This is a genomic window from Sphingopyxis chilensis (assembly GCF_035930445.1).
Lineage (GTDB): Bacteria > Pseudomonadota > Alphaproteobacteria > Sphingomonadales > Sphingomonadaceae > Sphingopyxis > Sphingopyxis chilensis.
Genome location: NZ_CP142394.1, coordinates 2,603,451 through 2,658,859, shown reverse-complemented (window position 1 = coordinate 2,658,859; position 55,409 = coordinate 2,603,451). Strand labels below are relative to the sequence as shown.

Sequence of the window (55,409 nt, the reverse complement as noted above, 5' to 3'; positions counted from 1 at the left end):
TTCAGCGACCTGGATCGCGACATTGACCTGCGCTTCGTCGGTCGATGCGCCGAGGTGCGGGGTGCAGATGAAGTTGGGGGCGCTGAACAGCGGGTGGTCGGCCGCCGGCGGCTCCTGCGCGAAGACGTCGAGCGCCGCGCCGGCGACATGGCCCGACTCCAGCGCGTCCTTGAGTGCCGCTTCGTCGATCAGCCCGCCGCGCGCGCAGTTGATGATCCGCACGCCCTTCTTCGCCTTGGCGATATTTTCGGCCGAAAGGATGTTGCGCGTCTGGTCGGTCAGCGGGGTGTGCAGGGTGATGAAATCGGCCTTGGCGAGCAAGGTGTCGAGATCGGCTTTCTCGACGCCGAGTTCGATCGCGCGCTCGGGGGTCAGGAAGGGGTCGAACGCCACGACCTTCATGCGCAGGCCCAGCGCGCGTTCGGCGACGATGCTGCCGATATTGCCGCAGCCGATCAGGCCGAGCGTCTTCGAGGTCAGCTCGACGCCCATGAAGTCGTTCTTCGGCCATTTGCCCGCCTGCGTCCCGGCGTTGGCTTCGGGAATCTGGCGGGCGAGCGCGAACATCATCGCGATGGCATGTTCGGCGGTGGTGATGCTGTTGCCGAAGGGCGTGTTCATCACGATGACGCCCTTCTTCGACGCCTCGGGAATGTCGACATTGTCGACGCCGATCCCGGCGCGGCCGACGACCTTCAGGTTCGTCGCGGCGGCGAGCACGTCGGCGGTGACCTTGGTGGCCGAGCGGATCGCGAGGCCGTCATAGTCGCCGATCATCGCGATCAGCTCGTCCTTGGTCTTGCCGGTGATGACGTCGACGTCGATGCCGCGCTCCTTGAAGATCGCGGCGGCTTTGGGGTCCATCTTGTCGGAAATCAGAACTTTGGGAGCGGTCATGTCACTATTCCTCTACTCTCGTCATCCCCGCGAAAGCGGGGACCCAGTTCCAGCGTTGGCGACGGCAGCACTGGGTTCCCGCTTTCGCGGGAATGACGATGGAAATTATTTGCGGAGTTCGGCGTAGGTCCAGTCGAGCCACGGACCGAGCGCTTCGATATCGGCAGTGTCGACGGTCGCGCCGCACCAGATGCGAAGGCCCGGCGGCGCGTCGCGATATCCCGCGATGTCATAGGCCGCGCCTTCGGCTTCGAGCAGGCCAGCGAACTTCTTGATGAAATCCGCGTCGGCGCCTGCGACCGACAGGCAGACCGAGGTCTTCGAGCGGCTGGCGGGATCGGCGGCGAGGTGGCTCAGCCACTCGCGTTCCGAAACGATCTTGTCGAGCGCCGCGGCGTTGGCGTCGCTGCGGGCTTTCAGCCCGTCGAGACCGCCCAGCGACTTCGCCCATTCGAGCGCGAAGATCGCATCCTCGACCGCGAGCATCGACGGGGTGTTGATCGTCTCGCCCTTGAACACGCCCTCGGCAAGCGCACCCTTGCTGACGAGGCGGAAAACCTTCGGCAGCGGCCATGCTGGGGTGTAATTCTCAAGACGTTCTACCGCGCGCGGCCCAAGGATCAGCACGCCATGGCCACCTTCGCCGCCGAGCACTTTCTGCCAGCTGAAGGTCGCGACGTCGATCTTGTCCCACGGGAGATCGTAAGCGAACACCGCGCTGGTCGCGTCGGCAAAGCTCAGCCCTTCGCGGTCGTCGGCGATCCAGTCGCCGTTCGGGACGCGGACGCCCGAAGTGGTGCCGTTCCAGGTGAAGAGCACGTCGTTCGACCAGTCGACCTCGGTCAAATCGGGAAGCTGGCCGTAATCGGCGCGGATGACGGTCGGGTCGAGCTTGAGCTGCTTTGCGGCATCGGTGACCCAGCCCTCGCCGAAGCTTTCCCACGCGAGTGTCGTCACCGGCTTGGCGCCGAGCATCGTCCACATCGCCATCTCGAATGCGCCGGTGTCAGAGCCGGGGACAATGCCGATGCGGTGCGTGTCGGGGAGCTGCAGCATCTCGCGCATCAAGTCGATGCAATAGGCGAGGCGCGTCTTCCCGATCTTGGCGCGGTGCGAGCGGCCCAGTGATTCGGTTGCGATTTTGGAGGCGTCCCAGACCGGCGGCTTGGCGCAGGGTCCGGAAGAAAAATATGGGCGCGCAGGGCGCACTTGTGGCGTCGTCACTTCACTCATCATAGTCTCTCCTTGCAGAGAGCTCGCGCGGCGTTGGGACCGCGTGGCCCGGCGCCGCGTTTAGGGGCGGGGGCGCAACTGTCAAACAAATTGCACGGGCCGCGCGAAATTTTCGACGAGCCGATGAAAAGGTATACAGCTTGTTAACCATTTCGTCGGTAATTTGACGGCTATGCCGATCCCGACCTTCTTGAAGCCCCGGATCCTGATCGCAGCCACCGTGGCGCTGGCGCTTTCCGCCTGTTTCGGGGCGCCCGAGGCGATGAAGAACGGTGGCGGGAAGCGGACGTCGGCAAGCAAGCCGAACCGCCCGCAAGTGATAGGCTCTCCCTCCTTCACCAGCGCCGAAGCCCAGCAATGCGCCTTCGACCTCAAACAGGCCGGCGTGCGCTTCACGCCGCTTCCGAACCAGGACCATGGCGGCGGCTGTACCTCGATCGACTCGATCAAGCTGCTCGACGTCGGCGTGCCGGTGTCGGGGCTCGGCGCGATGACCTGTCCGCTCGCCCGCAATTTTGCGGCCTGGGCGCAATATGCGGTGAAGCCCGCCGCACGGAAATATTTCGGGACCGAGGTCGTGAAGATCGAGACCTTCGGAACCTATAGCTGCCGCAACATCTACGGGGGCCGTTCGGGCCGCCTGTCGCAGCACGCCTATTCGAACGCGATCGATGTTTCGGGATTTGTGCTCGCCGACGGGCGCCGCATCATGCTCGACGGCGGGTGGACGGGCGACCGGTCGTCGCAGGATTTCCTCCGCGCGCTGCACAAATCGGGCTGCCGCCGCTTCGGCACCGTACTCGGCCCCGACTATAACGCCGCCCACTATAATCATTTCCATTTCGACATGAGCGGCAACGGCTACTGCCGTTAGCGACGTCCATTGCGGGCCCTTCGACTGCCTTGCAGGCGATCAGGATAAACTCGCGCATTGCGCGAGCGAAGCAATCTCCAGCCATCGGTCTCGCGCTGTCCCGCGCGCAGGAGATTGCCGCGTCGCCTGCGGCTCCTTGCAATGACGGGGAAGGGGACCTGTTGCCGCTGACTTGGCAAAGTCACGCGAAGCGGCTAGCCGCTCGCTAATGGCAGAAGATAAACAACCCCATCGTTCGCGTTTCCACAAGGCCAAGGACGACGCGCAGTTCGCCAAGCAGGCGACCACCACCCCGCAGACGGCGGACCCCGCGTACAAGCTCGCGTTTCAGGACAATGATTTCCTGTTGCGCGAGGATCTGCGTCCCGTCCGTTTCCAGCTCGAGTTGCTCAAGCCCGAGTTGCTGCTCGATGAAGCGGGGATCGAATCGACGCTCGTCGTCTATGGCTCGGCGCGCATTCCCGAACCGTCGCAGGCCGACGCGCTCGAGGCCGCGGCGACCGATGACGCCACGCGCAACATCGCGCGCCGGCTGAAGGCGAAGGCGAAATATTATGACGAGGCGCGCTCGCTCGCCCGGCTCGCAAGCCAATATCCGTGCGACGACAAGGGCTGCCGTCATTTCGTCGTGTGTTCGGGCGGCGGGCCGTCGATCATGGAGGCGGCAAATCGCGGGGCCGACGACGAGGGCCGCGAATCGATCGGGCTCAACATCGTGCTGCCGCACGAGCAGGCGCCGAACCGCTTCGTTACACCGTCATTGAGCTTCCAGTTCCACTATTTCGCGCTGCGCAAGATGCACTTCCTGCTTCGCGCGCGCGCGGTCTGCGTCTTTCCGGGCGGCTTCGGCACGTTCGACGAGATGTTCGAGCTGTTGACGCTGATCCAGACCGGCAAGATCAAGCCGATCCCGATCGTGCTGTTCGGCAAGGAGTTCTGGCAGCGCGTCGTCAATTTCGAGGCGCTGGTCGAGGAGGGCGTGGTCAGTGCGCGCGACCTCGATCTCTTCCAGTTTGTCGAGACGGCGGATGAGGCGTGGAAGATCGTTACGGACTTCTACGCGAACATCGACGATCATTGACGGCCGTCGCTCTCGCGGGCGCGGCTTATTTCGACTGTTCTTCCAGATACAGGATCAGCGCCTTGCGATCGGTGGGATCGATTACGCCGGCAAAGGCCATGCGCGTGCCCGGCACATCCTTCATCGGCGCTTTCAGATAGGCGTCGAGGGCGGCCTCGTCCCAAACGCCGCCCTTTGCCTTCATCGCTCCCGAATAGGAAAAATCGGGCTTCGAGGCCACCGCAGCACCGACGACGCCGTGCAGATTGGGGCCGATGCCGTTGGATCCACCCTGTTCGGCCGTGTGGCAAGCGACGCAGCGCCGGAAGACCTGCTCGCCCATCGCCGCCGTCGGCGCAACGGCTGGGGTTTCGACCGCCGCTTCACCGCCCGGGGCGTTGTCGGCGGGGGGCTCGCTCTTGCCGCAACCGGCAAGCGCCAAGGCGCCCGCCAGCAGGACGGGCGCGAGCCGCATTATTTCTTGGCTTCGGCCGGGGCAGGGGCTGCGGCGTCCGCGGCCGGAGCTGCCGCGCCTTCGCTCGCCGGGGCCGCGCCTTCGCCTTCCGCCGGAGCGGCGCCCGCTTCCTCCGCCGCAGGTGCGGCTTCGGCGGCGGGCAGCGGCAGGTTCGACCCCTGGCTGTTCAGATAGACGATCAGGTTGGCGCGATCTTCGGGGCTGCTGAGGCCCGCGAACGACATCTTGGTGCCCGGGGCATATTTGCGCGGACTCTTCAGCCATTCGTCCATGCCAGCGAAGTCCCAATTACCTGGAACGCCCTTGAGCGCGGCCGAATAATCGAAGCCCGGAACATGGCCGTGCGGCTTGCCGAGAGCGCCCCACAGATTCGGGCCGATGCCGTTGGCGCCGCCCGAATTGACCGTGTGGCACGCACCGCATTTCGCGAATACCGCTTCGCCCTTTGCCGGGTCGGCGGCGGCGAGGAGATTGGGGAGCGGCACGGCCGATTCGCCACCACCGGCGCCGGCTTCGGCGTCTTCGATCGGATAACCGGGCTTTTCGGGGGCATGGCTGGCGAACAGCATCTGCGACCCGATCGTCAGGCCCAGCGCGCAAATGCCGGCGAACAGTACCCAGCCGGCAATAGTATTGTTGCGATCGTCCATGCTCTAGCAGCCCCGTTAGCTGGCGCCCGCTTGCCGGACGCATCTTTGATTTGGAGGCTCCCTTAATGGTGCGGCGACGGCGGCGCAAGGGGATGAAATCGCCCGAAGAGCCGAAGGCCGAAGGTCCGGTTGCGCGCAGCAGGCGGGAAGGCTATGCGCCGCGGCTCCACCCTGGGAAGGCAATCGATGGGCAGCTATTCGGCTTCGGCGCAGCATCTGGTCGACGAAATGCGGGCGATGGCGCTCGCCGAGCCCGCGCGCGGGCTGGCGTTTCAGGGCGCGCCCGGCGCGAACAGCGACCTTGCCGCGCGCGAATATGATCCCAACTCGCTACCGATGCCCTGCTATGCGTTCGAGGACGCGATTGACGCCGTGCGCGAAGGCCGCGTCGACCGCGCGATCATCCCGATCGAGAACAGTCTGCACGGCCGCGTCGCCGATATCCATTTCCTGCTCCCCGAATCGGGCCTGTCGATCGTCGGCGAGCATTTCCTGCCGATCCGGTATGGCCTGATGAGCCGCGACCTGGGGCCGGTGACGCGCGCGATGAGCCACGAACAGGCACTCGGGCAATGCCGCCACTGGCTGCGCGCCAACAATATCGCGCCCGTCGCGCACAGCGACACCGCGGGCGCGGCGGCGTGGGTCGCCGACAGCGACGAAGTCGGCCTCGCCGCGCTCGCGCCGCCGCACGCGGCGGATCTTTATGGCCTGACGCTCCACGGCACCGGCATGGAGGATGCCGACCATAATATGACGCGCTTCGTTGTGCTCGCGCGTGAACCGCTGCTCGATTTTTCGGCGATCGAAGGGCCGGTGATGACGACCTTCATGTTCGAGGTGAAGAATATCCCCGCCGCGCTATACAAGGCGCTCGGCGGCTTTGCGACCAACGGCGTCAACATGACCAAGCTCGAAAGCTATCAGACCGGCGGCAGCTTTGCGGCGACGCAATTTTATGCCGATATCGTCGGTGCGCCGGGCGACGAACGGATCGACCGCGCGCTCGAGGAGCTGGATTTCCAGACCAAGTCGCTGCGCCTGCTCGGCACCTATGCGCAGGCGCGGGTGCGGCCTTAGGCCGCCCTAGCCGCCGCGGCGGCGGAGCATCCGCGCCGTTGCCGACGTCTGGACGATGAACAGCGTTACGAGGATGCTCGCGACGATAAGCGCGAACAGGTCGAAGGGCGAGAAATTGGTGCCCGGGATGTCGCGGCCCCCCACGATGGGCATCAGCGCGGTCATTGCCATCAGCATCAGGCGCAGTTCGGTCGGCCCGCCCGCCATGTAGGACAGGCGGAATTCGCCGAGGATCTTCGCCGAAATAAAGGTGTGGATCGACAGCAGGAAATAACCGATCACGCCCATCAGCGCGACGTCGAGTCGCATGTAAGGGCTCATCCCGATCGCGCTGATCATCAGCAGCGTCGCGATCGCATCGACGCTGTGGTCGACGAAATAGCCGTAATTGGGCCGCTCGATGCCGCGCCAGCGCGCGAGGCTGCCGTCGAGCGAATCGCCGAACCAGTTGACGATATAACCCGCGAGCGACAGGCCGAGCCATTCGCTGTCAAACCAGCTGAGCCAGTAACCCGCCGCAACGAGCACCGCGCCCACGAACCCCAATGTGGTAAGCTGATCGGGCGTAACCCATGCGGGCAGGCGCGCGCAAAGCCAGTTGAGCAGGCGGCGCTCGCTGCGCGCGAGGATATTCTGCTGGATGCGGACCGGCGCCTTGGCGACGGGTTCGAACTTGCTCATGTGGACCCTTTGTTCGGGCCGTCACAAAAATGACGGCCGCATGTCATCGAGCCGTCATAGAACCAAAGTCGTGCGCGCGAAAGGGTCGCCCCGTCGATGCGGCGCGTGCCTCGGCCGGTCAGTCCCGCCAGGGACCGATTTCGCCGACCTCGCCGATCGTGCGGAAGCGGACCGCTTCGTCGACCCACGCCACCTCCCACATCGGCGCAGGGCGAGCCCATTCGCCAATCACGAACAGCGGCAGCCGGTTCGCCTTCACAAAGGCAAGATCGTCCGCGGTCGGTCCGGGAACGACGGTTTCGGAACGCTGATGCAACCGGACGACGACGAGTGTGCCGGCGGGCGGTGCCGGAAGCGACTGGCGCGAGGGGAAGCCGATGCTTGCGGCGACGACGGGATAGCCCTTGTCGTCGCGCCGGATGAGCAGCACCTTGTCGGCGGTCGCGTAGGGCCCCTCGACCGGCCGCCCGGCAACCTTGCGCCCCGCGATCGCGGCGAATTCGCGCAGGTCGGCGTCGGCGATCGACGACTGGCGCGCAGGCACCGCCGTCGCGGTTTCCGGCGGCGCGGGGGCGGGATCGGCGGCGAGCGCCGCGACGAACAGCAGCGCGGCGATCAATGCGCTTCGCCCCAGCTCTTGCCCGTGCCGATTTCGACTTCCAGTGGAACCGTCAGCTTGAGTGCGGGTTCGGCGGCGCCCGACATGATCGCGCGGATTACGATGCCCGCGGCTTCAGCCTTGTCCTCGGGCGCTTCGAACACCAGTTCGTCGTGAACCTGCAGCAGCATGCGGATGTCGGACAGGCCCGCATCCTCCAGAGCCTTGGGCATCCGCGCCATCGCGCGTTTGATCAGGTCGGCGCTGGTGCCCTGGATCGGCGCGTTGATGGCGGCGCGCTCGCTGCCCGCACGCTCGTTCTGGTTCGCCGCCTTGATGCGCGGGAACCAGGTTTTCCGGCCGAACAATGTCTCGGTATAGCCCTTCGCGCGGACGCTTTCGAGCGTGTCGGTGATATAGTCCGAAATGCCCGGAAAGCGCTCGAAATAACGCGCGATCAGCGCCTGCGCCTCGTCGGGGGTGATCTCGAGCCGGCCGGCGAGGCCCCAGCGCGAAATGCCATAGAGGATCGAGAAATTGACCGTCTTTGCCTTGCCGCGCGTATCGCGGTTGACCTCGCCGAACAGCTCGATCGCGGTCGCGGCGTGAATATCCTGTCCTTCGGCGAAGGCCCGCTTGAGCTCGGGCACGTCGGCCATATGCGCGGCGAGCCGAAGCTCGATCTGGCTGTAGTCGGCGGCGATCAGGACATGGCCGGGCGCGGCGATGAAGGCATCGCGGATCCGGCGGCCGGTCTCGGTTCGGATCGGGATGTTCTGCAAATTGGGGTCGGTCGACGACAGCCGCCCCGTCTGCGCGCCGACAAGACTGTAGCTGGTGTGGACGCGACCCGTCTTCGCGTTGATCTGCTGCTGCAAAGCGTCGGTATAGGTCGACTTGAGTTTTGCGAGCTGGCGCCACTCCAATATCTTGCGCGCGATGGGGACGCCGTCGCGTTCCAGTCGCTCGAGTTCGCTCTGGTCGGTCGACCAGTCGCCCGACTTGCCCTTGCGTCCGCCCTTCAGGCCCATTTTGTCGAACAGGATTTCGCCGAGCTGCTTGGGGCTGCCGATCGCGAAAGGCTGGCCGGCCTCGGCGTGGATCTCGCCTTCCATGCGCAGCATGTCGTTCGCGAACTCGCCCGACAGCCGCGCGAGATAATCGCGGTCGACCATGATACCGGCGCGCTCCATGCCCTCCACGATCGCCGCCAAGGGGCGGTCGACCATTTCATAGACTCGCGTCCCGCCCTCGATCGGCAGGCGCAACTTCAGCAGCTTCCACAGGCGCCAGGCGACCTCGGCATCCTCAGCGGCATATTGGGTCGCGCGGTCGAGCGGGACCTCGGCAAAGCTGATCTGCGACTTGCCCGTCCCGCACACTTCCTTGAAAGAGATGCAGACATGGTCGAGGTGCATCTTGGCCAGCTCGTCGAGCCCGTGCTGGTGCTTGCCCGCGTCGAGCGCGAAGCTCATCACCAGCGTATCGTCATAGGGGGCGATGGTGACGCCGTGCTGCGCGAGCACGCCGATGTCATATTTGAGGTTGTGCCCGACCTTCAGCACCGCTTCGTCGGAAAAGAGCGCATGAAGGCGGCCGATCGCATCGGCGAGCGGCACCTGCTCGGGCTTTTCGGCGAACATGTCGCTGCCGCCATGGCCGAGCGGAATATAGCAGGCGCGTCCGGGCCCGGTCGCCAGGCTGACCCCGACGAGTGTGCCGGTGACGCTGTCGAGGCTTGCGGTTTCGGTATCGACTGCCACGACATGTGCGGCGCGTGCTTCCTCGATCCAGCGGTCGAGCGCTTCGATCGTCGTCACCGTCTCGTAGAGCGCGCGGTCGATCGGCGGTATCGGCGGCAGCGTGGGGGTCGAGGGGCCGGCGGCGGATGCCGCCGGCGCGGCGCTCGCGCGCGGCAGGGTCGGCGGGCCACCCGGCGTGCCACCGAGGTCGAGCTTGGCCGAGAGCGAGCGGAAGCCATGCTCGTCGAGGAAATTTTTCAGCGGCAGCGGCGGGATCGCACCGAGTTTCAAGTCGTCCAGCGCATCGGGCAGCGGACAGTCGCGCTTCAGGTCGACCAGAACGCGCGAGAGTTCGGCCATGGCGCGATGCTCGATCAAATTGTCGCGCAGCTTCGACGCCTTCATCGTTTCGGCGCCGTCAAGCGCGGCGGTCAGGTCGCCATATTCCTGGATGAGCTTGGTCGCGGTCTTCGGCCCAACCCCGCGCACGCCCGGAACATTGTCGACGCTGTCGCCCATCAGCGCGAGCACGTCGCCGACGAGATCGGGTGTGACGCCGAACTTCTCGTTCACCGCTTCCAGCCCCAGGCGGACATTTTTCATCGTGTCGAGCATGTCGACATGCGGGCCGCCTTCGGGCTCGCGGATCAATTGCATCAGGTCCTTGTCCGACGACACGATCGTGACGTCCCAGCCTTCGCGCACCGCGGCCTCGGCGTAGGAGGCGATCAGGTCGTCGGCCTCGAAACCCTCCATCTCGATACACGGCAACGAGAAGGCGCGCGTGGCATCGCGGATCAGCGGAAACTGCGGGCGCAGATCCTCGGGCGGCTCGGGCCGGTTCGCCTTGTACTGATCGTAAATCTCGTTGCGGAACGACTGGCTCGAATGGTCGAGGATGACGGCAAGGTGCGTCGGCCCGTCGGCGTCGTGCAAATCCTTGACGAGCTTCCACAGCATTGTCGTGTAGCCATAGACCGCGCCGACCGGCACGCCCTTCGGGTTCGTCAGCGGCGGCAGGCGGTGGTAGGCGCGGAAGATGTAGCTGGAGCCATCGACCAGATAGAGGTGATTCTTCTCGGACATGGCGCGGGGTGTAGCAGCGGCGGGCGGGGCGGCCTAGCGCGATGTTCCCGGTTTCTTCCCGCTAACATCGCGCCTTGGGCGGTAGGTCGAAATGGAGCACCTCTTCGCGGACGCCCAGCTTGGTATAGAGAGCGATCGCGGGCGGGTCGGCATAATCGGCCTGCACGAACACGGCCCAGGCGCCGGTGTCGGCGGCGATATGTTGCAGCTCGTCGATCAGCATCGTCGCAATGCCGCAGCGGCGGAAATGCGGAGCGACCGCAAGGTCGTAGAGATAGATTTCGCTGCGCGCCGCCTCCAGCTTAGGCAGTTCATAGGCGGTGAGGCCGCCGACGATGCGGCCCCCCGTCTCGGCGACGAGCAGGATGACGGCATCCTTGCCGAGCTGGCGTGCGAGCCACGCGTCGTCGGGCGTTTCGCGGCGATAGGTTTCGGCGTCCTCGAACGCATCGGCATAGAGCGCGTTGAGGTCGCGCATCGCGGCGATGTCGCCGGGGCCGAGACGGCGGGCCGCGACGGTCATCGATAGTCGATGCGAAGCGTCGCCGCCGCCGCGACTGCCGCAGCGCGTGCTTCGTCGGTAGTGCCGCCCGTGACCCTCGCGAGCGCGACGCCCATCCGGCGATACGGCCGCGTGACGGGCTTGCCGAAGATGCGGGCATCGACCGCGGTTTCGGCATTGGGCTGCGCCAGCGCGTCGGCAAGGCCGGTGATCGCGAAATCGCTCGCGTCGCGGTCGGCAAGCAGCACCGCGCTCGCGCTCGCGTGCGGAACCTCGATCGCGGTGATCGGCAGGCCCAGGATCGCCCGCGCGTGCAGGTCGAACTCCGACAGGGCTTGCGAGATCAGCGTGACCATGCCCGTGTCGTGCGGGCGCGGGCTGAGTTCGGAGAAGATGACCGCGTCGCCCTTCACGAAAAATTCGACCCCGAAAATGCCATGGCCGCCGAGCGCATCGACGACCTTGGTCGCCATCTGCTGAGCACTATCGAGCGCCGCATCCGACATCGCAGCGGGTTGCCAGCTTTCGCGATAGTCGCCGCGCTCCTGCCGGTGGCCGATCGGCGGGCAGAAGCTGACGCCGCCCTTGTGCCGGACGGTCAGCAGCGTGATCTCGTAATCGAAATCGATGAATGCCTCGGCGATTACGCGCAGCCGGTCGCCGCGCATCCCGGCGGCGGCATAGTCCCACGCGGCGTCGATCGCGGCGGCGTCTTTCACCGTGCTCTGCCCCTTGCCCGACGAGGACATCACGGGTTTTACGACGAGGGGGAAGCCGATCCGCCCGGCCGCGGCCCGCAATTCCTCACGCGTCTCGGCATATTCGAAGGTCGATGTGGCGAGTCCGAGCTCGCTCGCCGCGAGGTCGCGGATCGCGTCGCGGTTCATCGTCAGCTGCGCCGCGCGCGCCGAGGGGACGACATGGAAGCCCTCGGCTTCGACTTCGGCGAGGATTTCGGTGCGGATCGCCTCGACCTCGGGCACGACATGATCGGGGCGGTGCTTTTCGATCGCGGCGCGGAGCGCATCGCCGTCGAGCATCGAGAAGACCTCATATTCGTCGGCAACCTGCATCGCCGGCGCACCGGCATAGCTGTCGCACGCGACGACATGGCAGCCGAGGCGTTTCGCCGAAATGACGAACTCGCGGCCGAGCTCGCCCGAGCCGAGGAGAAGGATCTTTGCGGTGGGGGTCATATGGCGCTCCGTTGCCCGTCCGAACACCGTCTGCCTCTAGTCAGCGCGCCATGACTTTGCCAGCGGCCAAATGCCGTCGCGTGCCGCCCGATTCTATGGTAGCCTTGGCCGGGCCACCCTGGTGAATGCTTCGGGAGGGTCGATAATGACAGACGATTGGCGAGTGGATGACCTGGCGCTGTGTATCAGCCGGCACGAGCGTTACCCGCCCGAGGTTCGCCCGGGCGCCGTTTTCACGGTGCGAACCGTGTGGAGCGACATGCCCGACCTGGTGGGCGGGACGTCAGGAACCGCGCTGAAGTTCCGCGACGTTCCCGACCTTGGTCCCCGCGCAGCCTATTGCGCGCGTCGTTTCCGCAAGATCACCCCGGGCGCGCCCGATGATTTCGACGCCGAGGTAATCGACCTTCTCGTTGGCGCGAAGGATATTTGCCGGTAATCGCCGTTTTGCGCGAATATCGGCTTTTAATCGATTCAGCCGATAAGTGTGCCCGGAAAATTGGGGTTGAGTGCGCGTGCCAGTCGGCATAGCTGGCGCCCTGCAAATCATTTTGCAGTGCAGCAAATAAAGGAAACACTCTCCCATGGGTATCATCGGAAGCTCGATCAAGCCGTTCAACGCCACCTCGTACCATCAGGGCAAGTTCGTCCCCGTGACCGACGCCGACACCAAGGGCAAGTGGGCGGTTTTCTTCTTCTATCCGGCCGACTTCACCTTCGTCTGCCCGACCGAACTCGAAGACCTCGCCGACCAGTATGAAACGCTCCAGGGCCTCGGCGTCGAAGTCTATTCGGTATCGACCGACACGCATTTCAGCCACAAGGCGTGGCACGACAGCTCGCCGGCGATCGGCAAGATCAACTATCACATGCTCGGCGACCAGAACCACGTCCTCGCCAACAATTTCGGCGTGCTGCGTGAAGATTCGGGCCTTGCCGACCGCGCGACCTTCGTCGTCGATCCCGACGGCGTGATCCAGGTGATGGAAATCACCAGCGAGGGCGTCGGCCGCAATGCCGAGGAACTCGTACGCAAGATCAAGGCCGCGGTCTATGTCCGCGCCAACCCCGGCCAGGTGTGCCCGGCGAAGTGGGAAGAAGGCGCCGAAACGCTCGCTCCCTCGATCGAACTCGTCGGCAAGATCTAAACCGACCGATTGGCAGGACCGGGCGAGCGGCGCTCGCCCGGTCCTCGCATTCCGGAAAAAACCAATAACGCCGGGCGCCGCTCTCCGCGGCGAACCCTTGCTCCTGTCCGAAAGGCTCTCCCCATGCCGATGCTCGACGCCAACACGACCGCCCAGCTCAAATCCTATCTCGGCAACCTCCGCCGCCCGATCGAGCTCGTCGCGAGCCTCGAAGCGTCGCCCAAGTCGGCCGAGATGCGCAGCCTTGTGGAGGAAGTCGCGGCGCAGTCTGACCTCGTCACCGCGCGCTTCGACGGCGACGATGCGCGCAAGCCGTCCTTCGCGATCCGCGGCGATGCGGGGAAGGCCGAAGCCGTGTTCGCCGGCCTGCCGATGGGGCATGAATTCACCTCGCTGATCCTCGCGCTGCTCCACGTCGGCGGCCATCCGCCGAAGGAAGATACCGAACTGCTCGATGCGGTGCGCGCATTGGAAGGCGACTTCACCTTCGAAACCTTCTTTTCGCTGTCGTGCCAGAACTGCCCCGACGTCGTGCAGGCGCTCAACATCATGGCGGCGCTCAATCCGAACATCCGTCACACCGCGATCGATGGGGCACTGTTTCAGGACGAGGTCGAGCGCCGTCAGGTAATGGCGGTGCCCGCCGTCTTCCTCAACGGCGAACCTTTCGGTCAGGGCCGCATGGACCTTGCGCAGGTCGTCGCCAAGCTCGACACCGGGGCAGTGGCGCGTGCGGCCGAAAAGATCGCCGCGAAGGAGCCGTTCGACGTGCTTGTCGTCGGCGGCGGACCCGGCGGCGCTGCGGCGGCGATTTACGCGGCGCGCAAGGGCATCCGCACCGGCATCGTCGCCGAACGCTTTGGCGGGCAGGTGCTCGACACCCTCGGGATCGAGAATTTCGTCTCGGTCCAGCACACCGAAGGCCCGAAGCTCGCTGCGCAACTGGAAGCGCATGTGAAGGATTATGACGTCGACGTCATGAACGTGCAGGAAGCCGCCGCGCTGATCCCCGGCGGCGCGAACGGCTTGCACGAAGTGAAGCTAAAGAGCGGTGCGAGCGTGAAGGGCAAGACGGTGATCCTGTCGACCGGCGCACGCTGGCGCCAGATGGGCGTCCCCGGTGAGGCCGAATATCGCAACAAGGGCGTCGCCTATTGCCCGCACTGTGACGGGCCGCTGTTCAAGGGCAAGCGCGTGGCGGTGATCGGCGGCGGCAATTCGGGCGTCGAGGCGGCGATCGACCTTGCCGGGCTCGTTGCGCACGTGACCTTGATCGAGTTCGACAGCCAGCTTCGCGCCGACGCCGTGCTTCAGACGAAGCTGGGCAGCCTGCCCAACGTCACGGTCATCACCTCGGCGCTCACCACCGAAGTGCTCGGCAATGGCGAGAAGGTCGTCGGGCTGCGTTATCGCGACCGCAACAGGGACGAGGAGCATCTCGTCGAGCTCGAAGGCATATTCGTCCAGATCGGCCTGATCCCGAACACCGAATGGCTCGGCGATGCGGTGGCACTCAGCGATCGCGGCGAGATCGAGGTCGACGCGCGCGGCGCCACGAGCCAGCCCGGCATCTTTGCCGCGGGCGACGTGACGACCGTTCCTTACAAGCAGATCGTCATCGCGATGGGCGAGGGATCGAAAGCGTCGCTGTCGGCCTTCGATCACTTGATCCGCTCGGGCGCCTGAACCCGCGGGCCCGCATCACCCCCTCGGCCAGACCTCCGTGTCATGGTCGGGGTGCTGGTGGTTGCTCGCCTTGATGGCGCCCACATAGGCGGCCATGGTTTCCTCGGTCGTACCCTCGGCCTTGATCGGCAAATCCTCGAACAGCGACAGCTGACCTTCGACGCCGAACTGCACCCGCGGCGGGAACTGCGACGGGTCGTCGAACGACCCGGTCGTCAGGTTGATATGCTTGCTCTCGAAATAGTCATAGGCCAGCGGCGTCCCGCAGTTGCGGCAGAAGCCGCGCGCCGCCTTGTCGGAGCTGTTGAACCACGCGGGCTGCCCACGCGTCCATGTTATCGCGTCGCGCGGGACGCCGATCAGCGCGATAAAGAAATTGCCCGCTGCCTTCTGGCACATGCGGCAATGGCAGATGTGCGAGGTGTCGAGCACGGCGGCGACATGATAGCGCACCGCGCCGCACTGGCAGCCGCCCGACGCTTGGGTTTCGATCCTGTCCATGCGGCATGCTATCAAAGCCGGCGCGCGCTCACAATGGTGCGCGCGCAAGGAAGCGGTGCGCGGCGGCGACGCGCCGCGCACCGCTTCTGTCATGCGCCGTACCGCTCGATCACGTCGGCGAGCAGAACATGGCCGCGGCAGGCGCCGCTGCCGCTCGCGCTTTCGCCGCTTTCTAGCGCGGTCGCATAGACGACCGCCGGATCGGCCTCCAGCCGTGCGCGGAGCGCCGCGAGTTTCGGCCAGCGCACGGGTTTGGCGACTTCGTGGAACTCCAGCCAGCGCGCGATGCCGATGAACAATGCGTCGACCAGCGTCGGCCGGTCGCCGACCAGCCAGGGGCCGTCGCCCGCCATTTCTTCGAGCCGGTCGTGGCGTTGGATCACGGCCTCCTTGCCCCATTCGCGGAGCGACGCCTGCAGCGCCGGGCGCGGCGGGTCCATTTCGAGCGCGACCCACAGCGGGCTGAAAGCGCCGGTGAATCCGGTGTTGATGAACGCCATGACCTGCCGCATCCGGTCGCCTTCGGCCGACAGCGGGCCGGGGCTGATCCGCCGTTCGTCGTCGCGCGCGGCGAGCCAGTGCGCGATCGCCATCGTTTCGGTCAGCACCTTGCCCTCGTCGGTGATCAGCGCCGGCGTTTCGTGCCGTGCGTTGATGCGGGCATAGGCGGGCTCGCGCATTTCGCCGAGCATGTCGACGCGGCAGAGGCGATAGGGTTTGCCCAGCCACTCCAGGGCCGCGACGAGGCCCATGGAACTTCCCAGCGGGAAGCCATAGATAAGGATCGGTTCCAATGTTTTGCTCCATCGTCTTGAGGGGAGCTGCGCAGCAGTTTGCGATATAGGGGGCTCTATTCGCGCGTAAATTACGCACCTTTTTGTAACCATGGGGACAATGATGAAGGATCTGGTTTCGCGCTGTCCGATCGAGGAGGTCATGCAGCTGTTGAGCGGCCGCTGGCCGACGCTGCTGATCTATTATCTCAGTGACGGGACCAAGCGGTTCAGCGACCTGCGCCGCGACAACCCTGCGATCTCGCACAGGATGCTGACGCTCGAACTTCGCAAGCTTGAGGATGCGGGGATCGTCCGGCGGACCGAGTTCGAAGGTTATCCGCGGCGGGTCGAATATGACCTGACTGTGGACGGTGAGCGGCTCGTCCCCCTGATCGATGCGCTCGGCGGCTGGTGGGATTCGGTAACCGCGCCGGTCGTTGCCGATGCTCCCGCGACGTCAAGGCTTTGAATTAACGGCGGCTTGCACTGGATTTTATCATATATATCATTCCTTCTTACGGTGCGGACGATATTCGCTTGGTCGATGACCGGCGGTTTCCAGTCGCTGCACCGACCGGGAGTGTCCCACAGAACTGGGAGTGAATGATGCGTCATCCTTGGAAATCCGTCACTGCAGCAGCGGCGTTGCTGCTGGTCGCCGCTGCCCCCGCGCCCGCAAAGGGCGAGTGGACGCCGGCATGGTCGGCGAGCATGTGGGAGGCAACGAATGCAAGGCAGGAAGTCGCGGTCGACAATGCGACGCTGAGCTTTGCCATTCGCGTCGGTGCCGAGGGCGACCGCATCCGCCTTCGATTGTCCAACGAATATGGCGAGCCGCTGACCATCGGTGCGGTCAGCGTCCGACGGCCCGGTGGAAAAGCCGTGCCCGTCAGCTTTGGCGGTCAGACGTCGGCCCGCGCGCCGGCGGGCGCGACCCTGGTCAGCGATGCGGCGGAGCTTCAAGTCGGTGCGTTCGACCTGATCGAGATCTCGGTCTATCTTCCCGGTGCGGTAAAGCTCAACACGGTCCACGGCGCGGGGGGCGCCAAGACGCGAATATCCGCGCCGGGCAACTTCGCGCGGGAACCCTTCGTCGCGGTGCGCACGGCAGACACACGGCCGTTGCTCGCGGGCGTGGAGGTGCTGGGCAAGGCGCCGCGGCCGGTGATTGTCGCCTTCGGCGATTCGATCACGGATAACCCTGGATGCGCGAACGACGCCGTGCCGATATGCCGGTGGGGCGATGTCCTCGGCCGGCGCCTCGCACAGGAGGGCAAGCCCCATGTCGTTGTGACGCAGGCGATTTCGGGCAATCGGGTCATTTCGCGCGGCGCGGGCCCCAGCGCCGTCGAGAGGTTTGAGCGCGATGTCCTCGATCTGCCGGGCGTCACCCATGTCGTAATCCTCGAGGGGGTCAACGATATCGGCAGTTCGGGCCAGCGGCGACCGGACGGCACGACCGCGCCGACCCTGTCCCATGAACAGCTGATCGAGGGCTATCGCACGCTGATCGCAGGCGCGCATCGGCGCGGTATCAAGGCGGTCGGCATGACCATCCTGCCGTTTGAGGGGGCCAATTATCATACCGAAGCGGGCGAGGCGATGCGCATGCGTGTCAACGACTGGATCCGGACCTCGGGAGCGTTCGACGCCGTCATCGACATGGAGAAGTTCGTCGCCGACCCCGCGAATCCCAAGCGGTTGGACCCGGCACTGCAGCGGGGAGACAATCTTCACCCCGACGGGCGCGGCCAAACGCGGATAGGCGAAGCGATCCCGCTCGATATTTTCGAATGAGGTCAGGACGACATCCGACGGGCATCCACCGCCTCAAATACCGGTAAGCGCCCGGTCGCTCGCGGCCGCTTCCGGCTGCGCGGCTTCGTTGCGGCTTGCCAGCCGCGTCGATCCCCGCCAGATTGGTTTCGAAAAGAAACCAAAGGAGCGGTGCCCATGACGGCCGATTTCGAGCAGCGGCGTGTGAAGCTTTCGACCGGGGTCGAACTCGACGTCGTCGACATGGGGCCGCGCGACGCTCCGGCATTGATCTTCCTCCACGGCTTTCCGGAGTCGCATCGGACCTGGCGGCACCAGCTGCCGCATTTCGCGACCCGCTTCCGCTGCATCGCGCCCGACCAGCGCGGCTATCGCGGATCGTCGAAGCCGCAGGAGGTCGAAGCTTATACCCCCGACAAGCTGATCGCCGATATCTTCGCGCTCGCCGATGCGCTGGGCGCCGACAGATTTACGATCGTCGGTCACGACTGGGGCGGAGCGATCGCCTGGGGCGTTGCGCTCGGGGGCCAGCCGGGCGGCCTGCATCCGGCGTGGGCGGGGCGCGTGACGCGCGCGGTAATCGCCAATGCGCCGCACCCCGGCATCTTTCAGCGTCTCCTTGCGACCGACGAAGCGCAGCGCGCTGCCAGCCAGTATATCCGCACCTTCCGCGACCCCGCGAGCGATGCGATTATCGAGGAGCATGGGATCGCCGGCATTCTCGCCCATGCTTTTGCGAACCGCGTGCCGAGCGGCGGCCTCCAGCCCGCCGACGAGATCGGCCGGCTGCTCAAGGATTGGGAGGATCGCGACGCGTGCCGCGCGATGATCAACTGGTATCGCGGTTCGCCCATCAACGTGCCCGCCATGGACGAGCCCTATGCCGAGCCGCCAGCAGCGCCCTTTCCGAAGCTCGGTATTCCGACGCTGGTGATCTGGGCGCTCGACGATCTGGCGCTGCCGCCCTGCAATCTCGACGGGATGGAAAATCTCGTCCCCGACGTGAGGATCGTCGAAGTTCCCGATTGCGGCCATTTCGTGCCTTGGGAAGCGCCTGACGCGGTCAACCGCGCGATGGACGAATTTCTCGCCGCGACCTGAAGCAAGCCGTTCGTTCGACCCGAAAAAAGAGGCGGGCGGCGATCGCGCCGCCCGCCTTGGGGGGGGGTCTGATACTGCGTATTTGGGGCACGCGAACATTGTGTTGCCCACACTCATTTCCACTCGGCGGCGACCGAGGCCGTGGACTTTGGGTGGCGCGATTTAACCATATTATCGGGGAATATAGCAGGCTTTCACATTCTCCCATTCTTGCCATACTTCGGTCATGGAAGTGGGAGGACTCAGGGTCGCCTCGATCACCGACCGGATCGATGGCCCTTCGAACTGGACGATCGAACGCGATGTCCATGCGCTGATCCTTTACGAGGCGGGAAGCTATCACTGGCTCGAAACCTGGCTGGGCGACATGCGGACGTCGCTCGGCGATCCGCTGCCGGGAGAGATGTGGCTTGTTCCTGCGGGGATTGTATATCGTGCCGCGGCAAAGGGCGGCGCCGTCCGCTATAACCAGGTCGAGATTCCGGTGCCGCTTTTGTCGATCGCGCCCGACACGCGAGCGCTTGCGGCGCACCATGATCTCGCGCTCGCCGCGCTCGTCCGCGCGCTCGCGGCAGGCGACGCCTCGGCGGCCGATCCGCTGATCGCGATCCTCGCCAAGACGCTCGATCACATGATCGGGCGCGCCGAATCCCCCGCCATGACCCGTCGCATCAACGGGCTGATGATCTTCATCCAGGCGCAACTCGAAACACCGCTGACCGTCGAGGATATCGCGGCCGAGGCGGGCATGTCGGTGAACAGCCTGATTGTCCATTTCGCGCGCGCGACGGGGCGCACGCCGGCGCAATATGTCCTGCGCCAGCGGCTGCGCCGCGCGTGCTGGTTCCTGATGAACCGGCCGCTGTCGATCGCGGAAATCGCCTTCGCCACCGGATTTTCGAGCCATGCGCATCTGTGCGCGATCTTCCGGAGCAAGGTGGGCATGTCGCCCGGCGAGTGGCGGCGGCGGCATCGTTCGGCTATCTTGCCCGATGTCGAGGAAGAGGGGGCGTAAATGTCGCATACCGCCGTCATGCTCGCAGCAGGGTTCGGCCTGCTGGTCCTGCTGTGGCTCGTCATCAGGGATACGACGCGGGCGACGCGATTATTCCTGCTGCTCTGGTTCGTGGTATCGATCGGCAACCTGCTCGTCGGAGTGTTGCATGCGGGCTATGGCTGGACCGAGGAAGCGGCCATCTGGCTGCTTGTGTTCGGTGCCCCCGCCGCGGTTGCGCTCCTCGTCGGGCGTTCGCGGCGCTAGGGTCAGCGCCTCAATTTTCGGGCCGCAGCAGGCATCCGCTCGCTCCGGCATGGCGCGCGCTGCGCGACGCGAGCAGGGGTACGCTGCCGGTGACGGTCCGGGTCGCCGGATCCTCGCTCAGCGACACCATGTCCATTCCGGGTTCGAAATCGCTCTGACAGCTTTCGAGGCTGCGGCCCTGGACATAGCGGCACGAACAGCCGACGCGCGCGGCATAGGCGGATCCGAGCTCCGCCTGCGCCTTGAACGCCGGGAATTTCCAGATCGCGAAGATGGCGAACAGCACCGCGACGATGATCGCCCACGGAAGGCATCCGCCCCAGCGGCCCGGTTTCTTGCGCGGCGGCGGCGCATCCGCGGGAGGGGGCGTGGCGGCCAGCGGCTCGCCGGTTGTCGGCCCGGGCGGATTGATGTTATTCACCCTTGCCATGATCACGAAAAAACGGCTGCTGGCAAGTGCTGCGCTTGCGATGCTGGGCGCCTGGTCGCTGACCCACGCAGCGGGACAGGGCAATATGGCGCCCGCATCGCCGGCGCCCAAATTCGGCACCTCGCTCGACAGCGTCGCCGCGGCCGACCCGCCGCGCGGGCTGCCCGCCTTGCCCGCTGCGATCAGAACGCACGCCGACGCGCTGTTCACCGACGCCGGCGAGGTCGGCGAGACGCGCGCGCTGCTCGTGCTGCGCGACGGCGAATTGATCTACGAGCGCTATGGGGCGGGTTTCGGTCCCCAAAGCAAGCTGATCAGCTGGTCGATGGCGAAGAGCATTACGGCGGTGCTCATCGGCTTCCTCGTCGCCGATGGGCAATTGTCGCTCGACGGGCCGGCCCCGGTGGGAGCCTGGCAGCGCAGCGGCGATCCGCGCGGCGCAATCACGCTGCGCAACCTGCTTCACATGTCCTCGGGACTCGAACATGTCGAAAATGGCGACCCGGTCTGGCAGGGCGACACCGTCGCGATGCTGTTCGGCGGCGGGGCGGAAGATATGGCCGGCTTCGCCGAGACGAAGCCCGCCGCGGCGCAGCCGGGCGAGGTGTTCAATTACAGCTCGGCGACCAGCGTCATCCTGTCGGACATCATCGCCGACACGCTGACCCCCTCGCAAAATCCCGATGCACGCCGCGACGCGATGCGCGACTTCGTCAGCGGGCGGCTGATGGAACCGCTGGGCATGGCGAGCCTGACCCCCGAGTTCGACGCGAAGGGCACGATGATCGGCGGCTCGATCATGCACGCGACCGCGCGCGACTATGCGAGGTTCGGTGAGTTTCTGCGCAATCGCGGCGTCGTTAACGGCCAGCGGCTGCTCCCGGAAACCTGGATTCGCTTCATGCTGACGCCATCGCGGAACGACGCCGGATATGGCGGCCACATCTGGCTGAACCGCAAACGTCCCGCCGGCGTCACCCCGGCGCTCTGGCCCGATCGCGGTCCGAACGACCTCTTCGCCTGTATCGGCCACCAGGGTCAGTATATCATCGTTTCGCCATCGCAGCGGGTGACGATCGTGCGACTGGGCATCACGCGGGACGACCAGTTCCCGGCGCTGCGCCGGCATCTCGCCGATCTCGCCGAAAGCTTATAGCAGGAAATCACCCACGACCGTCGTCACGCAGGTGCCGGCAAGCTCGACCATGTCGCCATCGAGGCGGCAGCCGACATGGCCGCCGCGCGCGCTCGCCTGATAGGCGGCGAAGGCGTCGCGGCCGAGGCGCGTCGTCCAATAGGGAGTCAGTACGCTGTGCGCCGATCCGGTCACCGGATCTTCGGGGATACCGGCACCGGGCGCGAAGGCGCGGCTGACCACGTCGGCGCCCGACGGGTCGTCGATCCCCGGCGCGGTCGCGATATAAAGGATGTCGCCGTCGCTGAGCGCGGCAAGATCGGGCGTCAACGCCCGGACTTCTTCGGCGCTGCGATAGACGATCAGCGCATAGCCGCCCTCGTGCCATAGCGTTTCGGCGACGTCGCCGCCCATTGCGCGCGCGATGTCGGGCATCGGCTTCGCGCCAGCCCGATAGGCGGGCAGCTTCATGCGATAGCCTTCGTCCTCGCCATCGCGTGTGACCTGCAAAATGCCGGCCTTGCGCGTGCGAAAGCGCATCTCGTTACGCCACTGCGCCGCCGACAGCAGGACATGCCCGCTGGCAAGCGTCGCGTGGCCGCACAGCGCGACCTCGATCGTCGGGGTGAACCAGCGCAGCTCATAATCGGCCTCGTCGCTTTCGTCGGGGACGAGGAATGCTGTTTCGGCGAGGTTGTTCTCGGCCGCGATGGCTTGCAGCGTCTTGTCGTCGAGCCATTCCTCGAGCGGCATCACTGCCGCGGGATTGCCGGCGAACGGCCGGTCGGCAAAGGCGTCGACTTGCGTGATCGGAAGGCGTCGGGCTGCGCTCATGGATAAAGAAATCCTCTCGTCCAGCTGTTGCCGGCGCGCCGGAACAAGGTGCGTTCGTGCAGCCGGTGCGCCCGGTCCTGCCAGAATTCGATTCCCGAAGGATTAACGCGCCAGCCCGACCAGCGCGGCGGGCGTGGCACGTCCTGTCCTTCGAAGCGCGCCTGCATCTCGGCGAAACGCGCCTCGAACGTGTCGCGACTGTCCAGCGGACGCGACTGGTCGCTCGCCCAGGCGCCGAGCTGGCTGTCGCGGCTGCGCGTCGCGAAATAGGCGTCGGCCGTCGCGTCATCGACCGGCGCCGCTTCGCCCTCGATGCGGATCTGGCGGCGCAGCGATTTCCAGTGAAAAAGCAATGCGACGTGCGGGTTGGCCGCCAGCTCGCCGCCCTTGCGACTGTCGAGGTTCGTATAGAAGATGAAGCCATCCGGGCCATGCCCTTTCAAAAGCACCATGCGCAGCGACGGCCGGCCGTCCGGCGTCGTCGTCGCGAGCGCCATCGCGTTGGAGTCGTTGGCCTCGCTGGCGCGCGCTTCGGCGAACCAGCTGTCGAACAGGGCAAAGGGATCGTCGCTCATCGGCGCGGTCATAATGCGGCGGGAGATAATGGTCGAGGCAGATCGTCATCTCGGCGAAGGGGAACTTGACCGCGTTCCGGCACATTACCACATGGCGCGCGCAATCGGGCTTCACGCCCACTCACTTATCGGGCTACAGGAGCAAAATGGCCGATCCCTATTCCACCTTGGGCGTTGCGAAGACCGCGAGCGATGCGGAGATCAAGTCCGCTTATCGCAAGCTCGCCAAGGAACTGCATCCCGACAAGAACAAGGACAATCCGAAGGCATCGGAGAAATTTTCTGACGTCACAAAGGCCTATGACCTTTTGTCTGACAAGACGAAGCGTGCGCAATATGATCGCGGAGAGATCGACGCCGACGGCAATCCTGCCATGCCGTTCGGCTATGGCGGCGGCGGTGGAGGGTTTCGCGGCGATCCGCGCGGGCAGGGCGGTTTCGGCAACGACAGTGCCGATTTCGGCGACATTTTTGAAGGGCTGTTCGGCGGCCGCGGTGGCGGGCCGTTCGGCGGGTTCGGCGGGCGCAGCGCGCCGCCGCAAAAGGGCGCCAATGTCGCCTATCGCCTGTCGGTGTCCTTCATCGACGCTGCGACACAGGCGCCGCAGCGGATCACGCTCGCCGACGGCGGCACGATCGATTTGAAGCTCCCCGCAGGCGTCGAAACCGGGACGCAGATGCGCCTTGCCGGCAAGGGGCAGGCCGGTCCCGGGGGCACCGGCGACGGCATCGTGACGATCACGGTGAAGGATCACCCTTTCTATGAGCGCGAGGGTGCCAACATCCGCCTCGACCTGCCGGTCACGCTGAACGAGGCGGTGAAGGGCGCGAAGGTCAAGGTGCCAACGGTCGACGGACCGGTGATGCTGTCGATCCCCGCGGGCTCCTCTTCGGGCAAGGTCATGCGTCTCAAGGGCAAGGGCTTCAGCCAGAAGGGCGGCGGGCGCGGCGACCAGCTTGTGCGGCTGATGGTCGATCTGCCGGCCGACGACGCGGCGCTGATCAAGCTGCTCAGCGAATGGACCGATCCGCGCAATGTGCGGGCGGATCTCGGCGTGTGATGCGTGGCTGAAGCCAGCGAAAAGAAGATCGTCGCCGCGCTCGAGCGCGAGGTCGCCGACGAGGTCGGCAAGGAATTTCTGGCCGAAGGCCATTCGCCGCACTCACCCGAAGCGCGCGCCGAGCGTGCCAAACGCGTCAAGCTGCGCGCCCGGGCGCAGGGGATCATCGAGCGCGGCCGCGAACAGCTCGGCCCCGGCACGCGCGCCTATCATATCGTTCGCCGCGTCGTTGTCGGCACCTATACCGATGGCTTCATCCACGCGGGCAATCTCGCCTATCTGGCGCTGATCGCGCTCTTTCCCTTCTTCATCCTGCTCGCGGCGGCGCTGTCGATCTTTGGGGGCAGTGTCGGCGGGGAAGCGGCGGTCGAGGCGGTGTTTTCGACGATGCCGCCGACGGTCGCAAAGGCGCTGTCGGGCCCGATCCGCGAAGTGATGACCGCGCGCACCGGGATATTCCTGTGGCTTGGCGCGCTCGTCGCGCTGTGGACCGTGGGCAGCCTGATCGAAACGGTGCGCGACATTTTGCGCCGCGCCTATGGCACGCATTTCAGCAAGGGCTTCTTTCACTACCGCCTGCTGTCGATCGGTATCATCACGGGCGCCGTGGTGCTGATGCTGCTGTCGTTCAGCATGCAGGTGCTGATCGTAGGGATCGAACAGTTCGTGACGCGCGTGCTGCCCGAGCAATATCAGGCGTGGGGCGTCGTCCTGATCTCGCGCGGCGTGTCGGGCGCGGGCCTGTTCCTTGCCATCTATATGCTCTTCTACAGCCTGACGCCGTCGAAATACCGCCAGCTCAAATGCCCGAAATGGCCGGGCGCGCTGTTCACGACGCTCTGGTGGATCGGCGTCACCCTCGCGCTGCCACCGCTGCTCGCCAGCTTGCTCAGCTACGACGCAACCTATGGCAGCCTTGCGGGTGTGATGGTCGCGCTTTTCTTTTTCTACCTCGTCGGATTGGGTATGGTGATGGGCGCCGAACTCAACGCCGCGCTCGTCGAGGTTGAGGATTTGGGCCACGACGCTATTGGGCGCGTCGACGACGTAATTATTGCAAAGGCCGGAGAAGAAAAATGACGGGTCTGATGAAGGGCAAGCGCGGGCTGATCATGGGCTTGGCGAATGACAAATCGCTTGCCTGGGGCATTGCCAAGGCGCTGCACGCGCATGGCGCAGAATTGGCGATTTCGTATCAGGGCGACGTGATGCTCAAGCGCGTCAAGCCGCTCGCCGACGAACTCGGCTGCGATTTCCTGATCGATTGCGACGTGTCCGACATGGACAATCTGGACGCGGCATTCGCGACGCTTTCAGGACGCTGGCCGACGATCGACTTCGTCGTCCATGCGATCGGCTATACGAACAAGGAAGCGCTGCGCGGCCATTATGCCGATGTGACGCTCGACGACTTCCTGATGACGATGAATATCAGCGTCTACAGCTTCACCGCGGTCGCCAAGCGCGCGGCATCGATGATGACGCCCTTCGACCCCGAAACCGGCAAGGGCGGTGGCTCGCTTCTCACGCTCAGCTATTATGGTGCCGAAAAGGTCATCCCGCATTACAACGTCATGGGCGTCGCGAAATCGGCGCTTGAAACCAGCGTCAAATATCTCGCCAACGATTATGGCCCGCAGGGCGTGCGCGTGAACGCGATCTCGGCGGGGCCGATCAAGACGCTCGCGGCGTCGGGGATCGGCGACTTCCGCCTGATCCTGAAATGGAACGAGCATAATGCGCCGCTTCGCCGCAACGTCACGATCGACGATGTGGGCGGTTCGGCGCTCTATCTGCTCAGCGATCTGGCAAGCGGCGTGACGGGTGAGACGCATCATGTCGACGCGGGTTATCACACCGTCGGCATGAAGCAGGAAGACGCGCCGGACATCTCGCTTGTCTGACGAAACCGGTATCCGCGCCGCGACGGCGGCGGATGCCGAGGCTATCGACACAATCGTCCGGGCCGCGTTCACCGGGACCGATTTCGGCCATCAGGGTGAAGCCGAGCTGGTGCGCATGATCGAGGCAGACGGCGACGCGCTGGTGTCGCTCGTTGCCGAACGGGACGGTGTAATCGTCGGGCATGTGCTGTTCAGCCTGATGGATATCGAGGCCGACGGCGTCGCGCTTTCGGGAGCCGGTCTTGCCCCCGTGTCGGTCGCGCCCGAACGGCAGGGGCAGGGTATCGGCGATGGTCTGATCCGCGCCGGGCTGGACCAACTGCGTGGGCAGGCCGTCCGGATCAGCTTCGTCCTCGGCCACGAATCCTATTACCCCCGCTTCGGCTATTCGCCCGACCTCGCCGCGCGCTTTGCATCGCCCTTTGCCGGGCCGCATTTCATGGCGATGATGCTGGACTCGGACGCGGCTTGGCCGCTAGGCGGACGGGCGGATTACGCTCCCGCATTCGGCCGGATGGGATAGGGTAATGAGTTTCAACAGCTTCGGACGCGTCCTTCGCTTCACAACCTGGGGGGAAAGCCACGGCCCCGCGCTCGGCGCGGTCGTCGACGGCTGCCCGCCGCGCCTGTCGCTGTCCGAAGCCGATATCCAGCCCTTTCTCGACAAGCGCCGCCCCGGCCAGTCGCGCCACACGACGCAGCGGCAGGAACCCGACCAGGTGCGCATCCTGTCGGGGATTTTCGAAGGCAAGACCACGGGCACGCCGATCAGCCTGATGATCGAGAATGTCGACCAGCGCTCGAAGGATTATGGCGAGATCGCGCAGGCCTACCGCCCCGGCCACGCCGATTATGCCTATGATGCCAAATATGGCATCCGCGACTATCGCGGCGGTGGCCGGTCGAGCGCGCGCGAGACCGCGGCGCGCGTCGCGGCGGGCGGCGTCGCGCGGCTCGTGATCCCGGAGGTGCAGATCCATGCCTGGGTGGCCGAAATCGGCGGCGATGCGATCGACCCCGCGAACTTCGACCTCGAAGAGATTGATCGCAATCCCTTTTTCTGCCCCGACCCCGCGGCGGCGCAGCGCTGGGAAGGGCTGATGGACGCGGCGCGCAAGGCGGGCAGCTCGCTGGGCGCCGTCATCGAATGCGCCGCCAGCGGCGTCCCCGCCGGTTGGGGTGCGCCCATCTATGCCAAGCTCGACAGCGACCTCGCCGCCGCGATGATGGGCATCAATGCGGTCAAGGGCGTCGAGATCGGTGCCGGATTCCACGCCGCGCGCCTGCGCGGTGAGGAAAATGCCGATCCGATGCGCCCCGCGACCGACGGCAGCAACCGTCCCGATTTCCTGTCGAACAACGCCGGCGGCATCGCGGGCGGCATCTCGACCGGGCAGCCGGTGGTCGTGCGCGTCGCCTTCAAACCGACCAGCTCGATCCTCACCCCCGTTCCGACCGTGAACAGGGCGGGAGAGGCGACCGATATCGTCACCAAGGGGCGCCATGACCCCTGCGTCGGTATCCGCGGCGCGCCGGTGGTCGAGGCGATGATGGCGCTCGTCCTCGCCGACCATAAATTGCTCCACCGCGCGCAGAACGGCTGACATGATCGAGGCGCTCCGGGCTTTTATCGAAGCGCATCAGGCCGCCCTGTCGCTGATCATATTGGCGGCGATGTTCACGGGCTTCCTGATGGAACGGCTGCCCGCGACTGTCATCGCGATCCTGGGTGCCTGCACCTATCTGGCGCTCGGCATCCTCGACGCCGACGGCCTCTATTCGGTCTTTTCCAACTCGGCGCCGATCGTCATCGGCGCGATGTTCGTGCTGTCGGGCGCGCTGATCCGCACCGGCGTGATCCAGCGCGTCGCCGACGCCATCATGAAGCGGGCGGAGAAGCACCCGCGGCTCGCCATCGTCGAAGTCCTTGTGGGGGCGCTCGTCGCGTCGGCCTTCCTGAACAATACGCCCGTCGTGGTCGTGCTCATCCCCATCATGATGAAACTGGCGGAGGTCACCGGGGTCAGCGCAAAAAAGCTGCTCATGCCGCTGTCGATTGCCGCGGTGCTCGGCGGCACGTTGACCCTGATCGGCACCTCTACCAACCTCGTTGTCGACGGTATCGTGCGCCAGGCGGGAATGGAGCGTTTCGGCATTTTCGAAATCACCCCCATCGGCCTCGTCACCGCCGCGTCGGGAATGATCGGGCTTGCGCTGATGTGGTGGCTGCTCCCCGCCGACAAACCGATCAAAGGACCCGCCGGGACGCATGATGCGCATCAATATCTGACCGAACTGGTGCTCGAAGAGGATGACTATCTCGTCGGGATGACGGTCGAGGCGTTCCGCGACCTGCCGCGCTCGGGGCGTGTCGTCGGCGTCCGCCGCGGTTCCGCGGTCGTCCTCGGAGCCGAACTCGAGCATTGGACGCTCGCGGCGGGCGACCGGCTCATCCTTCGCGTCGACGGTGCGACCTTGATGACCTGGCGCGAGCAGGGGCGCTTCCGTCTTGGCATCGGCAGCGGCGATCCGGACGAAAATGACATGGTCGTCGAAACGATGATCGCGTCGAACCACCCCGCGATCGGCCAGCGGCTGATCGATATCCCCTTCCTGCAAAAAGTCCGCGCGCGGATCATCGGCCTCGACCGTCCGGCACACGAACCGGGGCCCGACCTTGCGAGCGTCCGCATCCGCCCGGCCGACCGCCTGCTCGTCGCGGGCGGTCCGGCCGAGGTCGAGGCGCTGCGCGACAACCCGCACCTGATCGGCGCTGACCTTGCCAAGGTGCGCGCCTTTCGGCGCGGCAAGGCGTGGATTGCGATCCTGTGCATGCTTTCCGTCGTCGCGCTCGCCGCGCTCGATGTCATGTCGATCGGCGTTGCCGCGATCATCGCGATCGGCGTGATCCTCGTGACACGCTGCATCGACAGCGAGGAAGCGTGGGGCACGATTGACGGCGACGTGCTGATCCTGATTTTCGCGATGCTCGCGGTCGGCCTCGCGCTCGAACAGAGCGGGGCGGTGACGATGATGGTCGGTTGGGTCAAGCCCGTACTCGCGGGCCAGCCCATGTGGGTGCTCGTCTTCGGAATTTATTTCTTCGCGCTGATCCTCTCCGAACTGCTCAGCAACAATGCGGTCGCCGCGTTGATGACGCCGGTGACGCTTGCCATCGCCAGCGAATTGGGGGTCGATCCGCGGCCGCTCGTCATCGCGCTGATGATCGGAGCGTCGGCCTGCTTCGCGACCCCGATCGGTTACCAGACCAACACGATTGTCTATGCCGCGGGCGACTATCGCTTCGTCGATTTCGTGAAGATCGGGGTGCCGCTCAATATCATCACCGGGGTTTCGACCTGCCTCGCGATCACCTTCTTCATAACCTGACGGCATAGCGGGCGAACCGCCTGCCCCTTGACGCTGCGGCCCGCGACGGGTCAAAGGGGGGAGAATCTGGCCGGTCACGGCGTGCCATAATGACTATTCGGGGGACGGCCGCATGGACCGCAAGCTTACATGGTATATTCTCGCGGGCATGGTGCTCGGCGTGGTCGTCGGCTATGCCGTGCACGTCGGGATTCCCGCGAGCGATCCGTGGTTCGAGCATCTCGCCAAGACCTTCAAGCTGCTTTCCGACGTTTTCCTCAACCTCATCAAACTGCTCGTCGCGCCGCTCGTGCTGTCTACGATCGTCGTCGGCATCGCCCATATGGGTGACAGCAGCGCACTCGGACGGATCGGCGTGCGCGCGCTCACCTGGTTCATCACGGCGAGCTTCGTCTCGATTGCGCTCGGCCTGTTGATGGTCAACCTCTTCCAGCCCGGCGTCGGTGCGCCGATCCCCGACGCGGTCGAAGCGGCCAAGATGGTGGGCGAAGTCAAGAAGCTCGATGCCTGGGAATTCACGCTTTCGATCTTCCCCAAAAATGCGCTCGAGGCGCTCGCGACCAACAATATCCTTCAGATTCTCGTCTTCTCGATCTTTGCCGGGGTCGCCTTGTCGGCGATCGGCGATAAGGGCGCGCCGCTCGTGCGCGGGGCCGAGGCGCTCGCCGAAATGATGCTGCAGATCACCGGCTATGTGATGCGCTTTGCGCCTTTCGCGGTGTTCGGCGCGATCGCGAAGGTCGTCGCGGCAAGCGGGCTCGGCATCCTCGCAACCTATTTCGAATTGCTCGTCGAATTCTATGTCTCGCTGGTGCTGCTCTGGATCATCCTGCTGACGATGGGCTGGGTATTCCTGCGCCAGCGGATATGGCAGCTCATCCGCTACATTCGCGAACCGCTGCTGCTCGCTTTCTCGACCGCTTCGTCGGAAGCCGCGCTGCCCAAGATGTTCGAACAGCTCGATCGCTTCGGCGTGCCGCGCCGCATCTCGGGCTTCATGCTGCCGCTGGGCTACAGCTTCAACCTCGACGGCTCGATGATGTATATGAGCTTCGCGACCATCTTCATCGCGCAGGCCTATGGAATTGACCTGTCGATCGGCACGCAGATACTGATTCTGCTCACGCTGATGATCAGTTCGAAGGGTATCGCTGCCGTGCCGCGCGCCAGCCTGGTCGTTATCACCGGCACGCTCGCGCAATTCGGCCTGCCGGTCGAGGGCGTCGCGATCATCCTCGCGATCGACCAGTTCCTCGACATGGGGCGCACCGCGACCAATGTGGTCGGCAACGCGGTTGCGACGAGCGTCATCACCAAGTGGGAAGGGATGCTTGAAGTGCCCGAACCCGCCGAAGCCGAACGGCCGCACGCGCCGTCGCATACGCCGCATCATGGAACCCGCGGGCTCGATCTTCGTGATACGAACGAGGCGGGGGATAACAAGCCAGCGGCCGATAACGCATAACGCGCGTGCTGCCGGCCGTCCGATTTGGACGAGCAAGGAGCCGAGCCATGGCCGAGACAGCGGCAATCGACGAAGCCGAGCGCGATGAGGCGCGCGCGCGGCGGCTGCGCTGGCGGATGCTTGTCGGCTTCCTGGCAGGCCTCGCTATCGGTATCGCCGTCCATTATGGTGCGCCCGGCGCCGCATGGGTCGAAACGATCACCACCTATGTGACGGGTCCGCTGGGGCAGATATTCCTGCGCCTGCTTTTCATGCTCGTCATCCCGCTGCTCGTCTCGGCGCTGATTGTCGGAGTCGCCGAAATGGGCGAGATGCGCGCGCTGAAATCGGTCGGCCTGCGCACACTCGTCTATACGATCGCGGTCTCGACGATCTCGGTCGTCATCAGCCTCGCCGTCGTCAACCTGCTCCAGCCGGGTGCCGGGGTCGACCCGGCGCTGGCGCGCTCGCTGATGGCGGAGGGCGCCGCGGGCGCGCAGGCGATCGCCGATCGTGCGGGCGAATCGAAATCCGGGATGGACGCGGTGGTCGCGATCGTCCCCGACAATATCTTCGCCGCGATGGGTGCGAACGATGTGCTCGCGGTAATGTTCTTCGCGCTGTTCTTCGGCATCGGGCTGATGCTGGTGAGCACCCCGCGCACCGAGACGCTGAAGACCGCGATCGAGGGCGTTTTCGAAGTGGTGATGAAGCTGATCGGCCTCGTCATCCAGCTCGCGCCGATCGCCGTCTTCTGCTTCATGTTCAACCTTGCCGCGCAGTTCGGTTGGGACCTCATCATCCGCCTGTCGGCCTTTGTCGGCGTCGTCTTGCTCGCGCTCGCGCTTCAGATGTTCATCGTCTTCCCCATCCTGCTGAAGACGCTGGCCGGGAAATCGCCGGTCCTTTTCTTTCGCCAGACGCAGGAGGCCTTCGTGATGGCCTTTGCGACCGCCTCGTCGAATGCAACGCTGCCAACCGCGCTGCGCGTCGCGCACGACCAGTTGCGGCTTCCTGACAAGGTCGCGCGCTTCGTGCTGACCATCGGCGCGACCGCGAACCAGAATGGCACTGCGATGTTCGAGGGCGTGACCGTGATCTTCCTCGCGCAATTCTTCGGCATCGACCTGACACTTCAGCAGCAGATCGTGGTGATGCTGGTGTGCATATTGGGCGGGATCGGCACCGCGGGCGTGCCCGCCGGATCGCTGCCGGTGATCGCGCTGATCCTCGCATCGGTCGGGGTTCCGCCCGAAGGGATCGGGCTGATCCTCGGCGTCGACCGCTTCCTCGACATGTGCCGCACGACGCTCAACGTTATCGGCGATCTCGTAGCCGCAACGGTCGTGTCGGCGGGAGTGAAGGACGGGGCGGCGGCAAAGACCGCCCCGCCTTCCTGAACCCTCAGTCGGGGCGGGTCTTGTTCGCCCGGTCGCTGCGCGCGCGGCCAGCCGCCGGCGGCGTCACGCGCGGCGTGGGGGCGCTGCGAACCGCCGGCGCGGGCCGCGGGCCGCGGTCCGGACGGGCCGACGGAGCAGGGCGCGCGGGCGAAGAGGTGTCGCGGCCCGGGCGCGGACGGACCGCGCCGGGACCGCGATCGGGGCGTCCCGGATTGCCTGCGACGGGCGGCTGGCCCGGACGACCCGGTCGCGTGCCGCGCGGGCCGTCATTGTCGCGATCACCGCGATTCCAACCGCCCGGACGGCCGGGGCGACCATCGCCGGGGCGTCCATCGCGGTCGCCATGGTTCCATCCCGGACGGCCGGGCTTCCAGTCCTTGCGTCCGCCATGATGTTTCCACCATGCGCGGCGCCCGCCCCAATAGTTGAGATACTGGCCGCGCAGCGGATAACGGTTGCGGTAATTGTCGAACATCCACATGCCGTAGCCGGGGTAATAATAATCGTCGTACCAGCCGCCGCCGAATCCGATGTTCACAAAGCCGCCGCCATAATCCGACGCATCGTAACAGTCGTAGCCATAGCCGTCGCCATAGGCATAGCCGTCATAATCATAATAGGCGTCGCCGTAGCGCGCGGCGCAATCGCCGCCCGACGCATAGCTCGCGCCATAGACGTCGCCATAATAGCAGCCGCCGAGCGTCGTCGCGGCGAGCGCGGCGAGCGCGATGGAAAGGGGACTCTTCAAACTCTTCGCCATGGGCTTTGTCCTTTGGGGTCCAACGGTTGCGGCCCCTCACTCGATCAGCAAATTGCACGAGTCGAGTTGAATTTGCGGTGAATGGTGTCCCGCACCTCGAAATGCCTTACTTGCATCGATGTCAGTAGTGGGTTACGCCTAGTGTCGATACATGATGGACGAGGATCGACCCGATGAACGCGCCGACGAATATCCAGCCCGCGAGGAGCGAATGGTCCGAAAAGCGCTTTGGCCCGGAAACGCGGCACTGGCTGCCGCGCAACCCTGACAGCGCGATCGATCATATCCCGGGCGAGGACGGTATGCCGGTGATCGGCAACACGCTCGAACAGCTTCGCGACTATCGCGGCTTCACGAAGCGGATGGTCGCCAAATATGGCCGCGTCTATCGCAACAACAGCTTTGGCGGGCGCAGCGTCGCGCTCCACGGACCCGAGGCGAACGAACTCGTCATGTTCGACCGCGAGAAGATTTTCTCGTCCGAACAGGGCTGGGGGCCGGTGCTCAACCTGCTCTTCCCGCGCGGGCTGATGCTGATGGATTTCGAAAAGCATCGCGCTGATCGCAAGCTGCTGTCGGTCGCGTTCAAGCCCGAACCGATGCGTCACTATGCCGATTCACTCAATGAAGGGATCAGGGATCGGATCGGCCAGTGGAGCGGCAAGACCTTCAAATTCTATCCGGCGATCAAGGAGCTGACGCTCGACCTCGCCGCGACGAGCTTCCTCGGCATCCCCTGGGGGCCTGAGGCCGACAAGGTCAACAAGGCGTTCGTCGACATGGTGCAGGCGTCGATCGGCGTCGTGCGCGTGCCGCTGCCCTTCACCGCGATGGGCCGCGGGGCAAAGGGGCGCGCCTATCTGGTCGATTATTTCGGCAAGATGGTGCCCGAGCGCCGCGACGGCACCGGCGAGGATATGTTCAGCCAGATCTGCCGCACGCGCGACGACAATGGCGACTATATGAGCGTCGAGGCGATCGTCGACCATATGAACTTCCTGATGATGGCCGCGCACGACACGATCACCAGCTCGATCACGTCTATGGTCTGGGAACTCGCGAAGCATCCCGAATGGCAGGATAAATTGCGCGAGGAGATGCTCGCGGTGTCGCCGGCGGGCGAAGGGGTCGGCCACAACAGCCTCGGCCAGCTTGAAATGACCGAATGGGCATTCAAGGAAGCGCTGCGGCTGGTGCCGCCTGTACCAAGCTTCCCGCGCCGCGCGCTCAAGGATTTCGAATATGGCGGCTACCGCATCCCTGCGGGTACCTCGGTCGGCGTCAGTCCCGCCTATACGCACATGATGGAAGAGCATTGGCCCGAGCCCGAGACGTTTGACCCGATGCGCTTCTCGCCCGAAGTCGCCCGCGAGCGGCACAAATATGCGTGGGTGCCCTTCGGTGGCGGCGCGCATATGTGTCTCGGACTGCACTTCGCCTATATGCAGGCGAAAATATTCTTCCACCATGTCCTCACGACGCACCGCATCGTTGTTGAGGACGGCTATGCGCCCGAATGGCAGGTGCTGCCGATCCCGCGGCCCAAGGATGGGCTGACGGTGCGCTTCGTCCCGCTCGGCTAGCTGCTTCGCGGGTCTCCCCGTAGGGCGTTGAACGGAAACGGCGGATCGTTCGATGCTGACGGCTGCCGATGATGCGCGAGCGGATCGCGTCCGGTAAAAATCCCCTATGAGAGCGTTCACACAAGATTATATTGCTTGAATGGCCGGTGCCATGACGATGACGAGTCGATGGCGCGCGGGCCGAGTATCCTGCAATAATACCAATTGCAGACTTTTGTTGCTTTCACCATCCGATCGTGTCTCTGTGGCGCCGGATTGACTGATGATGGGGCCTGCGAGTCGGATTGAAGCGGCAGGGGAGGACGAAATTGGTATTGAATATGTTCGATGAGCTGATGCGGACAATCGGTGACGTCATGGGCGCACACGGTCCGGGGGCGAGCGTCACGGCCAGCTATACTCCGACCGATTTCAGCATCCATTTCTTCCTCCAGATCGCGGTGATCCTGCTCGTCTGCCGCGTCGTCGGCTGGATGGCGAACCGCTTCATGGGGCAACCGCAGGTCGTGGGCGAGATGATCGCCGGCGTGGTGCTTGGTCCCTCGCTCTTCGGCCTCTTCTTCCCCGAATTTCAGGCGGCGCTGTTCCCCAAGGAAACGCGCAATATCCTTTATGTCGGCGCGCAATTCGGTGTCGGCCTTTACATGTTCCTCGTCGGCACCACGCTGCGTCTCGACCATTTCCGGTCGAAGGCGAAAAGTGCGGTCGGCGTGTCGGCCGCGGGGATCGCCGCCCCCTTTCTGCTGGCGGCGCTGATCACGCCCTGGCTGCTCGACATCCCCGGCCTGTTTGCCGACGGGCTGGGGCAGGGCAGCGCGACGCTGTTCATGGGGGCGTGCATCGCGCTGACCGCTTTCCCGATGCTCGCGCGCATCATCAACGAGCGCGGCCTTGCGAATACCTCGCTCGGCACCCTGTCCCTCACGGCTGGCGCGTTCGACGACGCGGTGTCGTGGTGCGTGCTCGCGATCGTGCTGGCGACGTTTGGTGGCGGGCCGGGTATCGCGCTCCTCGCGATCGTCGGGGGCGTCGGCTTCGCGCTCTTCATGTTCTTTATCGGCCGCAAGCTGCTGATCCCGCTCGGCCGTGCGGTCGAGGCAAAGGGCGAACTCACGCACAGCCTGCTCGCCGTCGTGCTGATGCTCTATGCGATGGCGGCCTTCTTCATGGATGCGGTCGGGATCCATGCGGTGTTCGGCGGCTTCCTGCTTGGGGCGTGCATGCCGCGCGGGCTGCTGACCGAGGAGATCAGGAAAAAGGTGGAGCCGATGACGGTCGTCTTCCTGCTCCCGATGTTCTTCACCTATTCGGGGCTCAACACGCAGCTCGCCACGGTGAACAGCCTTTCGATCCTTGCCGTGGCGTTGGGTATCTTGCTCGTCTCGATCGCGGCAAAGTTCGGCGCGTGCTGGCTCGCCGCGCGGCTGGCGGGCGAGGATAACCGCACCGCGATGGGCATCGGCGCGCTGATGAACGCGCGCGGACTGATGGAATTGATCATCATCAATATCGGCCTGCAAAAGGGAATCATCGGACCGACGCTGTTCGCGATCATGGTGCTGATGGCGATCGTCACCACCGTGATGGCGGGACCGCTGTTCGAGCTCGTCTATGGCCGCAAGGCGCGCGCCGAAGGGCGTCTTGGTGCGCTCGAAAGCGAAGAGGCTCCCACCGGACCGCGTCGCGATCACGAGACCACGCAACTCGCCTGACGGATGGGGCGTCGATGGTGGCTTGTGCGGAGTGACGACGCGCTTCACTAAGGCGCCGTGCAGAGTATCCGTCCCTATCTGATCTGGTTTGCCATCGCGATCCTCGCGACCATCGGCGCCATTCTTGGTATGCAATGGGTCCGCGACCATCCCGAGCATATCCCCGGCACCCGCTTCGAGCTTGCGCATCCGCAGGGGTGGGCGACCCACAGCAAGCTGGTCGCGCTCGCAAATGACGACATCGCCTGCTTTGCCGCCTTCGACCGCGCCGAGGCGGGTTATCTGCGCCGGCCGCCCGTTGGCAACGGGATATGCCGCGCCAGTCAGCGCATGATCCTGACCGGCGACCGTTTCGTGCCGACAATGCGACCCGCGAACGCTGCGCCCGGCTGCGCGGTGACCGCCGCGATGGCGCTATGGAACCGCGACGTCGTCCAGCCGCTCGCGCGAAAATATTTCGGGCAAAGGGTCGCCGAGCTTGAAAATCTCGGCAGCTACAATTGCCGCAAGATCGCCGGCGAGCAGGGGCAGAGCCAGCATTCGACCGCCAACGCGATCGATATCTCGGCCTTCATCCTGGCGGACGGAACGCGCATCGCACTGATCAACGACTGGAAGCCCGGCGACAAGCGCAGCGAATTCCTCCATGCCGTGCGTGACGAGACGTGCGGCCTGTTCAGCACCGTCCTGTCGCCCGATCACAATGAAGCGCACGCCAACCATTTCCATTTCGACATGGCGGCGCGAACGGCGGGCTGGACGGTCTGCCGCTAGCGGTCGCCGACGTGCGGAATGAGCATTCCGACGCGCCGACGATAGCTGACATAGGCCTCGCCGAAGACGTCGATCAGGTCGCGTTCCTCGAGCCGGATCGCGATCAGCATATACGCCGAAAGGCCGGCCGCGAGCAGCAGGTGTCCGGCGGTCATGGCGGGTGTCGCCCAGAAGGCGATGAAGAATCCGGCGTAGAGCGGGTGGCGAACGAAGCGGTAGAAGAAGGGCTGGCGCAGCACCGGCGGTGCGGCTGCTTTTTCGCGCAGCGCGAACCATGCCTGCTGCAGGCCGAACAGCTCGAAATGATTGATCAGGAAGGTGCTGGTCAAAACGATCAGCCAGCCGAGCCCGAAGAGCGCCCACAGGATCGCGGCGCCGACCGGGTCGGTCACCGTCCACACCGCCGCAGTCAGTTCGTGCCAGAACAGCATGAGGACGATCAGCGCGGCGCTGGCAAGCAGCACATAGGTACTGCGCTCGACCGGCGCGGGGACGATGCGCGTCCACGCCGCCTTGAACCCCGGCCGCGCCATTACGCTATGCTGGACGCCGAACAGCGCGATCAGCGCGAGGTCGATCGCGATCGCGACAGCGGGCTCGGCTTCGCGCGCAAAATCGACTTTTGGCCCGGCGAACGGAAAATTGCCGAAGAAGGCGATAAGATACAGGAATGTCGCGAAGAATATCGCATAGCATAGGCCAGCGTAGGCCAGGTAGAAGGCACGAAACATGGCGTTGCCCCTTCTTTTGAAGGAGCATCATAGCATGTTTTTCGCGAAAAAGCGTGTTTTAGACGGTGAAGCTCTCGCCGCAACCGCACGCGCCCTTGGCGTTCGGATTCTCGAACACGAAGCCCGCGGCGAAATCATCCTCGACCCAGTCCATCGTGCTGCCGATCAGGTAGAGCACCGACGCGCCGTCGATGTAGAAAATGCCGCCGGGGGTCTCGATCTTCTCGTCGAACTTCACCTCTTCAGTGACATAATCGACCGAATAGGCGAGCCCCGAACAGCCGCGGCGCGGCGTCGACAGCTTGACCCCGATCGCGCCCTCGGGCGCCGCCACCATCAATTTCGCGATGCGTTCCTCGGCGTTCGGCGTCAGCGCGACGGCGGCCGGGCGGGTACGGATTTTGGTTTCGGTCATCAGAGCATTCCCAGTTCGAGCCGCGCTTCGTCGCTCATATTCTGCGGGCTCCACGGCGGATCCCAGACGAGGTTGACCTCGGCATCGCCGACGCCCGGCACCGCGCCGACGCGCAGTTCGACTTCGGCGGGCATCGACTCGGCGACCGGGCAATGCGGCGTGGTCAGCGTCATCGTGACAAGCACATGGCCCTCGTCGATCTCGACATTGTAGATCAGGCCGAGGTCGTAGATGTTCACCGGGATCTCGGGGTCGAAAATCTCCTTGAGCGCATCGATCACCGCTTCGTAGAGGTCGCCGCCGACCGCACTCGGTTCGACCGCCGCGGGCTTGGCCGCCAGGAAGCCTTCCAGATAGTCGCGCTTGCGCTCCAGTTTCTCGGGCGCGGTTTCGACGTCCTCGACGCGCGCCTTGGGCGGCGCCTCGACGCTTTCGACTTCCTCGACTCTGATCGTGCTGTCTTCGCTCATCCGAAAATCCTCTCGACGCGACCGAGCCCTTCGATCAGGGCCGCCACATCGTCTTCACTGCTATACACGCCAAAACTCGCTCGCGCAGTCGCGGGCACCCCGAGATGCTCCATCAGCGGCTGTGCGCAATGGTGCCCGGCGCGGATCGCGACCCCGCTTTCGTCCAAGATAGTGCCGATGTCGTGCGGATGAACCCCCGTCATCGAAAAGCTGACAATTCCAGCACTGTTTTCAGGTCCATAGAGCGTGATGCTGTTCTTGCGCGCCAGCGCCTCGCGCAAGCTGCCGACGAGCGCGCATTCGTGCGCGTGGACCCTATCGATGCCCAATGCCTCGACATAATCGACCGCCGCCGCGAGCCCGACCGCCTCGACGATCGCGGGCGTGCCCGCCTCGAAGCGCGTGGGGGCGGGGGCATAGGTCGTCTTGGCAAAGGTTACGCGATCGATCATCGACCCGCCCCCCTGCCACGGCGGTAACGTATCGAGCTTGTCGCTCCACAGCACGCCGATCCCGGTCGGACCGTAGAGCTTGTGCCCCGAGAAAACATAATAGTCGCAGCCGAGCGCCGCGACATCGACGGGCAGTCTCGGCACGGCCTGGCAGCCGTCGATCAGCAGTTCGGCTCCGACGCGGTGTGCCAGATCGGCGGCGCGCGCGACGTCGAGCGGGCTGCCGAGCACGTTCGAGACATGCGCGAAGGCGACCATGGTGTGTTCGGGGGTGAGCAGCTTTTCGGCGGCGTCGAGGTCGATGCAGCCGTCTTCGGTCAGCGGGCACACGTCGACCTGCCAGCCGGCAAGCTGCCACGGCACGATATTGCTGTGATGCTCGAGCACCGACAGCAGCACGCGGCCCTTCTTCGGGTGCGAATAGGCGACCAGGTTGATCGCTTCGGTCGCACCGCGCACGAACGCGATCTCATTCTCGCGCGCGCCGATAAACGCCGCGATCCGCCGCCGCGCCGCTTCATAGGCGAGCGTCATGTCGGCCGAGCGTGCATAGACGCCGCGGTGGACGGTCGCATAGTCGCGTCCCATTGCGTTCACGGTTGCGTCAATGACGGCCTGCGGTTTCTGCGCGGTCGCCGCGGTATCGAGATAGTGCCAGCCGGGCGTCAGGCCGGGAAAATCCGCGCGAACATCGGGGAAGGTGCGGAGTGCGGTCGTGGTACTCACACCAATTCCCCCAGCTTCGCCAGCGCCAGCTCCTGCAACCGCGCTTCATCCTCGGCGCCGTCGAACACGCCGGCGACGAACGCCTGCAACATCAGTTTCTTCGCCTCGCCCGGCGGCAGCCCGCGTGACTGGAGATAATAGAGCCCCATCGGATCGAGCTCGCCGATCGCGCAGCCATGCGCGCATTTCACATCGTCGGCGAAGATTTCGAGTTCGGGCTTGGCGTTGGCGGTCGCGCTGCGGTCGAGCAGCATCGCCTTCACATCCTGCTCGCTGTCGGTCTGCTGCGCATCGCGCGCGACGGCGACCTTGCCGAGATAGGTGCCGGTCGCCGTGCCGCCGAGCACCGACCGCACAACCTGCCGCGACATTGCGCCCGGTTCGGCATGGGTGACGGTGGTGACGATCTCGAGATTCTGCTCGCCGCCGCCGATCTGCGCCGCGCCGAGATGGAAGTCGGCGCCTTCGTGCAGCCTCACGGCGAGTTCGATGCGGCCATAGGCGCCGCCGATATTGAGCACATGCAGCGATGCGGTCGCACCCTTGCCGATGCTCATTTCGATCTGATGGATCGCGCCTTCGTCCTGCACGATTGCGCGCTTGAAGTCGCCGCCCGCGGGCACGATGATGCTCTCGGGCGCGGGCAGCGGCCACGCCGCGGCCACCGCGTCGATGTCGCTATAGCGCCAGGCTTCGTCGCGACGCGTGGGGAGGGCGGTTGTCGTCACGCCGCAGCCTCCCACGCTTCGTCACCCCGGACTTGATCCGGGGTCCACGCGGTCATGGATGCCGGATCAAGTCCGGCACGACGAAGAAAGGGAAGGCGTGTGGGAATGTTCACGCCGCGATCTCCGCATAGCCTTCGCGTTCGAGTTCGAGCGCCAGCTCGGGCCCGCCCGACTTGACGATACGCCCGCCCGCGAGGACGTGGACGAAATCGGGCTGCACATAATCGAGCAGGCGCTGATAGTGCGTGATCAGCAACACCGCCTTGTCGGGGCGCCGCATGATCGAATTGATCCCGTCGCCGACGGTACGCAGCGCGTCGATGTCGAGCCCGCTGTCGGTCTCGTCGAGAATCGCGAGCTTGGGATCGATGATCCCCATCTGCACCATCTCGTTGCGCTTCTTCTCGCCGCCCGAAAAGCCGACGTTCACGGGGCGCTTGAGCATGTCCATGTCCATCTTGAGCAGCCCCGCCTTCTCGCGCGCCAGCTTCAGAAAATCGCCGCCCGACAGCGGCTCCAACCCACGCGCCTTGCGCTGTGCGTTGAGCGCTTCGCGCAGGAACTGGACGTTCGACACGCCGGGGATCTCGACCGGATACTGGAAGCCGAGGAACAGGCCCGCCGCGGCGCGGTCGTGCGGCTCCATGTCGAGCAAATCCTGCCCGTCGAAATCGACCGATCCCTCGGTGACTTCATAACCGGGCCGCCCGCCGAGCACATAAGACAACGTCGACTTGCCCGCGCCATTGGGCCCCATGATCGCATGAATCTCGCCCGCATTGATGCTGAGCGACAGGCCCTTCAGGATCGGCTTGTCAGCGACGGTGGCGTGAAGGTTTTCAATTTTGAGCATATTCTAACCGTTCAAATCGATTTGGACGTCCCAAAGGGACTGAAAATATTCGTCGACATAGGAAGCCGCTCGCAACTCGGCATCGGCTTTGGGCGATCCGGAAGCAGTCTCATCGGCCACAAATGATTCTGTAAACTTCGTTATGACATCGGCATGTTTCCGCCGAAGTTCATTCGTGATTGCGGAAATTTCTTCGCGAGTAATCGCCTCATAGTCGAGTGCGCGCTGGTCAACATCGACGTAGATTGCTTCTTTGAAAGCATCTTCAAATTCGCGTGTGTGGTCAGAATAGGTTGCGGACTCGATGTTGATTTCAGTCATCGGCGCATTTCTCTCTTCTGTGACTGAACTCGGGGCGCATGCTGTAAGCGCAAGAGGTACCGCTATCGCTAAGAGCTTCACCCGACGCTCCCCTCAAGGCTGATCCCCAGCAACTTCTGCGCCTCGACCGCAAACTCCATCGGCAGCTGCTGCAGCACTTCCTTGGCAAAGCCGTTGACGATCAGCGCCACCGCTTCTTCCTGCCCCAGCCCGCGCTGCATCGCGTAGAAGAGCTGGTCTTCGCTGATCTTGCTCGTCGTCGCTTCATGCTCGACGGTCGCGGTCGGGTTGCGGACCTCGATATACGGTACGGTATGCGCGCCGCTGAGCGAGCCCAGAAGCAGGCTGTCGCACTGGGTGAAATTCCGCACCCCCTCGGCATTCGGCGCCACCCGCACAATCCCGCGATAGGTGTTGTTCGACTTGCCCGCGCTGATCCCCTTGGAAACGATGGTCGAGCGCGTGCGCTTGCCATTGTGGATCATCTTGGTGCCGGTGTCGGCCTGCTGGTAATTGTTCGTCACCGCGACCGAGTAAAATTCGCCGACGCTGTCGTCGCCGTTCAGCACGCAGCTCGGATATTTCCAGGTGATCGCGGAACCGGTCTCGACCTGCGTCCACGACACCTTGCTGCGCTTGCCCTGACACAGCGCGCGCTTGGTCACGAAATTATAGATGCCGCCCAGCCCCTCGGCATTACCGGGGTACCAGTTCTGCACGGTGCTATATTTGATCTCGGCATCGTCGAGCGTCACCAGTTCGACCACCGCGGCGTGGAGCTGGTTCTCGTCGCGCATCGGCGCGGTGCAGCCTTCGAGGTAGGAGACATAGGCGCCCTTGTCGGCGATGATCAAAGTGCGTTCGAACTGCCCCGTATTCTCGGCATTGATGCGGAAATAAGTGCTGAGCTCCATCGGGCAGCGCACGCCCTCGGGCACATAAACGAAGGTGCCGTCCGAAAAGACCGCGCAATTGAGCGCCGCGAAATAATTGTCGTGCATCGGCACGACCTTGCCGAGCCACTTCTTCACCAGCTCGGGATGTTCGCGGATCGCTTCGGAAATCGAGAGGAAGATCACCCCCGCGCGCTTCAATTCCTCGCGGAAGGTCGTCGCGACGCTGACGCTGTCGAACACCGCATCGACCGCAACCTTGCGCGCGCCCTCGACGCCCGCGAGCACCTTCTGCTCCTCGATCGGGATGCCGAGCTTTTTGTAAACCTCAAGGATTTCGGGATCGACCTCGTCGAGGCTGCCGAGCTTGGGCTTGGGCTTCGGCGCCGCGTAATAATAGGCGTCCTGATAATCGATCGGCGGCACGTTGAGCTTCGCCCAATCGGGCGTTTCCATCGTCTGCCAATGGCGAAAAGCCTTCAACCGCCAGTCGAGCATCCATTCGGGCTCGTTCTTCTTCGCCGAAATGAATCGGACCGTATCTTCGGTCAGCCCCTTGGGCGCGAAGTCGGTCTCGATGGTCGAGGACCAGCCATGCTCATAATCGGCGACCTTCGCCGCGGCATCGTGCGCGGCCTGGTCTTTTACGGGGAGGTCTGTGTTGTCGGTCATAATCTGATCTCGTCGCCGGCCAATACCGGGATCGGCGGAGGGGAGGGGAGTTTCGGTGCGACGCTCAAGGTCGCGAGGCTGATCTCTTGCAACGCCCCGCGCACCGCGCCGTTCACGACGCCCCAATGCGGCTGTACCTTGCAGCTGCCCTCGAGCGAGCAATCGTGTCGCCCTTCGGCCACACAGGACGTCAGGGCGATCGGTCCTTCGACCGCTTCGATGATGTCGGCGACACTGATCGCCGCCGCGGGCCGCGCGAGCCGCACCCCGCCGCCGCTGCCGCGCGACGCGACGAGCAGGCCGGCGCGCGCGAGCTGGCTTACCAGCTTCTGTGCGGTTGGCCCCGGAATGCCCGTTTGTTCGGCCAGCATGCCCGCATGAATCGGTACCGACCCGCATTGGCGGGCGGCGGCGCTCATCAGCACCACGGCATAATCGGCAAGGTTCGACAGGCGCATGTTCTTTTCCGTCGCAATTGCGAACGATTCTTAACTGGACTAAATTACTCCACTTACATAGGCGGTCGGTCCATGCGGCGCAAGGTCGGAGCCTTCGCATAGCTTTGCGGTGAAAAAAAAAGGCACCCATCCGGCCGAAGCCAAATGAGTGCCAAGATGAAGGTCTCAAGTCCTCGAAAGAGGATGAGCTCTTCTGGGTCGCAGGGAGGGATTATGCTCCCGCGCCGATTCGCGATTGGATGAAAACGCCAAAACGACGGGACAGATAATTTTCGAAGGTTAACGGCCGTCTCAGGTTTCCGAAACGAGCGGGCTGACTTTGCCCGCAAGCTGCTTGCGGCCCTTTGTAGTCGCCTCTGTATAGCTCGTCGGCTTGCCGAGCTGGCCGGGGGTCGCGCCCGCAAAGCGCTTGATCTCGCGGATCAGGTGCGACTGATCGTAGAAGGCATCGCCGAGCTGCGCCGCGTCGAGACCTTCGCCGCGTGCGAGCGCCGACGCCGCGCGCACCGCGCGATATTTGCGCGCGAGCATCCGCGGCGACAGGCCGTAATAGCGCTTGGTCATCCGCTCGACCGAACGGATCGACATGCCGGTCGCCTCGACGAGTTCGGGGACCTGCGGCGACGGCGATTCGGTCAGCCAGCCGTCGACGGTGCGGATGAACCACATCGGTGCGGGCTCATTCTGTTTGAGGACTTCGCGCGCGAAGTTATTGCCGATGATCAGCTTTTCCTCGACGCTTGCGGCTTTTTCCAGCGCGGTCGCGACCTCCTCGATCCACGTACCGAACAGGTCGGCGGCGTCCATCGCGCGGTCGGTCAGCTTCTCGGCATCGTCGCCCATCAGCGCCGCCCAGCCTGAGGGCAGCATGCCGAATCCGAACATCTGGGTCGGGCAGTTGCTGATCGCGCGGACGCGGCCGCTGGTCGGCCCGACGATATTGGCCTTGCACACCGCGGAACGGTGGCTATCGGCGAAGACATATTCGCCGTCGGCGGCGGTCACGAAACGGAATTGCGGTCGATCGGCGCGCTCATATTCGTCGAAACGCGGCATGTTGATGCGCGCAAAATAGAAACTCGACACCATGTCCGCCAGATCGGGATCGGGCGGAAAATAATGTAGTTCGAACGGCGCGCTGCCGTCCACGCCCAACGGCGAGGTGGAAGTTTGCGACATCAGACCGAGACCCCGACAGCCTTTCCCCGGCTGCCTTCTTATCTGGGGTAAATCATTTGCGTTTCATCCCCGCGCGTCAAGCGCCAATCGTCAATTTGCTTAACCCTTCTGAGCGGCGATCCAGTTATCGACCCGCCTTTCGAGGATGTCGAGCGGAACCGGACCCGATTCGAGCACGACGTCGTGGAAGGCACGAAAATCGAATTTTTCGCCGAGGGCAGCCTGCGCGCGGCCGCGCAATTCCATGATCTTGAGCTTGCCGATCAGATAGGCGGTCGCCTGTCCCGGATAGACGATATAGCGTTCGATCGCTTTTTCGATGTCGCCGTCGGGATTGGGGGTGTTGTCCTTCAGATACTGGATCGCCTGCTCGCGGCTCCAGCGCTTGTCGTGGATGCCCGTGTCGACGACGAGCCGGCACGCGCGCCACAATTCCATACCGAGACGACCGAAATCGCTGTAGGGATCGGTGTAGAATCCCATGTCCTTGGCGAGTTCCTCGGTATAAAGGCCCCAACCCTCGGTGTAGGCGGTGAAACCGCCGAAGCGGCGGAAGGGCGGCAGGCCGGTCAGTTCGGTCTGCACCGCGCGCTGGAGGTGATGGCCCGGGATGCCCTCATGATAGGCGAGCGCCTCGAGCTCGGTCTTCGACATGTCGCGAAGGTCATAGAGGTTCACATAATAGGTTCCCGGTCGCGACCCGTCGGGCGAGGGCGACTGATAGAAAGCCTTACCTGCCGACCTTTCGCGGAACGCCTCGACCGCCTTCACCTGCAGGTGCGCCTTGGGCAGCGTATTGAAGAAGGCGGGCAGGCGCGCCTCCATCGCCTTCACCTTGGCATCGACGTCGGCGAGATAGGCTTCGCGCGTCGTGTAGAAATATTGCGGGCTGGTGCGCAGGTGCACGAAAAATTGCTGTAGCGTGCCCTCGAAGCCGACCTTCGCCATGATCGTCTTCATCTCGCCATGAATGCGCGCAACTTCGGCGAGGCCGAGATCGTGGATTTGCGCCGCTGTCATGTCGGTGGTCGTGTAATTGGCGAGCAGCGCATCATAATAGGCCTTGCCGTCGGGCAGCCGCCAGACGCCGTCCGCGGTCGGCGCGCCGGGTTGCTGGCGTTTCATTTCGGCAAGCAGGCGGGTGTAAGCGGGGCCGGCGCTCGTCGACCACGCCGATTTGGCGGCACCGACCAGCCGGGCCTTTTCGGCGGCCGCGATGTCGAGCTTTTCGACCTTGGCGGTGATATCCTCGATCAGCGCGTTGCCCGGCTTCAGCAGATTCTCGATGTCCGAGATGACATAGGCATAGACCCATTTGGGGGGCTGGATGCCTAGCTTCGCGCGTTCGGCCGACTGCATGGTCAGCGCGTCGATCACCGGGCCGATGCCGCGGATGCGTTCGACATAGGCTTCGGCCTCGCCGACGTTCGATACGCGGTGGATGTTGATCAGGAACGCCGGCAACTGGCTTTGCGCGCCGCGCATCTGGTTGAACAGATAATTATGGTGGCGATAGGCGAACAGGCTCTCCTCGCGCGCGGCCTGCGCGTTGAACAGCTCGAACGACAGCGCATCGTCGGACGACAGGCTGGCTGGGTCGTAGCTGCCACGCATCGCGGCGGCGGTCGCCTGCTGCAGCTTGTGCCGCGCGACCTCTGCCTCGTCGCTCACCTCGTCCCATTTGCCGTAATCGCCGTCGCGGATTCCGCGATACGCCTTGGTCTCTGGCGAAAGCGACAGCTGCGCCTCGTCATATTTCTGGAAAAAGTCGGCGAGCGGGGCGCCGGCGGGCGTTCCGGGAGGGGGCGGCGCGGCAGGCGCCGAGGCGGTCGCCGGCGCCTGATCGATCGCGGCGGGGGCGCAGCCCGCCACGGCGAGCAGCAGCAGGCCGGTGGACATATTGGCGGCAAGGCGAAGGTGCGACACGATTTTCTCCCGGTTTTTTCAAGCATTCATGCTGGCCCGAGGGGGGCTTGCCATAGCGCCCCGCTCGGCGCAATGGCGGGCCATGTCGCTCTTCGCCTCGCTTACCGACGCCGCCTATGCGCTCGTCCGCCCGATCGTCCACGCCACCGACGGCGAAGCCGCGCACAATCTGACGCTTGGCGCGCTCCAGCCATTGCCGCGCGCGCGGCACGCGCTGACGAGCGCGGTGCTCGCGACCCAATTCGCGGGGCTCCGGTTTCCCAACCCCGTCGGCCTCGCGCCCGGCTTCGACAAGGACGCCCGCGTCGCGCATGCGATGCCGCATTTCGGGTTCGGCTTTGTCGAGGTCGGCACGCTGACCCCGCTGCAGCAGGACGGCAACCCGCGCCCGCGGCTGTTCCGGCTGGTCGAGGACCGGGCGGTGATCAACCGCATGGGGTTCAACAATGGCGGGCAGGCGGCGGCAGCCGAGCGAATCCGCTGCCTGCGCCGCCACGGCCTGCCGGTGCCGCTCGGCATCAACATCGGCGCGAACAAGGACAGCGCCGACCGCATCGCGGACTATGCGAAGGGCGCGGCGGCGATGGCGCCGCTCGCCGACTATCTGACGGTCAATATCTCGTCGCCGAATACGCCGGGCCTCCGGGCGCTCCAGGACAAGGGCGCGCTCGAGGCGCTGCTCGACGGCGTCGCGGCCGCGCAGCCGCCGGGAGCGGCAAAGCCCGTGTTCCTGAAGGTGGCGCCCGATCTCGAACCCGCGGACATCGACGACATCGTCGCCGTCGCCTTCGACAAGGGGCTGGCCGCGGTCATCGTCTCGAACACCACGATCGAACGCCCTGTGCTCGCCTCGCGCCATGCGGGGGAAGCCGGCGGCCTGTCGGGCGCTCCGCTTGCCGGGCTGGCGCTTCGGCGCGTCAAGGATTTCCACGCTGCGAGCGGGGGCAAGCTGCCGCTCGTCGCCGCGGGAGGGATTGCATCGGCGGACGACGCGTGGGGGCGCATTCGCGCCGGCGCCGGGCTGGTCCAGATCTATTCGGCGATGGTCTATGAAGGCCCGGGTCTCGCGGCGCGGATCGCGCATGGCCTTGAAAAGCTCGCCGCGCGCGACGGTTTCGCGCGTGTAGCCGACGCGGTGGGCACCGCACACTGACGGGGTTGCGTTGGCCCGAGGGCCACGCCAATGTCGCGGCCATGTTGAAAAGATTCCTCCCGCTTGCCGCGCTCGTCACCTTCATCCTCCCGTCGCTCGCCGCCGCGCAGGGCGTAACCTCGTCGGCCGACCCGCGCGCGACCGAGGCGGGGCGCGAAATTTTGCACCAAGGCGGCACCGCAGCCGACGCTGCCGTCGCCATGGTCGCGGTGCTGACGCTGGTCGAACCGCAGTCGAGCGGCATCGGCGGCGGCGGCTTCATGTTGCACCACAATGCACAGGACGGCAGCATCTCGACGATCGACGGTCGCGAAATGGCGCCGGCGGCGGCAAAGCCCGGACGCTTTCTCGGTCCCGACGGGACGCCGCGGGGCTATATGGACGTCATTCCCGGCGGGCTGTCGGTGGGAGTCCCCGGCAATATGCGCCTGATGGAAATGGCGCACAGGAAATGGGGCAAGCTCGAATGGAAGGCGCTGTTCCAGCCCGCGATCAAGCTTGCCGAGGAGGGCTTTCTCGTCACCCCCGCGCTGAACAATTGGCTCGTCCAGTTCGAGCCGATGTGGAAGGATTTTCCCGACGCGCGCGCAATCTATTATGTCGACGGCAAGCCCGCGCCGGTCGGTACGCGGCTCAAGAACCCCGCCTATGCCGCGATCCTGCGCGACATTGCGGCGCGCGGCCCCGAGGCCTTTTACTCGGGCGCCAATGCAAAGGCGATCGCCGATGCGGTGGCAAAGGCCCCGCGCAACGCGACGCAGCTTACGGCGAAGGATCTCGCCGCCTATACGGCGAAGGAACGTCCCGCCGTCTGCACCAGCTATCGCGTCTACAAGGTCTGCGGCATGGGACCGCCCTCGTCGGGCGCGACCACCGTTTTCGGCATCCTCGGTCTGGTCGAGGGTTGGGACATGAAGGCGATGGGCAAGGACAATCCGATGAGCTGGCATCTGCTCGCCGAAGCGATGCAGCTCAGCTATGCCGATCGTGCCGCCTATCTCGGCGATGCCGATTTCGTCGACGTTCCGGTTAAGGGCTTGCTCGACAAGGCGTATCTTGACCAGCGCCGCCAGCTCATCTCGCCTTACGGCGCCGCGGGCCGCTACGAGCCCGGAACCCCGCCGGGCGCGAAGCCGCGCGCCGCTGCGCCGGCGATTCCCGAACAGGGCACGACGCATTTCGTCACCGTCGATGCCGCTGGCAATGTCGTATCGATGACCTCGACCGTCGAAAGCATTTTCGGTAGCCAGCTCATCGCCAACGGCTATTTTCTCAACAACGAACTCACCGATTTCGACCTTGCGCCGATGAAGGACGGTGTGCCGACGGCGAACCGCGTGGAGGCTGGCAAACGCCCGCTCTCTTCGATGTCTCCGACGATCGTTTACGGTCCCGACGGCAAGCTCGTGCTTGCGGTCGGATCGGCGGGCGGCAAGCGCATCATCATGCACGTCACCAAGGTGCTAATCGGCGTGCTCGACTGGGGACTTGATGCGAAGTCGGCGATGGAACTGCCCAATCTCTTCTTCGGAAAGGATGGCGTGCTGATCGAAAACGATGCAGCAGGGCAGGCGATCGCCGCGAAGATGAAACCGTTCGGTTACAGCTTCACCGCCACCGGACTCGGCTCCAAACTCAACGCGGTCGAACGCACCGCGGCGGGCTATCGGGGCGCCGCAGATCCGCGCGGCCCCGGCAGCTCGTCGATCGACGGCGCGCCGGCACAGAATTAATCCAACGAAAACAGAACAGAAGCAATGAATCTCCCTGGAGAGAGGCAGAATGAAGCTTGAAAACCCCCATCTCGACCATTTTCCGAGTCTGGTCGCGATGTTCTTCGACCGCGCGGGGCGCGGCGGCGAAGATCCCTTCCTGTGGCGCAAGGCCGACCGCGCGTGGCAGCCGCTGAGCTGGCGGCAGGTCGCGAACCAGGTCGCCGCGCTCGCACACAATCTGCGCGAACTCGGCCTCAAGGAGGGCGACCGCGTGGTGCTGGTCAGCGAGAACCGGCCCGAATGGTGCATCGCCGACCTCGGCATCATGGCCGCCGGCTGCATCACGGTACCGACCTACACGACCAACACCGAACGCGATCACCAGCATATCCTCGACAACAGCGGAGCAAAAGCGGTGATCGTCTCGACCGCGAAGCTCGCGCGGACGCTGATGCCGGCGGTGATGCGTTCCGAGGCGCATATCGTCATCACGATGGAAGGCCTGCGTGTCGGCCAGCAGGGCGAGGTCACGGTCCACGACTGGGCGCCACTTGTAGAGGGCGGCGAGACCTGGATCGAGGAGACCAAGGCGCGCGGGCTCGGCGTCAAGCGCGAGGATACCGCCTGCCTCATCTACACCAGCGGCACCGGCGGCGCGCCGCGCGGGGTGATGCAGCATCACGGCGCGATCCTCCATAATGCGGCGGGCGCGGCGGAGGTGCTCGTCAACGATTTCGGTATCGGCGACGAAGAGGTTTTCCTCTCCTTCCTGCCGCTGAGCCACGCCTATGAACATTCGGGCGGCCAGTTCCTGCCGATCATGGTCGGCGCGCAAATCTATTACAGCGAGGGGCTCGAGAAGCTCGTCTCGAACATCGAGGAGACGCGTCCGACGATCATGGTCGTCGTGCCGCGCCTGTTCGAGGTGATCCGCGCGCGGATGATCAAATCGGTCGAGAAACAGGGCAAGCTCGCCAACTGGATGCTGAACCAGGCGCTGCGCGTCGGCGAAAAGGATTATGAGCGCCGCATGGGCGTGCTCGACCGTCCGGTCGACCTCATCCTCGACAAATTATTCCGTCCCAAGATCCAAAAGCGCTTTGGCGGCCGGATGAAGGCGCTGGTGTCGGGCGGCGCGCCGCTCAATCCCGAAATCGGCGTCTTCTTCCACTCGATCGGGCTGACGCTCTTGCAGGGCTATGGCCAGACCGAGGCGGGGCCGGTGATCAGCTGCAACCGCCCCAGCGTGGGGATCAAGATGGACACCGTGGGCCCGCCGCTGATGAACACCGAAGTCCGGATCGCCGACGACGGCGAGATCTGCGTTCGCGGCGAACTCGTCATGAAGGGCTATTGGCGCAACCACGCCGAGACCGAGCGCGTGCTCATCCCCGATCCGGCCGACCCCGAAGCGGGGCCGTGGCTCCACACCGGCGACATCGGGCATATCGACGGGCAAGGCCGTATCGTCATCACCGACCGCAAGAAGGATCTGATCGTCAACGACAAGGGCGACAATGTCTCGCCGCAGCGGGTGGAGGGCATGTTGACGCTCCAGCCCGAAATCCTGCAGGCGATGGTTTACGGCGACAAGCGCCCGCATCTGGTCGGCATTCTCGTCCCCGATCCCGAATGGGCGGCCGAATGGGCCGAGGTCGAGGGGCTGCCCAAGGATATGAAGTTGCTGCGCGAGCATGAGAAGTTCCGCGCCGCGCTGCGCGCCGCGATCGACCGCGTCAACGGCCAGCTCTCGGTGATCGAAAAGGTGCGCAAGTTCGATTTCGCCGACGAAGCGTTCACGATCGAGAATGAACAGATGACGCCTTCGATGAAGATCCGGCGCCACATTTTGAAGCAGGTTTATGCGGACAAGATAGCGGCGCTCTATAGGGCGTGATCTTGGCAGGTGCAGGCGGGGGTGCGACCCGAAGAGCTCGGCGCAAACCGGACCCCGCCTGCGGCTGAACGCAAGGGCTCAGCCTTTGTCCCCCTCCGGTTTGCGATAGGGGACGAATTCGCCGAAAACGCAGGTCGGGCCGCGAATGCCGCTCGACCGGTCGACCAGATGAAAGAAATCGCCTTCACAGGTCGACGACCCGAACTGGCGCACCACCATGATGTCGCTGTCGCGCGCGAGGCCGGGGCAGCTGCTTTTCAGGTCGTTGCGATACACGAGATTGCCGCCCGAACGATAGAGCAGGATGCTGTCGGACACGCGGATCGTCTCGTTGGTGCGATAGCTCGGCAGGCATTTCATCGGTTCGCCCGGAACCTTGCCGGCAAGCTGCTTGTCAAGCCGCTCGGCCTGTTTGGGCGTAAGCGCCGCCGTGCCGGCTTCGGCGGAGCCAGCGGGCGCGCAACTGGCGACCAGCGGCACGGCCGCGGTCAACAGCGCGGCAGCCATCAGGTTCAGCTTCGCCATGAAAATGCTCCTTGTGATCGGCCACTATGGCCGTTGCAGATGAATAGGCGCTGAAGCGGCGACGGCATCAGGCGGCATCCTTGAGCGCGCGAATACGGCCAAGCTCGCCCGCGTTCGGCGCGCGGAAAAAGGGGTTGGTCGCGCGTTCGGCGCCTATGCTCGTCGGGACGGTGGGCTCGCCCACCGCCCGCGCGGCTTCGACCGCGGCAAGCCGCGCCGCCAGCGCCTCATTGTCCGGCTCGACCGTTACCGCGAAGCGCGCGTTCGACAGCGTATATTCGTGCGCGCAGTAGACTCGGGTGGCATCGTCGAGCGTGCCGAGCTTCTGCATGTTGGCGAACATCTGTTCGGCGGTGCCTTCGAACAATCGCCCGCAACCCATCGCAAACATCGTGTCGCCGACGAAGATCGCGGTCTCTTCGGCGAAGTGATAGGCGATATGTCCCGCGGTGTGCGCGGGCACGTCCCAGACGTCGGCGACATGCTCGCCCAGCCGCACCTGGTCGCCGCCCTTCACCTGCACATCGAGCGTCGGGATACGCGCATATTCCGCCGCGGGGCCGGTAATCGTGCAGCCGGTCGCCTCCTTGATCGCGGCGTTGCCGCCAGTGTGATCGGGGTGCCAGTGGGTGTTCCAGATATCGGTGATCGTCCAGCCGCGCTCCGCCGCCGCAGAAAGGACGGGCTCGGCGACGGCAGGATCGACGACCATCGTGGCCTTGCTGGCGGGATCATGGACCAGCCAGACATAATTGTCGCTAAGGACGGGAATACGGACGATATCCAGCGCAGCCACCTTGTCTCCTTTCCAGCTCTCGCATCCACAAGACGGAGCGGATGCCAGCGGACCTTGGTGTGCCACTCTGCCACAGCCCCCGCGGAAAGTCTCGCTTTCGCGCGGGGCGCTGCGCTTTTACCAGCTGCCGGTGTTCGGCATCGAAGCCCAGGGTTCCTGCGGGGGCAGATGGCCTTCCTGCAACAGCTCGACCGAAATGCCGTCGGGCGAGCGCACGAACGCCATATGACCGTCGCGCGGCGGGCGGTTGATCGTCACTCCCGCGTCCATCAGTCGCTGGCACGTCGCGTAAATATCGTCGACGCGGTAGGCGAGATGCCCGAAATTGCGTCCGCCCGTATATTCCTCGGCCGGCGAGCCGTCGGCGGGGGGCCAATTGTATGTCAGCTCGACTTCGGCGACATTGCCTTGGCCGGGGGCGGCGAGGAAGATCAGCGTATAGCGACCCTTCTCGTCGTCGAAACGGCGCGTTTCCTCCAGCCCGATCAGCTTGAAGAAGCGGGTGGTAGCGTCGGGATCCGACACGCGGATCATCGTATGAAGATATTTGGTCATGTCGCCATATTAGGCGCGAAGGGGCCGCTCTTCAAACGCTTCGAACAGGAATAGGAATTCGTCCGGCACCGGCGCGGGCGCGCCCTGCGCTTCGGCGACATGGACGTTGATCAGCTGCCCGCTCGCACGCAGGTCGTCTTTCCCCGCGCCGTGCAGTTCGAACAGGAAGGTCATCGAGCTTTTGCCGACGCGCGAGGCGCGCACGCAGATGTCGATCTCTTCGTCGAGCAGGATCGGAACCTTGTAATCGACCTCGGCGCGCGCGACGTGGAATTCGGGGCTGCTGTGGCCGGGCCAGCGATCATAAACGCCGGCAGCGCGCCAATATTCGGTGATCCCGATGTCGAAATATTCGAGGTAGCGGCTGTTGAACACGACGCGCTGCGCGTCGATCTCGGCATAGCGGACGCGCTTGGTGACGTGGAACCGGAAATCGCTGCGGGCCATGGAAGTCCTCTTCTAGATTTGCGTGGCGAGCCGCGCGACCGTGTCGATCAGCAGCGCGATGTCGCCATCGCGCGACAAACGGTGATCGCCGCCCTTGACCAGCGCCACCTGCACATCCGTGCTCGCGAGCGCCGCCGACAGGCGCAGGCTGATGTCGGGCGGCACGTCGCCGTCTTCCTGCCCGTGGAGCAGGCGGACGGGGCAGGTGAGGGGAATTTCGGTGTCGAGAAGGCGGTTGGCCTCGCCCGACTGCCAAAAACTGCGCGTCGTCACATAGGGTTGGTCGCTGTAGGGCGTTTCCTCGGCCAGCGCGCCTTCGGCCTGGATGATCGCTTTTTCGGCGTCGGTGAAGCCCCAGTCGGTGAAATCGGGCGCCGCCGCGATTCCGACGAGGCCCGCCACCCGGCCCGGCCCGTCGCGCTGCATCAGCGCCAGCGCGGTAAGCAGCATCAGCCAGCCCCCCATCGACGATCCGACGAGGACGATCGGCCCATCGGCCTTCGCGTCGATCAGGTCGAGCACGTCGCCGCGCCAGTCGAGCAAGGTCTGATCGGCGAACAGCCCATCCGACAGCCCGCATCCGGCATAATCGAGCAGCAGGCAGGCGTGGCCCTCGCTTGCCGCCCAGTCGAACAATGCGGTCGCCTTGCCGCCCGCCATATCGGACATATAGCCGGGCAGGAAAACGATCGTCGGCCCAGCGCCCGGCGTACGGCGATAGGCGAGCCGCGGGCGGCCGGGGCGGTCGAGATAGTCGGGAGCGCCGTCCACCGCGATCAGATGACCCAGTCGATCGTGCTCATCTGCATCACCGCCTGCCCCTTGGCGCGCCGCTTTTCGACCATGATGTGATTAAGCCGCTGGATCGTGTCGCTGCCCGTGGTGATACACCAGCCCGGAACGACCGCATGTACGAGCGCGCACAGGCCGCCCCAGATCATCGTCACGCCGAATTTCGACGCGACACCGAAATGCTCGATGTAATTTTCATCGACGCTCTCCGGATGGTCGACGAACAGGCGCTTGAACGACTTGAGCATGAGGGGACGGCTCCTTTCCGGCTGCCGCCGCCCTAGCGGGAGAGGGGCAGGGGGGCAAGCTGATCGAGTTCACGCCTGTGTCTCAAGTGACCAGCGCGCTCGGCCAGCCAATGCGGACCAGCGTCTCGTCTG

At 64.8% G+C, this 55,409-nt stretch carries 59 protein-coding genes (2 of these 59 cut by a window edge); 26 read left to right on the top strand and 33 right to left on the bottom strand.

The genetic code is table 11. The features are described 5' to 3' along the window. Positions 1–897: the 5' portion of a phosphoglycerate dehydrogenase gene (gene serA / locus VSX79_RS12390; RefSeq protein WP_179495034.1), read on the bottom strand. Its footprint begins 690 nt before the window's first position; only the first 897 of its 1,587 coding nucleotides appear in the window; the start codon lies at positions 895–897; its stop codon lies beyond the left edge, outside the window. Positions 898–1,002: 105 nt separating this feature from the next. Beyond that, positions 1,003–2,133: a phosphoserine transaminase gene (locus VSX79_RS12385; RefSeq protein WP_407697220.1), complete on the bottom strand. Its 1,131-nt coding sequence runs from the start codon at positions 2,131–2,133 to the stop codon at positions 1,003–1,005. Positions 2,134–2,302: 169 nt separating this feature from the next. Here VSX79_RS12385 and VSX79_RS12380 point away from each other — a divergent pair, with 169 nt between their 5' ends. Then, positions 2,303–3,004 carry an extensin family protein gene (locus VSX79_RS12380; protein WP_179495036.1) on the top strand — a complete coding sequence of 234 codons (702 nt, stop codon included), beginning with the start codon at positions 2,303–2,305 and terminating at the stop codon, positions 3,002–3,004. A 208-nt stretch (positions 3,005–3,212) separates the two neighbouring features. Next, the gene (locus tag VSX79_RS12375; RefSeq protein WP_179495038.1) at positions 3,213–4,085 is read left to right on the top strand and encodes an LOG family protein; all 873 of its coding nucleotides are present in this window, start codon (positions 3,213–3,215) and stop codon (positions 4,083–4,085) included. A gap of 25 nt (positions 4,086–4,110) precedes the next feature. Here VSX79_RS12375 and VSX79_RS12370 read toward each other — a convergent pair whose 3' ends face one another. Beyond that, positions 4,111–4,539 carry a c-type cytochrome gene (locus tag VSX79_RS12370; protein WP_326913493.1) on the bottom strand — a complete coding sequence of 143 codons (429 nt, stop codon included), beginning with the start codon at positions 4,537–4,539 and terminating at the stop codon, positions 4,111–4,113. Further along, positions 4,539–5,189 (bottom strand): c-type cytochrome, encoded by a 651-nt coding sequence (locus VSX79_RS12365; protein ID WP_326913492.1) that lies wholly within the window; start codon positions 5,187–5,189, stop codon positions 4,539–4,541. Before VSX79_RS12365 ends, VSX79_RS12370 begins: the two co-directional genes overlap by 1 nt. A gap of 186 nt (positions 5,190–5,375) precedes the next feature. Between VSX79_RS12365 and VSX79_RS12360 the strand changes: the two genes are divergently transcribed. Continuing rightward, complete coding sequence (locus VSX79_RS12360) at positions 5,376–6,269, top strand: prephenate dehydratase (protein ID WP_179495044.1); 894 nt, start codon at positions 5,376–5,378, stop codon at positions 6,267–6,269. Between the two features lie 6 nt (positions 6,270–6,275). On the opposite strand, the gene VSX79_RS12355 is transcribed toward VSX79_RS12360, so the two are convergent. The 5 genes from VSX79_RS12355 to purT form a co-directional block, all read right to left on the bottom strand. Continuing rightward, positions 6,276–6,950 (bottom strand): CDP-alcohol phosphatidyltransferase family protein, encoded by a 675-nt coding sequence (locus VSX79_RS12355; protein ID WP_179495046.1) that lies wholly within the window; start codon positions 6,948–6,950, stop codon positions 6,276–6,278. A gap of 118 nt (positions 6,951–7,068) precedes the next feature. Then, positions 7,069–7,569, bottom strand: coding sequence for a hypothetical protein (locus tag VSX79_RS12350; protein ID WP_179495048.1), 501 nt, complete (start codon positions 7,567–7,569; stop codon positions 7,069–7,071). After that, entirely contained in the window at positions 7,566–10,376 is a 2,811-nt protein-coding gene (gene polA / locus VSX79_RS12345) for a DNA polymerase I (protein ID WP_326913491.1), read from the bottom strand. Before polA ends, VSX79_RS12350 begins: the two co-directional genes overlap by 4 nt. 61 nt (positions 10,377–10,437) lie before the next feature. Further along, a complete protein-coding gene (locus tag VSX79_RS12340) occupies positions 10,438–10,899 on the bottom strand; it encodes an AAC(3)-I family aminoglycoside N-acetyltransferase (RefSeq protein WP_326913490.1) in 462 nt (153 codons plus the stop codon). Next, the gene (gene purT, locus VSX79_RS12335; protein ID WP_326913489.1) at positions 10,896–12,074 is read right to left on the bottom strand and encodes a formate-dependent phosphoribosylglycinamide formyltransferase; all 1,179 of its coding nucleotides are present in this window, start codon (positions 12,072–12,074) and stop codon (positions 10,896–10,898) included. The genes VSX79_RS12340 and purT overlap by 4 nt, the downstream gene beginning before the upstream one ends. A gap of 145 nt (positions 12,075–12,219) precedes the next feature. Here purT and VSX79_RS12330 point away from each other — a divergent pair, with 145 nt between their 5' ends. The 3 genes from VSX79_RS12330 to ahpF all read left to right on the top strand — a co-directional run bounded on the left by VSX79_RS12330 (position 12,220) and on the right by ahpF (position 14,908). Next, entirely contained in the window at positions 12,220–12,513 is a 294-nt protein-coding gene (locus VSX79_RS12330) for a hypothetical protein (RefSeq protein WP_326913488.1), read from the top strand. Positions 12,514–12,658: 145 nt separating this feature from the next. Further along, a complete protein-coding gene (gene ahpC, locus VSX79_RS12325; RefSeq protein WP_179495058.1) occupies positions 12,659–13,222 on the top strand; it encodes an alkyl hydroperoxide reductase subunit C in 564 nt (187 codons plus the stop codon). Between the two features lie 129 nt (positions 13,223–13,351). After that, complete coding sequence (ahpF, locus tag VSX79_RS12320) at positions 13,352–14,908, top strand: alkyl hydroperoxide reductase subunit F (RefSeq protein ID WP_179497259.1); 1,557 nt, start codon at positions 13,352–13,354, stop codon at positions 14,906–14,908. A 15-nt stretch (positions 14,909–14,923) separates the two neighbouring features. Here ahpF and VSX79_RS12315 read toward each other — a convergent pair whose 3' ends face one another. Together VSX79_RS12315 and VSX79_RS12310 are read right to left on the bottom strand one after the other, a co-directional pair. Continuing rightward, positions 14,924–15,409, bottom strand: a complete 486-nt coding sequence (locus tag VSX79_RS12315; protein ID WP_179495060.1) for a GFA family protein — start codon at positions 15,407–15,409, stop codon at positions 14,924–14,926. 89 nt (positions 15,410–15,498) lie between these two features. After that, positions 15,499–16,203 (bottom strand): glutathione S-transferase family protein, encoded by a 705-nt coding sequence (locus VSX79_RS12310; protein WP_326913487.1) that lies wholly within the window; start codon positions 16,201–16,203, stop codon positions 15,499–15,501. Between the two features lie 103 nt (positions 16,204–16,306). Between VSX79_RS12310 and VSX79_RS12305 the strand changes: the two genes are divergently transcribed. The 5 genes from VSX79_RS12305 (at position 16,307) to VSX79_RS12285 (ending at position 20,323) form a co-directional block, all read left to right on the top strand. Next, a complete protein-coding gene (locus tag VSX79_RS12305; RefSeq protein WP_179497260.1) occupies positions 16,307–16,654 on the top strand; it encodes a winged helix-turn-helix transcriptional regulator in 348 nt (115 codons plus the stop codon). A 137-nt stretch (positions 16,655–16,791) separates the two neighbouring features. Further along, positions 16,792–17,982: an SGNH/GDSL hydrolase family protein gene (locus VSX79_RS12300; RefSeq protein WP_326913486.1), complete on the top strand. Its 1,191-nt coding sequence runs from the start codon at positions 16,792–16,794 to the stop codon at positions 17,980–17,982. A 156-nt stretch (positions 17,983–18,138) separates the two neighbouring features. Next, positions 18,139–19,062, top strand: coding sequence for an alpha/beta fold hydrolase (locus VSX79_RS12295; RefSeq protein ID WP_179495066.1), 924 nt, complete (start codon positions 18,139–18,141; stop codon positions 19,060–19,062). 226 nt (positions 19,063–19,288) lie between these two features. Further along, positions 19,289–20,077 (top strand): AraC family transcriptional regulator, encoded by a 789-nt coding sequence (locus VSX79_RS12290; protein ID WP_326913485.1) that lies wholly within the window; start codon positions 19,289–19,291, stop codon positions 20,075–20,077. Continuing rightward, positions 20,078–20,323 carry a hypothetical protein gene (locus VSX79_RS12285; RefSeq protein ID WP_326913484.1) on the top strand — a complete coding sequence of 82 codons (246 nt, stop codon included), beginning with the start codon at positions 20,078–20,080 and terminating at the stop codon, positions 20,321–20,323. 10 nt (positions 20,324–20,333) lie between these two features. Here the strand turns inward: VSX79_RS12285 and VSX79_RS12280 are convergent, their stop codons facing one another. Next, complete coding sequence (locus VSX79_RS12280) at positions 20,334–20,744, bottom strand: hypothetical protein (protein WP_407697219.1); 411 nt, start codon at positions 20,742–20,744, stop codon at positions 20,334–20,336. 7 nt (positions 20,745–20,751) lie between these two features. Between VSX79_RS12280 and VSX79_RS12275 the strand changes: the two genes are divergently transcribed. Continuing rightward, positions 20,752–21,909 carry a serine hydrolase domain-containing protein gene (locus tag VSX79_RS12275; RefSeq protein ID WP_326913482.1) on the top strand — a complete coding sequence of 386 codons (1,158 nt, stop codon included), beginning with the start codon at positions 20,752–20,754 and terminating at the stop codon, positions 21,907–21,909. Here the strand turns inward: VSX79_RS12275 and VSX79_RS12270 are convergent. Beyond that, a complete protein-coding gene (locus VSX79_RS12270; protein WP_326913481.1) occupies positions 21,904–22,722 on the bottom strand; it encodes a PhzF family phenazine biosynthesis protein in 819 nt (272 codons plus the stop codon). The two genes, VSX79_RS12275 and VSX79_RS12270, sit on opposite strands and share 6 nt — an antisense overlap. Continuing rightward, on the bottom strand, positions 22,719–23,297 hold the full coding sequence (gene pdxH / locus VSX79_RS12265) for a pyridoxamine 5'-phosphate oxidase (protein WP_179495078.1): 579 nt from the start codon (positions 23,295–23,297) through the stop codon (positions 22,719–22,721). Before pdxH ends, VSX79_RS12270 begins: the two co-directional genes overlap by 4 nt. A gap of 146 nt (positions 23,298–23,443) precedes the next feature. On the opposite strand from pdxH, the gene VSX79_RS12260 reads away from it, so the two are divergent. The 8 genes from VSX79_RS12260 to VSX79_RS12225 all read left to right on the top strand — a co-directional run bounded on the left by VSX79_RS12260 (position 23,444) and on the right by VSX79_RS12225 (position 32,496). Beyond that, positions 23,444–24,358 (top strand): DnaJ C-terminal domain-containing protein, encoded by a 915-nt coding sequence (locus VSX79_RS12260; RefSeq protein ID WP_179495080.1) that lies wholly within the window; start codon positions 23,444–23,446, stop codon positions 24,356–24,358. 3 nt (positions 24,359–24,361) lie between these two features. Continuing rightward, the gene (locus VSX79_RS12255) at positions 24,362–25,438 is read left to right on the top strand and encodes a YihY/virulence factor BrkB family protein (protein WP_179495082.1); all 1,077 of its coding nucleotides are present in this window, start codon (positions 24,362–24,364) and stop codon (positions 25,436–25,438) included. Then, complete coding sequence (gene fabI / locus VSX79_RS12250; protein ID WP_326913480.1) at positions 25,435–26,262, top strand: enoyl-ACP reductase FabI; 828 nt, start codon at positions 25,435–25,437, stop codon at positions 26,260–26,262. Before VSX79_RS12255 ends, fabI begins: the two co-directional genes overlap by 4 nt. Beyond that, on the top strand, positions 26,255–26,785 hold the full coding sequence (locus VSX79_RS12245) for a GNAT family N-acetyltransferase (RefSeq protein ID WP_179495086.1): 531 nt from the start codon (positions 26,255–26,257) through the stop codon (positions 26,783–26,785). Before fabI ends, VSX79_RS12245 begins: the two co-directional genes overlap by 8 nt. A gap of 4 nt (positions 26,786–26,789) precedes the next feature. Then, positions 26,790–27,866, top strand: a complete 1,077-nt coding sequence (gene aroC / locus VSX79_RS12240; protein WP_179495088.1) for a chorismate synthase — start codon at positions 26,790–26,792, stop codon at positions 27,864–27,866. 1 nt (position 27,867) lies between these two features. Beyond that, the gene (locus VSX79_RS12235; RefSeq protein WP_179495090.1) at positions 27,868–29,652 is read left to right on the top strand and encodes an SLC13 family permease; all 1,785 of its coding nucleotides are present in this window, start codon (positions 27,868–27,870) and stop codon (positions 29,650–29,652) included. Between the two features lie 112 nt (positions 29,653–29,764). Then, on the top strand, positions 29,765–31,117 hold the full coding sequence (locus tag VSX79_RS12230) for a dicarboxylate/amino acid:cation symporter (protein WP_179495092.1): 1,353 nt from the start codon (positions 29,765–29,767) through the stop codon (positions 31,115–31,117). 47 nt (positions 31,118–31,164) lie between these two features. Further along, the gene (locus VSX79_RS12225; protein WP_326913479.1) at positions 31,165–32,496 is read left to right on the top strand and encodes a dicarboxylate/amino acid:cation symporter; all 1,332 of its coding nucleotides are present in this window, start codon (positions 31,165–31,167) and stop codon (positions 32,494–32,496) included. Positions 32,497–32,500: 4 nt separating this feature from the next. Here VSX79_RS12225 and VSX79_RS12220 read toward each other — a convergent pair whose 3' ends face one another. Next, positions 32,501–33,256: a peptidase gene (locus VSX79_RS12220; protein WP_326913478.1), complete on the bottom strand. Its 756-nt coding sequence runs from the start codon at positions 33,254–33,256 to the stop codon at positions 32,501–32,503. Between the two features lie 173 nt (positions 33,257–33,429). On the opposite strand from VSX79_RS12220, the gene VSX79_RS12215 reads away from it, so the two are divergent. The 3 genes from VSX79_RS12215 to VSX79_RS12205 all read left to right on the top strand — a co-directional run bounded on the left by VSX79_RS12215 (position 33,430) and on the right by VSX79_RS12205 (position 37,325). Then, a complete protein-coding gene (locus VSX79_RS12215; RefSeq protein WP_326913477.1) occupies positions 33,430–34,839 on the top strand; it encodes a cytochrome P450 in 1,410 nt (469 codons plus the stop codon). Positions 34,840–35,159: 320 nt separating this feature from the next. Then, positions 35,160–36,551, top strand: coding sequence for a cation:proton antiporter (locus VSX79_RS12210; protein ID WP_179497261.1), 1,392 nt, complete (start codon positions 35,160–35,162; stop codon positions 36,549–36,551). 57 nt (positions 36,552–36,608) lie between these two features. Next, on the top strand, positions 36,609–37,325 hold the full coding sequence (locus tag VSX79_RS12205; protein WP_326913476.1) for an extensin-like domain-containing protein: 717 nt from the start codon (positions 36,609–36,611) through the stop codon (positions 37,323–37,325). Here the strand turns inward: VSX79_RS12205 and mddA are convergent. The 11 genes from mddA to VSX79_RS12150 form a co-directional block, all read right to left on the bottom strand. Beyond that, entirely contained in the window at positions 37,322–38,056 is a 735-nt protein-coding gene (gene mddA / locus VSX79_RS12200) for a methanethiol S-methyltransferase (protein ID WP_179495100.1), read from the bottom strand. The two genes, VSX79_RS12205 and mddA, sit on opposite strands and share 4 nt — an antisense overlap. A 58-nt stretch (positions 38,057–38,114) precedes the next feature. Further along, a complete protein-coding gene (locus VSX79_RS12195) occupies positions 38,115–38,471 on the bottom strand; it encodes a HesB/IscA family protein (protein ID WP_326913475.1) in 357 nt (118 codons plus the stop codon). Continuing rightward, positions 38,471–38,941 (bottom strand): SUF system Fe-S cluster assembly protein, encoded by a 471-nt coding sequence (locus VSX79_RS12190; protein WP_179495104.1) that lies wholly within the window; start codon positions 38,939–38,941, stop codon positions 38,471–38,473. The genes VSX79_RS12195 and VSX79_RS12190 overlap by 1 nt, the downstream gene beginning before the upstream one ends. Next, entirely contained in the window at positions 38,938–40,119 is a 1,182-nt protein-coding gene (locus tag VSX79_RS12185; protein ID WP_326913474.1) for an aminotransferase class V-fold PLP-dependent enzyme, read from the bottom strand. The genes VSX79_RS12190 and VSX79_RS12185 overlap by 4 nt, the downstream gene beginning before the upstream one ends. Continuing rightward, positions 40,116–40,847 (bottom strand): SufD family Fe-S cluster assembly protein, encoded by a 732-nt coding sequence (locus tag VSX79_RS12180; protein ID WP_326913473.1) that lies wholly within the window; start codon positions 40,845–40,847, stop codon positions 40,116–40,118. The genes VSX79_RS12185 and VSX79_RS12180 overlap by 4 nt, the downstream gene beginning before the upstream one ends. A gap of 109 nt (positions 40,848–40,956) precedes the next feature. Then, positions 40,957–41,700, bottom strand: a complete 744-nt coding sequence (gene sufC / locus VSX79_RS12175) for a Fe-S cluster assembly ATPase SufC (RefSeq protein ID WP_326913472.1) — start codon at positions 41,698–41,700, stop codon at positions 40,957–40,959. A 3-nt stretch (positions 41,701–41,703) separates the two neighbouring features. Then, complete coding sequence (locus VSX79_RS12170; protein WP_326913471.1) at positions 41,704–42,021, bottom strand: hypothetical protein; 318 nt, start codon at positions 42,019–42,021, stop codon at positions 41,704–41,706. A 77-nt stretch (positions 42,022–42,098) separates the two neighbouring features. Further along, entirely contained in the window at positions 42,099–43,586 is a 1,488-nt protein-coding gene (gene sufB, locus VSX79_RS12165) for a Fe-S cluster assembly protein SufB (protein ID WP_179495112.1), read from the bottom strand. Continuing rightward, a complete protein-coding gene (locus VSX79_RS12160) occupies positions 43,583–44,044 on the bottom strand; it encodes an SUF system Fe-S cluster assembly regulator (RefSeq protein ID WP_179495114.1) in 462 nt (153 codons plus the stop codon). The genes sufB and VSX79_RS12160 overlap by 4 nt, the downstream gene beginning before the upstream one ends. A gap of 291 nt (positions 44,045–44,335) precedes the next feature. After that, positions 44,336–45,223: a helix-turn-helix domain-containing protein gene (locus tag VSX79_RS12155; protein ID WP_326913470.1), complete on the bottom strand. Its 888-nt coding sequence runs from the start codon at positions 45,221–45,223 to the stop codon at positions 44,336–44,338. A 99-nt stretch (positions 45,224–45,322) separates the two neighbouring features. Then, a complete protein-coding gene (locus VSX79_RS12150) occupies positions 45,323–47,149 on the bottom strand; it encodes a DUF885 domain-containing protein (protein ID WP_407697218.1) in 1,827 nt (608 codons plus the stop codon). 82 nt (positions 47,150–47,231) lie between these two features. Here VSX79_RS12150 and VSX79_RS12145 point away from each other — a divergent pair, with 82 nt between their 5' ends. From VSX79_RS12145 to VSX79_RS12135, 3 genes are read left to right on the top strand one after another with little or no spacing between them, the layout of a single operon-like run. Continuing rightward, positions 47,232–48,302 carry a quinone-dependent dihydroorotate dehydrogenase gene (locus tag VSX79_RS12145; protein WP_179495116.1) on the top strand — a complete coding sequence of 357 codons (1,071 nt, stop codon included), beginning with the start codon at positions 47,232–47,234 and terminating at the stop codon, positions 48,300–48,302. Positions 48,303–48,343: 41 nt separating this feature from the next. After that, a complete protein-coding gene (gene ggt / locus VSX79_RS12140) occupies positions 48,344–50,035 on the top strand; it encodes a gamma-glutamyltransferase (protein WP_326913469.1) in 1,692 nt (563 codons plus the stop codon). A gap of 49 nt (positions 50,036–50,084) precedes the next feature. Further along, entirely contained in the window at positions 50,085–51,914 is a 1,830-nt protein-coding gene (locus tag VSX79_RS12135; protein WP_326913468.1) for an AMP-dependent synthetase/ligase, read from the top strand. A 78-nt stretch (positions 51,915–51,992) separates the two neighbouring features. Here VSX79_RS12135 and VSX79_RS12130 read toward each other — a convergent pair whose 3' ends face one another. The 7 genes from VSX79_RS12130 to VSX79_RS12100 form a co-directional block, all read right to left on the bottom strand. Then, on the bottom strand, positions 51,993–52,439 hold the full coding sequence (locus tag VSX79_RS12130) for a hypothetical protein (RefSeq protein ID WP_179495119.1): 447 nt from the start codon (positions 52,437–52,439) through the stop codon (positions 51,993–51,995). A gap of 67 nt (positions 52,440–52,506) precedes the next feature. Beyond that, complete coding sequence (gene gloB, locus VSX79_RS12125) at positions 52,507–53,235, bottom strand: hydroxyacylglutathione hydrolase (protein ID WP_179495120.1); 729 nt, start codon at positions 53,233–53,235, stop codon at positions 52,507–52,509. Between the two features lie 117 nt (positions 53,236–53,352). After that, the gene (locus tag VSX79_RS12120) at positions 53,353–53,790 is read right to left on the bottom strand and encodes a VOC family protein (RefSeq protein WP_179495121.1); all 438 of its coding nucleotides are present in this window, start codon (positions 53,788–53,790) and stop codon (positions 53,353–53,355) included. Between the two features lie 9 nt (positions 53,791–53,799). Continuing rightward, the gene (locus VSX79_RS12115) at positions 53,800–54,237 is read right to left on the bottom strand and encodes an acyl-CoA thioesterase (protein WP_179495122.1); all 438 of its coding nucleotides are present in this window, start codon (positions 54,235–54,237) and stop codon (positions 53,800–53,802) included. 12 nt (positions 54,238–54,249) lie between these two features. After that, positions 54,250–55,017: an alpha/beta fold hydrolase gene (locus tag VSX79_RS12110; protein WP_218844366.1), complete on the bottom strand. Its 768-nt coding sequence runs from the start codon at positions 55,015–55,017 to the stop codon at positions 54,250–54,252. Beyond that, positions 55,014–55,277 (bottom strand): DUF6356 family protein, encoded by a 264-nt coding sequence (locus VSX79_RS12105; protein ID WP_326913466.1) that lies wholly within the window; start codon positions 55,275–55,277, stop codon positions 55,014–55,016. Before VSX79_RS12105 ends, VSX79_RS12110 begins: the two co-directional genes overlap by 4 nt. Positions 55,278–55,359: 82 nt before the next feature. Then, positions 55,360–55,409, bottom strand: the 3' end of a protein-coding gene (locus VSX79_RS12100) for a VOC family protein (protein WP_179495124.1). Its footprint extends 328 nt past the window's final position; only the last 50 of its 378 coding nucleotides appear in the window; its start codon lies beyond the right edge, outside the window; the stop codon is at positions 55,360–55,362.

What these genes read in the sequence shown, in the direction of transcription:
- fabI (WP_326913480.1), top strand. Translation starts at nt 25,435, where the DNA reads ATGACGGGTCTGATGAAGGGCAAGCGCGGGCTGATCATGGGCTTGGCG.
- VSX79_RS12375 (WP_179495038.1), top strand. Translation starts at nt 3,213, where the DNA reads ATGGCAGAAGATAAACAACCCCATCGTTCGCGTTTCCACAAGGCCAAG.
- VSX79_RS12305 (WP_179497260.1), top strand. Translation starts at nt 16,307, where the DNA reads ATGAAGGATCTGGTTTCGCGCTGTCCGATCGAGGAGGTCATGCAGCTG.
- VSX79_RS12105 (WP_326913466.1), bottom strand. Translation starts at nt 55,277, where the DNA reads ATGCTCAAGTCGTTCAAGCGCCTGTTCGTCGACCATCCGGAGAGCGTC.
- VSX79_RS12190 (WP_179495104.1), bottom strand. Translation starts at nt 38,941, where the DNA reads ATGAGCGAAGACAGCACGATCAGAGTCGAGGAAGTCGAAAGCGTCGAG.
- VSX79_RS12155 (WP_326913470.1), bottom strand. Translation starts at nt 45,223, where the DNA reads ATGTCGCAAACTTCCACCTCGCCGTTGGGCGTGGACGGCAGCGCGCCG.
- ahpF (WP_179497259.1), top strand. Translation starts at nt 13,352, where the DNA reads ATGCTCGACGCCAACACGACCGCCCAGCTCAAATCCTATCTCGGCAAC.
- VSX79_RS12195 (WP_326913475.1), bottom strand. Translation starts at nt 38,471, where the DNA reads ATGACCGAAACCAAAATCCGTACCCGCCCGGCCGCCGTCGCGCTGACG.
- VSX79_RS12260 (WP_179495080.1), top strand. Translation starts at nt 23,444, where the DNA reads ATGGCCGATCCCTATTCCACCTTGGGCGTTGCGAAGACCGCGAGCGAT.
- VSX79_RS12210 (WP_179497261.1), top strand. Translation starts at nt 35,160, where the DNA reads ATGTTCGATGAGCTGATGCGGACAATCGGTGACGTCATGGGCGCACAC.
- pdxH (WP_179495078.1), bottom strand. Translation starts at nt 23,297, where the DNA reads ATGAGCGACGATCCCTTTGCCCTGTTCGACAGCTGGTTCGCCGAAGCG.
- VSX79_RS12330 (WP_326913488.1), top strand. Translation starts at nt 12,220, where the DNA reads ATGACAGACGATTGGCGAGTGGATGACCTGGCGCTGTGTATCAGCCGG.
- sufB (WP_179495112.1), bottom strand. Translation starts at nt 43,586, where the DNA reads ATGACCGACAACACAGACCTCCCCGTAAAAGACCAGGCCGCGCACGAT.
- VSX79_RS12145 (WP_179495116.1), top strand. Translation starts at nt 47,232, where the DNA reads ATGTCGCTCTTCGCCTCGCTTACCGACGCCGCCTATGCGCTCGTCCGC.
- mddA (WP_179495100.1), bottom strand. Translation starts at nt 38,056, where the DNA reads ATGTTTCGTGCCTTCTACCTGGCCTACGCTGGCCTATGCTATGCGATA.
- purT (WP_326913489.1), bottom strand. Translation starts at nt 12,074, where the DNA reads ATGACCCCCACCGCAAAGATCCTTCTCCTCGGCTCGGGCGAGCTCGGC.
- VSX79_RS12170 (WP_326913471.1), bottom strand. Translation starts at nt 42,021, where the DNA reads ATGACTGAAATCAACATCGAGTCCGCAACCTATTCTGACCACACACGC.
- sufC (WP_326913472.1), bottom strand. Translation starts at nt 41,700, where the DNA reads ATGCTCAAAATTGAAAACCTTCACGCCACCGTCGCTGACAAGCCGATC.
- VSX79_RS12360 (WP_179495044.1), top strand. Translation starts at nt 5,376, where the DNA reads ATGGGCAGCTATTCGGCTTCGGCGCAGCATCTGGTCGACGAAATGCGG.
- VSX79_RS12270 (WP_326913481.1), bottom strand. Translation starts at nt 22,722, where the DNA reads ATGAGCGCAGCCCGACGCCTTCCGATCACGCAAGTCGACGCCTTTGCC.
- VSX79_RS12275 (WP_326913482.1), top strand. Translation starts at nt 20,752, where the DNA reads ATGATCACGAAAAAACGGCTGCTGGCAAGTGCTGCGCTTGCGATGCTG.
- VSX79_RS12290 (WP_326913485.1), top strand. Translation starts at nt 19,289, where the DNA reads ATGGAAGTGGGAGGACTCAGGGTCGCCTCGATCACCGACCGGATCGAT.
- VSX79_RS12365 (WP_326913492.1), bottom strand. Translation starts at nt 5,189, where the DNA reads ATGGACGATCGCAACAATACTATTGCCGGCTGGGTACTGTTCGCCGGC.
- aroC (WP_179495088.1), top strand. Translation starts at nt 26,790, where the DNA reads ATGAGTTTCAACAGCTTCGGACGCGTCCTTCGCTTCACAACCTGGGGG.
- VSX79_RS12340 (WP_326913490.1), bottom strand. Translation starts at nt 10,899, where the DNA reads ATGACCGTCGCGGCCCGCCGTCTCGGCCCCGGCGACATCGCCGCGATG.
- VSX79_RS12285 (WP_326913484.1), top strand. Translation starts at nt 20,078, where the DNA reads ATGTCGCATACCGCCGTCATGCTCGCAGCAGGGTTCGGCCTGCTGGTC.
- VSX79_RS12355 (WP_179495046.1), bottom strand. Translation starts at nt 6,950, where the DNA reads ATGAGCAAGTTCGAACCCGTCGCCAAGGCGCCGGTCCGCATCCAGCAG.
- VSX79_RS12135 (WP_326913468.1), top strand. Translation starts at nt 50,085, where the DNA reads ATGAAGCTTGAAAACCCCCATCTCGACCATTTTCCGAGTCTGGTCGCG.
- polA (WP_326913491.1), bottom strand. Translation starts at nt 10,376, where the DNA reads ATGTCCGAGAAGAATCACCTCTATCTGGTCGATGGCTCCAGCTACATC.
- VSX79_RS12225 (WP_326913479.1), top strand. Translation starts at nt 31,165, where the DNA reads ATGGCCGAGACAGCGGCAATCGACGAAGCCGAGCGCGATGAGGCGCGC.
- VSX79_RS12220 (WP_326913478.1), bottom strand. Translation starts at nt 33,256, where the DNA reads ATGGCGAAGAGTTTGAAGAGTCCCCTTTCCATCGCGCTCGCCGCGCTC.
- VSX79_RS12120 (WP_179495121.1), bottom strand. Translation starts at nt 53,790, where the DNA reads ATGACCAAATATCTTCATACGATGATCCGCGTGTCGGATCCCGACGCT.
- ahpC (WP_179495058.1), top strand. Translation starts at nt 12,659, where the DNA reads ATGGGTATCATCGGAAGCTCGATCAAGCCGTTCAACGCCACCTCGTAC.
- ggt (WP_326913469.1), top strand. Translation starts at nt 48,344, where the DNA reads ATGTTGAAAAGATTCCTCCCGCTTGCCGCGCTCGTCACCTTCATCCTC.
- VSX79_RS12130 (WP_179495119.1), bottom strand. Translation starts at nt 52,439, where the DNA reads ATGGCGAAGCTGAACCTGATGGCTGCCGCGCTGTTGACCGCGGCCGTG.
- VSX79_RS12315 (WP_179495060.1), bottom strand. Translation starts at nt 15,409, where the DNA reads ATGGACAGGATCGAAACCCAAGCGTCGGGCGGCTGCCAGTGCGGCGCG.
- VSX79_RS12385 (WP_407697220.1), bottom strand. Translation starts at nt 2,133, where the DNA reads ATGATGAGTGAAGTGACGACGCCACAAGTGCGCCCTGCGCGCCCATAT.
- VSX79_RS12380 (WP_179495036.1), top strand. Translation starts at nt 2,303, where the DNA reads ATGCCGATCCCGACCTTCTTGAAGCCCCGGATCCTGATCGCAGCCACC.
- VSX79_RS12115 (WP_179495122.1), bottom strand. Translation starts at nt 54,237, where the DNA reads ATGGCCCGCAGCGATTTCCGGTTCCACGTCACCAAGCGCGTCCGCTAT.
- VSX79_RS12295 (WP_179495066.1), top strand. Translation starts at nt 18,139, where the DNA reads ATGACGGCCGATTTCGAGCAGCGGCGTGTGAAGCTTTCGACCGGGGTC.
- VSX79_RS12230 (WP_179495092.1), top strand. Translation starts at nt 29,765, where the DNA reads ATGGACCGCAAGCTTACATGGTATATTCTCGCGGGCATGGTGCTCGGC.
- VSX79_RS12215 (WP_326913477.1), top strand. Translation starts at nt 33,430, where the DNA reads ATGAACGCGCCGACGAATATCCAGCCCGCGAGGAGCGAATGGTCCGAA.
- VSX79_RS12235 (WP_179495090.1), top strand. Translation starts at nt 27,868, where the DNA reads ATGATCGAGGCGCTCCGGGCTTTTATCGAAGCGCATCAGGCCGCCCTG.
- VSX79_RS12160 (WP_179495114.1), bottom strand. Translation starts at nt 44,044, where the DNA reads ATGCGCCTGTCGAACCTTGCCGATTATGCCGTGGTGCTGATGAGCGCC.
- VSX79_RS12370 (WP_326913493.1), bottom strand. Translation starts at nt 4,539, where the DNA reads ATGCGGCTCGCGCCCGTCCTGCTGGCGGGCGCCTTGGCGCTTGCCGGT.
- VSX79_RS12300 (WP_326913486.1), top strand. Translation starts at nt 16,792, where the DNA reads ATGCGTCATCCTTGGAAATCCGTCACTGCAGCAGCGGCGTTGCTGCTG.